Raw genomic sequence first — 57,671 nt, 5'->3', positions numbered from 1 at the left:
CTCGATCAGATGCTGGTCGCGTTATATCGCGCCAATCCCGATGCCTTTGTCGGCAAGAACATGAATCGTTTGCGCGCCGGTCAGATTTTGTCTATCCCGGCAGCGACCGAAGCAGAAACCATCAATGCCGGCGAAGCGCGTGGCGTGGTAGTCGCGCAGACCGCCGATTTCAACGCCTACCGTAACAAGCTGGCTTCGCAGGTGGGCGGAGCGCAAGCGCGTCGTACCGAAGAAGGTCGGCAAAGTTCCAGTGGCAGCATCACGGCGCGTGTACAGGAAGAGGGCAGTGCAGCGACTGCGCAGGATCGTCTGCGCCTGTCGAAATCGGGTAACAACGATGCCAGCGCCGGTGCGACTGCCGGAGCAAGCACGCGCAGCGGTGTCAGCGAAGAAGACTTGATCGCGCGCGACAAGGCCATCGCCGAAGCCAACGCACGCGTCCGCGAGCTTGAAAAGAACGTCAGCGAATTGCAGAAACTGCTGGAGATCAAGAATCAGGATCTGGCAGCACGTCAGCAACAGGCTGAAGCCGGTGGCACTGCCGCCGCACCCGCTACCTCTGCATCGAATGCTTCTGCTCCGGTGGAAGCTGAAAAAACCGCAGAAGCTGCGGTAACGCCGCCGACAGTCGAGAAACCTGCGGAAGAAAAAACCGCTGCCGATGCGGCCAAGCCTGCAGCGAAACCACCCGTCGTCGCGCCGGTTCAACCAGCGGCCACAGCACCGGAAACCAGTTTCTTCGACGATCTGAGCAACAATCCTCTGTTCCTGCCGGGAGCCGGCATTTTGCTGGCCTTGCTGGCGGCATTGGGGATTTACAGCTCGCGTCGTCGCAAGCAGCCGGTGAAAACCTTTGAAGACAGCATCCTCAGCGATTCGAGCTTGAAGTCGAATTCGCTGTTCGGCGCAACCGGCGGTCAAAGTGTGGACACGAATAACAGCGTGTTCAACTCGAATTTCGTGCCATCTGCCAGCCAGCTCGATACCAACGAAGTCGATCCGATTGCGGAAGCCGATGTCTATATTGCTTATGGCCGCGATGCACAGGCAGAAGAGATTCTGAAGGAAGCCTTGCGCAACCAACCAGACCGCCACGCCGTGCGCCTGAAATTGCTGGAAATCTATTCCATGCGCGGCGATGCACGCGCTTTCGAAGTCCTGGCGACCGAGCTGTACAGCATGACGCGCGGTGAAGGTCCTGAATGGGAGCAGGCCGCCACGCTGGGTGCGGCACTTGACCCCGATAACCCACTCTACGCTTCGGCAGCCACGACCACCGATGGCAACTCGAAATTCGCGAGCGTGCTGACGGCCGCCACGGTTCTGGCTGCAACTGAAAAAGATGAGGAGGAGCCGCTGGCGTTTACCGCAGCGGAATCGGATGAGGTGCCGACATTGCACAAGGACGAGGAAGAGTTGTCCTTCTCCGAGCCGAGTCTGCTGGGCGATGTCGCGCAGATCGATGAGCCGGCGGCACCAGTCAAGGTCGCTTCGCCATTGATCGATGAGCCGCAGGCAAGCATGGCCGATCTCGAATTCGATCTCGATGGCTTCGATGATCAGCCAAAAGCATCTGACGACGATGCCGATGCCTTGTCGCCAACGCAACTGGCATCGGCCGATTTGCCACCTGAAGTGGCTGCCATCAATTTCGACTTCCTTGACAAGGGAGAGCCAAGCGCACCTGTCTCGACGCAGGAAGACCAGCCGCTCGCAGTGAGCACGCCAGTGATCGAACCGGAATTGTCCGAGGAACAACCACCCGTGCCGCCACCTGCTGCGGCGCCTGAGGTGTTGCTGCCGGAAGCCTTCGATCTGGAGTTCCCATCCGATTTGCCGCCTGCAGTTGAGTCGCCCGCACCGGCGGTCACGGCCAAGCCGGAGGATTTTGATCTGTCCGACATTTCGCTGGAACTTGATCCTTTGAGTTCCTCATCCGGCAATACCTTGCCACCGCTTGAGGGCCTGGATGACGAAGCCAGCTATTCCGGTAGTGCCGAAATGGCGACCAAGCTGGATCTGGCACTGGCTTATCAGGAAATCGGTGACAAGGAAGGCGCGCGCGAATTGCTGGAAGAAGTCGTCAAGGGCGGTAATGGCGAACAGTCCGCACGCGCGACGGCGCTGCTCGCCAAGCTGAACTGAACGGTTCACGACACAGTCAACGGGCGCAATGCTATGCTTGCGCCCGTTTTCCTTTTTAGCGGAATGTTTTTCCTGCAATGACCATCGAATCGAAACGTATCGTGCTGGGCGTGCAATATGACGGCGCGCTGTGGCGTGGCTGGCAGACCCAGCCCGGCGGCGGTACCGTGCAGGATACGCTGGAGGCAGCGCTCAAGGCATTCACCTTGCAGGAAATTGGCGTCATGTGTGCCGGCCGTACCGATGCCGGTGTGCATGGTCTGGAGCAGGTCGTGCATTTCGATACCACGCTGTCGCGCGACATGAATTCCTGGGTGCGCGGCGTCAATGCCTTTCTGCCGCCATCGATTGCGGTGCGCTGGGCGGTGCAAGTGCCTGCGCTTGACGGACTGGAATTCCATGCCCGCTTCAGTGCCACAGCGCGCAAGTATCAGTATGTGCTGTACAACCACCCTGTGCGTTCGCCAATGCTGGCGGCCCGTGCTGGCTGGGTGTTCCGTCCGCTCGATCTGGCGCGCATGCAGGAAGCGGCAAACCACCTGATCGGTCAGCACGACTTTTCGGCATTTCGTTCTTCGCAGTGCCAAGCCAATTCGCCGATCAAGACCATGCAGGAAATCCGTATCGAACAGAATGGCAACATGTTTCTGTTCACCCTACAGGCCAATGCCTTCCTGCACCATATGGTGCGCAATATCCTGGGTTCGCTGATCGTGGTTGGCGTTGGTAATCAGACACCAGAATGGCTGAAAACCGTGTTGGACGGGCGCGATCGTGCGCTGGCTGCACCGACCTTCATGCCCGACGGTTTGTATCTGGCAAAAATCGATTACGACCCCAAGTGGGGTTTGCCGCAGGAAGAATTCATTAACCCTTTGTGGCCATTTGATTATGTCTGAGGAAATGTCGTCCCTGCATCGCACACGTATCAAGATTTGCGGCTTGACGCGCGAACAGGATGTGCGCGATGCAATTGCCGCCGGCGCCGATGCCATCGGTCTGGTTTTTTATCCGCACAGCCCGCGCAACATTGCGCCGGAAGCGGCAGGGCAATTGCTGCGTTGCGTGCCACCCTTCGTCACGACGACCGGCCTGTTCGTCAATGCATCGCTGGAGACCGTGCAATCCGTTATTGCCAAGGTGCCGCTTGCCCTGCTGCAATTTCATGGTGACGAGACGGCCGAAATGTGTGCGCACATCGCCGCAGCGGTCAATCGTCCCTTTATTCGCGCCTTGCGCGTCAAACCGGAAGCCACGGCAGCCGATTTGATAGAATATGAAGCTCAATATCGCGCCGCCAGTTCCCTGTTTTCCGGTTTGTTGCTGGATACGTTTGTGGATGGCTACGGCGGCAGTGGAAAGGTTTTCGATTGGTCTCTCATTCCGGAAAGCATCGCGCATCGGGTCGTTTTGAGTGGTGGCTTGAACGCGCAAAACGCGGCTGAAGCCGTATCACGCATACGCCCGTTTGCTGTCGATGTCAGCAGTGGCGTCGAGGCGGCAAAAGGCATCAAGGATGCCGAAAAGATTCGCGCCTTCATCCGCGCCGTCCGCACAGCCGATGCTGTGTGACACGGCTTGCAGGACTAACTTCACAAGAGAATACGCATGAAAGAATTGAACGCAATCGGCGGTTTTGCCGAGCGGCAGGCTGTAACGGACACCACCTTGCAGCAGACCGCACCCTACAATTTTCCCGATGCCAAGGGGCATTTCGGCCAGTATGGCGGCAGCTTCGTTTCCGAGACGCTGAGTCACGCGCTGGCTGAACTCAACAAGGCTTATGCGCATTACAGCAAGGACCCGTCCTTCCTTGAGGAATTTCACTACGACCTCAAGCACTTTGTCGGTCGCCCGAGCCCGATCTACCACGCCAAGCGCTGGTCGGAAATGATGGGCGGCGCCCAGATTTACTTCAAGCGCGAAGACCTCAATCACACCGGTGCCCACAAGATCAATAACGTGATTGGCCAGGCTCTGCTGGCACGTCGCATGGGCAAGAAGCGCATCATCGCTGAAACCGGTGCAGGTCAGCATGGTGTGGCGACGGCGACGATTTGTGCGCGCTTCGGTCTGGAGTGCGTGGTCTACATGGGCAGCGAAGACGTCAAGCGTCAGGCGCAGAACGTTTATCGCATGAAGCTGCTCGGCGCGACCGTTGTGCCGGTTGAATCCGGCTCCAAGACACTCAAGGATGCGCTCAATGAAGCCATGCGTGACTGGGTGACGAACGTGGAAAACACCTTCTACATCATCGGTACCGTGGCTGGTCCGCACCCGTATCCGATGATGGTGCGCGACTTCCAGTCCGTGATCGGCGAAGAGTGCAAGGAACAGATGCCGGAAATGGCCGGCCGTCAGCCTGATTACGTGCTGGCCTGCATCGGTGGCGGCTCGAATGCGATGGGTATTTTCTATCCGTACATCGGCGTGCCCGGTGTGCAACTCATCGGCGTTGAAGCCGCAGGCGAGGGGCTCGAAACCGGCAAGCATTCGGCATCACTCACGGCGGGTTCGCCCGGCGTGCTGCATGGCAACCGCACCTATCTGCTGCAGGATGAAAACGGCCAGATCATCGAAACGCATTCGGTCTCGGCCGGCCTCGATTATCCGGGCGTTGGCCCGGAGCACGCATGGCTCAAGGATTCGGCACGTGCGCAGTATGTTTCGGTGACGGATGAGGAAGCCTTGCAGGCATTCCACGATTGCTGCCATATCGAAGGCATCATTCCGGCACTCGAATCCAGCCATGCATTGGCATATGCCGCCAAGCTGGTGGCGACGCTGCCGAGCGACAAGATCGTGCTTGCCAACCTTTCGGGCCGTGGCGACAAGGACATGCATACCGTCGCCCTGCGCAAAGGATTGAAGTTCGATTGACCATCAACGCGATGAGGCGCAGTGGCAGTCTTGCTCGCTGCTTCCTCATCACCGTTTTCCGATTCCATGCCGATGCCTTGCATCCGCACCTGTACCAAACTTGCTGAAACCATGTCCAGAATCCAGTCCACGCTGACCGCCTTGGCAGCACAAAAACGCAAAGGCCTCATTCCTTTCATTACCGCTGGCGATCCGGCGCCCGAACTGACGGTGCCTTTGTTGCATGCGTTGGTCGAAGGTGGTGCCGATATTCTGGAGCTGGGCGTACCGTTTTCCGACCCGATGGCCGAAGGCCCGGTGATTCAGCGCGCCTGCGAACGTGCACTCACGTTCAACGTCGGCATGCGTGATGTGCTCGATTATGTGCGCGAATTCCGCAAGACCAATACGACCACACCTGTGGTGCTGATGGGCTACGCCAACCCGATCGAACGCATGGGTCAGGCGGCTTTCGTTCAGGCAGCTAGGGATGCGGGTGTCGATGGCACGATCGTGGTCGATTATCCGCCTGAAGAATGTGAAGAATTTGCCGCCTTGCTGAAAGCGGCCGACATGGATCCGATTTTCCTGTTGGCGCCGACTTCAACCGAAGAGCGCATCAAGCAGGTGGCGGCCCATGGCAGCGGCTTCAGCTATTACGTTTCGCTGAAAGGCGTGACTGGTGCTGCCAATATCGATACGCAGGAAGTGGCGCAACGCATCGCGGCGATTCGCCAGCATGTGAAACTGCCGATCGGCGTCGGGTTCGGCATTCGCGATGCGGCAACGGCGAAAGCCGTTGCAGCCGTGTCGGACGCCATCGTGATTGGCAGTCGCATCATCCAGGAACTGGAAAATACACCGCGTGAGCAGGCGGTTGCAGCCGTGCGCACTTTCCTGTCCGGGATTCGCAAGGCGATTGACGAATAAGGTGGCAATGTCGTTGCGGCGCAGTAAAATAGCGCACTTTTACGCAGCAACCCCATTTTTGGCGAATGACCGGGCAAACGGTACAATTCGGCAACTTGAAATTTGAAAGAGGTCGCGATGAGCTGGCTTGAAAAACTCCTTCCCCCACGCATTCAACGTTCCGACAGCGCGCAGCGCAAGTCGGTACCGGAAGGTCTGTGGGTCAAATGCCCATCGTGCGAATCGGTTCTTTACCGTACCGATCTGGAATCCAACATCCATGTTTGCCCAAAGTGCTCGCATCACATGCGCATCCGTGCGCGCGATCGTCTCGATGCCTTGCTGGATGCAGGCGGTCGTTACGACATCGCGCAGGAAGTGCTGCCGGTCGATACGCTCAAGTTCAAGGACAGCAAGAAATATCCGGAACGGCTGAAGTCGGCACTGGAAGCCACCGGCGAAACCGATGCGTTGGTGGTCATGGGCGGTTCGATCATGAGCCTGCCGGTCGTGGTGGCCTGCTTTGAATTCGAGTTCATGGGCGGTTCCATGGGTTCCGTCGTGGGAGAGCGTTTTGCCCGCGCTGCGCAGACGGCGCTCGAACAGAAAGTGCCTTTCATCTGCTTTACCGCGACCGGTGGTGCGCGCATGCAGGAAGGCTTGCTGTCGCTGATGCAGATGGCGAAAACTACGGCCATGCTGACCAAGCTGTCGGAAAAGAAAGTGCCGTTCATTTCAGTATTGACCGATCCGACCATGGGTGGTGTTTCGGCATCGTTCGCTTTCCTTGGCGATGTCGTGATTGCGGAGCCAAAGGCACTGGTCGGTTTTGCCGGTCCGCGCGTGATCGAGAATACCGTGCGTGAAAAACTGCCGGAAGGCTTCCAGCGGGCCGAGTTCCTCGTGCAAAAAGGCGCGGTGGACATGATCGTCGATCGTCGCAAGATGCGTGAAGAAATCGCGCATCTGCTGGCGCTGTTGCAAAATCAGTCGGCTGACGTACTGGCCTGATTGCCGCTTGAGATGCCAAGCCCGAACCTGATCAGGTTCGGGCTTTTTATTTGATGGTGCGACACCATCTACGTGCTATCGCCACTGTTTGTTCTACATGAATACCTTGCCCGTCACTCTCGATGCATGGCTCGCTCGTCTGGAAGCCATGCACCCCAAAGCCATCGATATGGGACTGGAACGCGTGCAGCAGGTGCGCGAAGCCATGCAATTGCAGTTTGCCTGTCCTGTAATCATCGTTGGCGGCACCAATGGCAAGGGTTCCACCTGTGCCATGCTGGAATCGATTCTGTTACGTGCCGGTTACCATGTCGGTTTGTACACATCGCCACACTTGCTGGTCTTCAACGAGCGTATGCGCATCGATGGCAAGTCCGTCACCGATGCGCAGTTGATCGAAGCCTTTGGCAAGATCGAACAGGCGAGGGGTGATGTGTCGCTTTCGTATTTTGAATTCACGACGCTGGCTGGCATGCAGTTGTTTGCCGATGCAGGTCTCGATGCCGTGATTTTCGAGGTCGGTCTCGGTGGACGTCTCGATGCCGTCAATGTGCTGGATGCGGATGTTGCCATCGTCACCAGTGTCGATCTCGATCACATCGAGTACCTGGGCGATACGCGCGAAAAGATCGGTTTCGAGAAAGCCGGTATCTTCCGCGGTGGCAAGACGGCAATCTGTGGCGATCCTGTACCACCGGCATCGCTGGTTGACCATGCCGACGCGATTGGCGCCGACTTGTGGCTCTTCAATCGCGATTTCAACTATGCAGGTGACCCGCAGCAATGGAATTTCAGCGGGCGTGGCAATCGCCGCAACGGCCTCGCTTATCCGGCTTTGCGCGGTGCCAACCAGTTGTTGAATGCGTCGGCCGTGCTGGCGGCGCTGGAAGCGCTGCGCTTGCGCCTGCCGGTCAGTGCGCAGGATGTGCGCAGCGGGTTGGCGACGGTGGCGTTGGCGGGGCGATTCCAGGTGTTGCCTGGACGTCCGGTGGTCATTCTCGATGTGGCGCACAATCCACATGCCGCGGCGACGTTGGCGCAAAATCTCGACAACATGGGTTTCCACCCCTATACCTACGCCGTGTTCGGCGCCATGCAGGACAAGGATATTGCTGGCGTGATTGCGCATCTGAAAGGGCGTATCGATCACTGGTGCGTGACCGATCTGCCCTTGCCGCGCGCCGCCAGTGCCGAAGGACTCAAGCAGCAGATGATCGCGGTGGATGGCGATCTTGCCAATGCTGATGCTGAACGCACCATAGATACCTTCGCCAATCCGGCTGACGCTTTTGCGAATGCCCTGAGCCGCGCGGGGGAGAATGATAGAATTGTGGTTTTCGGATCCTTCCTGACGGTGGCTGGTGTCATGGAATTCCGCAATTCTGCGCTTCATTGATGAATTGTCCACTGAAGAACTGACCACTGAATCGTATGGGCTTGCTCTCGTTTTTTCGTAAAGACCGACAGGAATCGTCGGCCCGCGACAGCGATTTTTACTCCCGAGCGGACGAAGAACAGCCGGGGCGAACCCGCCGCAAAAGCAAACGCGACGAACCTGTCGATCCGGTTCTGCCCGAGAAAAAGCGCGCGCGTCGCCGTCTCGTCGGTGCAGTCGCACTGGTGCTGGCTGCCGTTATCGGCTTGCCAATGATTCTCGACTCCGAACCGAAGCCGCTTTCAGACGACGTCGCGATCCAGATTCCTTCCAAAGATACGCCTGCGCCAGCCACAAAAGCGGAAAGCAAGCCTGTCGCAACGGCTTCCACGCCATCTTCCAACGAAACGCCGCAGTCTTCGCTCAGTGCGGGCGAGGAAGTCGTCGAACAAACCCTAGTCCGCGCTGCGGAAAAATCGGTTGAGCCGCCCAAACAGCTTGCCAAGCCTGTCGTGCCAGAGCCGACACCTGCGCCGCCTGTGACTACCATCACGCCTCCGACGCCTGCAAAGCCTGCGGCTGTGGCCAAGGTCGAGCCGGCACCCGCCAAACAGCAACCGCCTTCCATCGACAAGCACGATACCTCTGCCGAAGCGGCACGTGCGCGCGCCATTCTGGAAGGACGTGCTGCCGACAAGCCGGCAGCAAAACCTGTCGCCAGTGCAAATGCCGGTAGTACTGGCAAGGTGTCGCTGCAGGTAGCCGCACTGACATCGCAGGACAAGGTCAACGAATTGCAGAAGAAATTGCAGGCCGCGGGCCTGAAGTCTTATACGCAGAAGGTATCGACCGCCGCGGGCGATCGCATCCGCGTCCGTGTCGGGCCGTTTGCCAGTGAAGCGGAAGCCGAAAAGGCCAAGGCCAAGCTCGCCGGAATCGGTTTGAGCGGTACCGTGACGCATTGATGAGGCAGTCTTGAAGCAGCACGCTGGCGGCGGCAATCAGGGTTGATCGATTGTGACGATATTCGATTATCTGGTGTTGTTCATTCTGGCATGCTCGGTGTTGATCAGTACCTTGCGCGGATTGGTGAAGGAAATCCTGTCCCTGCTGAGCTGGATCGTTGCCTTTGTTGTGGCGAATGCCTATGGTGAGACGGTGGCTCCCTGGTTGCCGCAGATGATCGAAGGCAATACCTTGCGTTTGATTGTGGCTTTTCTGTCGCTGTTCATTGGCGTGCGTATCCTGATGGGGCTGTTGTCGATGACGCTCGACGCCCTGATCAAGGCTGCCGGATTGACCCTCGCTGATCGCGGCTTGGGCGGCTTGTTCGGCTTGGCACGTGGTCTGGTGATCGTGATGGCGGGTGTGCTGTTGTGCGGAATGACGGAAATACCGCAACAGCCGTTCTGGAAGAATGCATTGTTCAGTCCGATGGCCGAGACGGCGGCGGATACGGTGATTCCGCTCTTGCCGGGCGAGTTCACACAGCATATAAAGTTTAGGTAGTCAGAAGTTTTGGCAGTTTCAATCTAGTTTTTGTTGAGGAGTCCACCATGTGTGGCATTGTTGGCGTCGTTTCTCAATCCCCTGTTAACCAGCTCATCTACGATGCGCTGCTGCTGTTGCAGCACCGTGGTCAGGATGCGGCCGGTATCGCAACCGATAGCGGTCATGCCTTTGCCATGCACAAGGCAAACGGTCTGGTGCGTGACGTTTTCCGCACGCGCAACATGCGCTCGCTGCCGGGTACCGCAGGTGTGGGTCAGGTGCGTTATCCGACCGCCGGTTCGTCGAGCGAGGAAGAAGCGCAACCGTTCTATGTCAACGCACCGTTTGGCATCATCATGGCGCACAACGGCAACCTGACGAACTGGGAACAGCTCAAGATCGAGATGTTCAAGAACGATCGTCGCCACATCAACACGACGTCCGATTCGGAAGTGCTGCTCAATGTGCTGGCGCATGAAATCCAGCAGGCAACGACCGGTTACTCGCTCGATCCGGCTGCGCTGTTCAAGGCAGTGTCGGTGCTGCACAAGCGCGTACGCGGTTCGTATGCGGTCACGGCGCAGATTGCTGGCCACGGCCTGCTGGCGTTCCGCGATCCGTTTGGCATTCGTCCGCTGTGCATCGGTTTCAATGAAACCGACAAGGGCACCGAATATCTGGTGGCCAGCGAATCGGTGGCGCTCGAAGGTCTGGGCTTCCGCTTCCTGCGCGACGTGCTGCCGGGCGAAGCCATCTTCATCGATACCGAAGGCAAGCTCTACAACCAGCAATGTGCAGAGAATCCAACCCTGAATCCTTGCGCTTTCGAATTCGTTTATTTCGCACGTCCCGATTCGGTCATCGATGGTGCTTCGGTCTATGCCACGCGCTTGAAGATGGGCGAATATCTGGCAGAAAAGATCGCACGTGAATTCCCGCTTGGCGATATCGATGTGGTCATGCCGATTCCGGATTCATCACGTCCTGCCGCGATGGAGTTGGCGCTCAAGCTGGGCATCGAATATCGCGAAGGTTTCATCAAAAATCGCTATATCGGTCGTACCTTCATCATGCCGGGCCAAGGCACGCGCAAGAAATCGGTACGTCAAAAACTCAATGCCATCGGTTCCGAATTCAAGGGCAAGAATGTCTTGCTGGTCGATGACTCGATCGTGCGTGGTACCACCAGCCGTGAAATCGTGCAGATGGCGCGTGAATCCGGGGCCAAGAAAGTGATCTTTGCTTCGGCCGCACCACCAGTCAAATATCCGAACGTCTACGGTATCGACATGCCGACGCGTGCCGAACTGATCGCCTACGGTCGCAGCGAAGAGGAAGTCTGCCGCGAAATTACGGCCGATGCGCTGATCTATCAGGATATCGAGGCATTGCGCCGTTCGATTTCGGATGTAAATCCTGCGCTCAAGAGCCTGGAAGCATCGTGCTTCGATGGTGTGTATGTGACGGGCGACATTTCGCGTGATTATCTGGATCGTCTCGAATTCGCACGCAATAATCCGAAGCCTGCAACGGAAGACACCATCCGTTCGCAGTTGAACCTGAATCTGGCACAAGTCGAATAAATCCGGCTTGCTTCTCCTGCAGCCTGATTGCGCACGATGGATGTGCAATCAGGCTTTTTGTTTTTGGACATCAGCATGAACGACAAGAAAAAATACGGTTTCACGACAACGACTCTGCATAGCGATCGTCAGAAAGGTATAGAGCACGGCTCGCTGCACAAGCCTATCCATACATCGGTGACCTTTGGATATGACGATGCGCGCGATCTGGCAACGGTGTTTCAGGGGCGTCAGCCCGGTTATCGCTATGGTCGTCAGGGCAATCCGACCGTGTCGGCGCTCGAAGACAAGATCACCCGCATGGAAGAGGGCGCTTCGACCATTTGCTTTGCGACCGGCATGGCCGCGATCGGTGCACTAGCGCAGGCACTGTTGCGTGCCGGCGATCAGGTGGTTTCTTCGGCTTTCCTGTTCGGTAACACCAATAGCCTGTGGCAAACCGTCGCCCTGCAAGGTGTCGATGTGGCAATGGTGGATGCCACGGATGTTGCCAAGGTGGAAGCTGCGATTACGCCGAAGACGCGCATCGTGTTTGTTGAAACCATCGCCAACCCGCGTACGCAGGTGGCCGATCTGGCCCGCATCGGCAAACTCTGTGCGGAGCGCGGCATTCTGTATGTGGTCGATAACACGATGACTTCGCCCTATCTGTTCAAGCCAAAATCGGTAGGAGCGGGGCTGGTCGTCAATTCATTGACGAAATCGATCGGTGGTCATGGCAATGCCCTTGGCGGCGCGTTGACGGATACGGGCACGTATGACTGGGCAGCCTTTCCGAACATTCTGGATACCTACAAGAAAAATGCTTCGGCAAACTGGGGCATGGCGCAGATTCGTGCCAAGGCGCTGCGTGACTTCGGTGCATCGCTCGGTCCGGAAGCGGCGCATCATCTGGCTGTCGGTGCCGAAACCATGGCCCTGCGCATGGAGCGCGAATGCGCGAATGCGGTCGCGATTACGCAAATGCTTGAGGCGGATGCGCGCGTGGCTGCCGTCTATTATCCAGGCTTGGCTTCGCATCCGCAGCATGCACTTTGCAAGCAATTATTCCGCGCGTACGGCAGTTTGTTCAGCTTTGAACTCAAGGATGGCATCGACTGCTTCGACTATCTCAATCGCCTGCAACTAGGTGTATCGGCCAGCAATCTGGGCGATACCCGCACGCTGGTGATTCCGGTTGCGCATACGATTTTTTATGAAATGGGGCCGGAGCGTCGTGCCAGCATGGGCATTGCGGAATCGCTGATCCGCGTTTCCGTGGGTATCGAAGATACGGAAGATCTGGTCGAAGATTTCCGTCAGGCGCTGGACGCCTGAAGCAGCTTACGGAAAGAGTGCTTGCGCGGCCAGGGCGTCGCGCAGTTTGGTGCTTTTTTGCGGCACCCAGTTTGCAAGGCGTGTCAGCAGGGCGGCAGGGTCGTTTTCGTGCATCATGAGGGTGGCCTGGTCTGCCTTGACGAAGCCGGCATCCACGAGATGCTGCAGAAAGCCGATTAGTCCGGCATAAAAACCGTCGACGTTCAGCACGCCAATCGGCTTGCGATGAAAGTCGAGTTGCGACCATGTCAGCATTTCGAACAATTCTTCCAAGGTGCCAATGCCGCCCGGCATGGCAATGAAACCATCGGATAGCTCGGCCATCATGGCTTTGCGTTCATGCATGTCCTTGACCACATGAATGCGCGTCAGGCCTTTGTGGCCGACTTCCTTATCCATCAGTGCTTGCGGAATCACGCCTGTGACGTCGCCGCCGAGGCGCAGCATTTCGTTGGCGATAACGCCCATTAAACCGACATTGCCCCCGCCATAGACCAGTGACAGATCGCGGGCGACCATGGCGCCGGCCAGCGCGCGGGCAGCTTCGGCATAAACGGGTTGATTGCCGAAGGAAGAACCGCAATAAACGCAAATCGATTTCATGGTGTGGGCGTAGCAGAAGAAGTGGTGGCAGTCGCAGGCATATCTTTGGGCAGTTGCACGATGCGCGTGCCTGCAATTCGGTCGTGCAGGAATTGTCGACTGGGATGTAGCCGTGCTGAGAGTGCCCATGCCATCATGTTGGCAGCGACCAGTGCAACAGCCATCCAGGCTTTGGCATTCAGGGCCCACGCGATCATCATGCCTGGCAAAAACCATAACCATGCCAGCAGGTAGCGCACGACAGCGTGCTTAAGTGTCACGGCCAGACCGTCTTTTGTGACAAGGCGCATGCGCCATGTTTTCATGGGCAAAGTCTGACCGCTGTGCATCCAGAACCAGACGAAATACACGCCTACGACGAAAAACAGCCAGTATTGCAGCGCATGGCGCAAATACAAGGCATTACGTTGCTGGAAAGTGATGGCGAACAGGAGGCCGGCAATGGCAAGAACGCCGAACAGCAAAACCGCCTCGTACAGCATGACGGTCAAGCGTCGTTTGATGGTAGGTGCGGGGAGGTCGCTGGTTTTTGAATGCATGCGTCGCGCAACTCAGGCTCAAGGCGTGGATGGCGACGATTGTACAGGCAAGGATTCGGAATGTGGTGCTTCTTCCCGGCCATTGTGGGCGGTGGCCGACGCGGCGCCGTTCAGCAAACCTGATTGCGTTGACGCATTGGAAGGTATAGGTGTTTTCTGTGTTGCACGGCGCGGAGGATTCACCAATGGCTTTTTGGGAACGGCGGTTGCAGCCAATTCCTTTTTCTTTTCTTCGGAAAGCTGTTGATACTCTTCCCACTGACGGGCTTTTTCCACTTTCAGTTTCTGTACACGCTTGTAATTCTCGCGTGCCAGTCTGCGTTGTTCCGGTGAAAGCTCAACCCAATCGCGCATGCGTTCCTGCATGCGTGCCTGATCGCTTGGTGTCATGGTACTGAACCGATTCGCCAGTTCGATCCATTTTTCGCGCCGGAAGTCATCCAGCCGGCTCCAGTCTTTTTCAAGAGGAGCAAGCGCCGTGCGTTGCGTGCTGGAAAGGTTTTTCCAGTCGTTCTTGGTGGTGGTCTTCGGTGCCTGTACGGCCGGTTTTCCCGGTGTGGCAGGCGCAGTCGAAGCCATTGCATGATTGAACGACGCCATGCCGCTCAATGCCAGAATGGCGACGCCTTTTCGTACATGCCTTGAGAATCGGTCTGACAACATGATGCGGACAGCCGCCATCTTAATCTTGTCCTTTTGCTACAAAAGCATCAAAACCGTGATCGAGATACGCAGATAAAGGCAGATCGTCTGTCAGGACTTCCGCATCAATGGCGGCCAATTCCATGATTTGTTGGTGCTGCTCGTATTGATAGATGCCGACCAGACCAAAAACCAGCGCAGCCAGCGGAATGACAACGCTCATGCGTCCCAACCAGGCAAAGCGATTGTCGCTTTGCGGCAAGCGAACGGTATGCGACACCCCCGCCAATTGCGGCGCGAATGCCGGGGCGGCGACTTCAGCTTTTTTGCGAGAAAGAGCGATCTTGCGTGCAGAAGAAAGTCGTTCGAGGGTTTTTTCTGGCAGGTGTTGACTGCTTTCATCCAAAGCATGCCGCAGCCGGTAGGCGGTATTCAGCTCTTTTGTCGTATTCATAAGTAAATTCCTTTGGCTCTCAAAGCGCTAGCCAGTGTATGGGTGGCGCGCGAGCAATGCGTTTTGACGCTACCCTCCGAGCAACCCATGATGGCCGCGGTTTCAGACACGTTCAGATCCTGCCAGTAACGCATGAGAAACGCTTCGCGTTGACGCGATGGCAGATTTTGTACTTCCGCTTCGATGATTGCCAGAATCTGGCTGCGCTCCAGCTTGTTTTGTCCGGTTTCGGCCCCGTAACTGCCTTCCTCGGCTTCGATCACTTCGAGCGCGTCAAAATTTTCCTGGTCGTCTTGTTTACCAAAACTGGAGAACAGGCTGACCCAGGAAGTGCGGACTTTTTCACGCCGGAAGTAATCGCGGATGGTGTTTTGCAGAATGCGCTGGAATAGCATCGGTAATTCTGCGGCGGGCTTATCGCCGTACTTTTCGGCGAGCTTGATCATTGCATCTTGAACAATATCGAGCGCAGATTCTTCCTTGCGCACGGCGTACACTGCCTGTTTGAATGCGCGACGTTCTATATCTTCAAGAAAATCGGAAAGTTCTTTGTCAGTTGCCATGAGATGCAGCGAGGTGGGAAAGCGCTGCCGAAAATAGTGCAAAAAAGAGAACAGGGCTGGGGAGCCGTGCTTTTTGAATTTGCACGCATCCTAGCAAAGAAGCCTGTTTTCTGCAGGCTTTTTGCGTAAAAGCCGCGGTTTCACGCGGTTTCCCGGTGATTTGTCTTGACCAGGCTGGTGCAACACAGTAACGTATCGTTCCCTTTGCCATCGCGAAGGGTTCTTTGTTTTTCGATTTGTTGCTCATCATGCAATGGTGTCGAAAAATGCGCTTCACTTGAAAGCTGTTTGCTCTAACCCGCGCCACAAGCGCGAGATTCCGCAATCACCTGTCCCAGTATCTTCGGCCGAACGAGTCGCGTTAAGCGCGGATTTGAAGCTTCTCTACAGAGATGTGACGAATTGGCGTGATCGCACAAAAAAGGGACGCCGGAAACCTGTTTCAGGGTGTGGTTTCAACAGGAGAGAGCATCCGATCAATTTCCAATGGACCTTGAAAGGACGTTAAAGCATGACCTCGGAAACAACAAGCAACAACGCCATCGGTGAAGAAATCACCGGCGCAGAAATCGTCGTACGCTGCCTCGCCGAAGAAGGTGTCGAACATGTGTTCGGTTATCCAGGCGGCGCCGTGCTTTACATCTACGACGCGATTTTCAGCCACAGCAAATTCCAGCACATTCTGGTTCGCCACGAACAAGCCGCGGTTCACGCAGCTGATGCGTACTCGCGCAGCTCGAACAAAGTTGGCGTCTGCATCGTGACTTCTGGCCCTGGTGTCACCAATGCCATCACTGGTTTGGCGACCGCCTACATGGATTCGATCCCGATGATCGTGATCTCGGGCCAGGTGCCATCGCACGCCATCGGTCTCGATGCGTTCCAAGAGTGCGATACCGTGGGCATTACACGCCCATGCGTGAAACACAATTTCCTCGTCAAGGATGTCAAGGATCTTGCCGAGACGATGAAGAAGGCTTTCTACATCGCTACCACTGGCCGTCCAGGCCCGGTGCTGATCGACATCCCCAAAGACATCACGATGCACAAGACGACCTTCGCGTATCCAAAGGAAGTCGAAATGCGTTCGTACAAACCGGTCGACAAAGGTCACGCCGGTCAGATTCGCAAAGCCGTGCAGTTGCTGCTGCAAGCCGAGCGCCCAATGATTTACACGGGTGGTGGTGTGATTCTCGCCAACGCCGCGGAAGAAGTGAATCGTCTGGTCGACAAGCTCGGTTATCCATGCACCAACACCCTGATGGGCCTCGGTGGCTACAAGGCAACCAGCGACAAGTTCGTCGGGATGCCGGGCATGCACGGTACCTACGAAGCCAACATGGCGATGCAACATTCGGACGTGATGATTGCCATCGGCGCGCGTTTCGATGACCGCGTTATCGGCAATCCGAAGCACTTTGCGCTTAATCCACGCAAGATCATTCACATCGATATCGATCCATCGTCGATTTCGAAGCGCGTCAAGGTTGATATTCCTATTGTTGGCAACGTCAAGGATGTACTGCAGGAATTGTTGGCGCAACTCGATGCCGCTGAAAGCAAGCCGAACGCCGCTGCCTTGTCCGACTGGTGGAAGCAGATCAACGAATGGCGCAAGCGCGAATGCCTGAAGTACACGCCTTCGACCGAAGTCATCAAGCCGCAATCCGTCATCGAGAAGGTATGGGAAGTCACCAAGGGTGATGCCTTCATCACCTCGGACGTCGGTCAGCATCAGATGTGGGCTGCGCAGTATTACCCGTTCGACAAGCCACGTCGCTGGATCAATTCCGGTGGCCTGGGCACGATGGGTGTCGGCCTGCCATACGCAATGGGCGTGCAGAAAGCCAATCCTGATGCGACGGTTGCCTGCATCACCGGTGAAGCGTCGATCCAGATGTGTATTCAGGAACTCGCCACCTGCAAGCAGTACCACCTGACACCAAAGATCATCCTGTTGAACAACCGTTTCCTCGGCATGGTTCGCCAATGGCAGCAGCTCGAATACGGTTCACGCTATTCCGAGTCGTACATGGATTCGTTGCCCGATTTCGACAAGCTGGTCGAATCCTTCGGCCACGTTGGCATGACGATCGACAAACCGGGTGATCTTGATGCCGCCATGCGCGAAGCATTCGGCATGAAGGATCGTCTGGTATTCATGAACATCATCACCGATCAGACCGAGAACGTCTGGCCGATGGTCAAGACTGGCAAAGGCCTGACCGAAATGCTGCTCGGCTCGGAGGAACTGTAATGCGTCATATCATTTCTGTATTGATCGAGAACGAAGCCGGTGCATTGTCGCGTGTTGTCGGTCTGTTTTCGGCCCGTGCCTATAACATCGAAACGCTGACCGTAGCACCGACCGAAGATGCCACGCTGTCACGCATGACGATTGTCACCAGTGGTTCGGACGACGTGATCGAACAGATCACCAAACATCTGAACCGTTTGATCGAAGTCGTTAAGGTCGTCGATCTGACCGAAGGTGCTTTCATCGAACGCGAGCTGATGCTCATCAAGATCCGCGCCGTGGGCAAGGAGCGTGAAGAGATGAAACGTACTGCGGATATCTTCCGTGGCCGCATCATCGATGTCACCGACAAGACATACACCATCGAGCTGACCGGCAACAAGGCAAAGCTCGATGCGTTCATCGATTCCATTGATCGCACGGCGATTCTGGAAACCGTTCGTACCGGCGGTTCCGGTATCGGTCGTGGCGAGCGCATTCTCAAGCTGTAAGCCATTTACGATTCAAACCAACAACATCAACATCATTTAGGAACATCATGAAAGTTTTCTACGATAAAGACTGTGACCTCTCGCTGATCAAAGGTAAAAACGTTGCCATCATCGGTTACGGTTCGCAAGGCCATGCCCACGCACAAAACCTGAACGATTCCGGCGTCAACGTGACCGTTGGTCTGCGCAAGGGCGGTGCATCGTGGGACAAGGTTGCCAAGGCCGGTCTGAAAGTTGCAGAAGTCAACGACGCAGTGAAAGCTGCTGACGTCATCATGATCCTGCTGCCAGATGAAAACATCGCGCAGGTCTATAGCGAAAACATCGCACCACACGCAAAGCAAGGCGCTGTGCTGGCATTTGCACACGGCTTCAACGTGCACTACGGTCAAGTTGTTCCACGTGCCGATCTGGACGTCATCATGGTTGCGCCTAAGGCACCTGGTCACACCGTGCGCGGCACCTACGCACAAGGCGGCGGCGTCCCTCACCTGATCGCTGTCTATCAAGACAAATCGGGGGTGGCACGTGACATCGCTCTGTCGTATGCCATGGCAAACGGCGGTGGCCGCGCCGGCATCATCGAAACCAACTTCCGTGAAGAAACCGAAACCGATCTGTTCGGCGAACAAGCCGTTCTGTGCGGTGGCGCAGTTGAACTGATCAAAGCTGGTTTCGAAACGCTGACCGAAGCTGGTTACGCACCTGAAATGGCTTACTTCGAATGCTTGCACGAGCTGAAACTGATTGTCGATCTGATCTATGAAGGCGGTATCGCCAACATGAACTACTCGATCTCGAACAATGCAGAGTACGGTGAATACGTCACCGGCCCACGTGTCGTGACAGAAGACACCAAAAACGCCATGCGTCAGTGCCTGAAAGACATTCAGACCGGCGAATACGCGAAGAGCTTCATCCTGGAAAACAAGGCTGGCGCACCTACGCTGATTTCCCGTCGTCGTCTGAACGCAGAACACGAGATCGAACAGGTCGGTGCAAAACTGCGTGCGATGATGCCTTGGATTGCTAAAAACAAATTGGTCGATCAATCGAAGAACTAATCTTCGCAAAAATAGCGGGCATCATCCTGTATTCGCTTTCAAGCGAATACAGCGCTCGGACGAAAAGCCACGCACTTGCGTGGCTTTTTTATCGTCCTTACGTGCCTTGGATCGCCAAGAACAAACTGGTTGATCAATCGAAGAACTAATCTTCGTAGATATAGCGGGCATCATCCTGATTCGCTTGCAAGCGAATCAGGCACTCAAGCTAAAAGCCGCACATATGTGCGGCTTTTTTACGCTTTCGCGTGCCTTGGATTGCTAAGAACAAATTGGTCGATCAATCGAAGAACGCATGTTTCTAGAAATAGCGGACATCATTCTGCAAGTGAATGCAGCGCACTGATGAAAAGCCATAAACTCGCGTGGCTTGTAATCATCCTAACGTCCACCCTTATACACTTGGGATTATCAAGACTGAATTGCACTGCTAATTCTTACCTTTATCGGTCGTAGGTACTGTCTTCTACTTACAATTGCTTGCACAAGAAGATGCTGTGCTTTCTGATTGGAAAGAACTATTCGGCGCGGCATTCGTCTGAATGAACGTTAAGCAAGGCGTTAGCACTGTTGAAGTGCAGCAGCATATTCATTTTTTGAGGAGAGCGACATGTCACGATTCAAATCCCTTTTCATCGGTCTTGTATGCGCAACGGCTGGTGTCGCAGCGATAGCGCAAACGCAGGCGCCTGTGCAGACTAGTGGCGCGTTGGTGATTGTGCCGGCGTACGGCGAGGTCAAGCATGCCAACGATCAGGCAACAGTTACACTCATGATCGAGGAGCAGGATAAGGACAAGGCAGTAGCGGCTTCGCGCGTGAATCAAAAAATGAAGCAGGGCATGGATATCGTGCGTAAGCAGGATCCTGGCGCGGTACTGAGCACGCGCGGTTATTACACCTATGCTGTGTATGCCGACGAACAACCGCAACCACGTCAGGCATCGAACAAAACGCGTCAGCCCGTGGGTTGGCGAGTTGGGCAGTACCTGGATGTGAAAACAAGCAATCTAGCCGGTTTGCCCAAGACCGTTGCAGCGGCACAAGGTGTGCTGGCACTCAACGGTTTGCAGTTCGGTTTGACTGACGAGACGACACGCAAGTTGGATGCACAGCGTATTGATGCCACGTATCGAAATCTGAACGAGCGCATCGGTGCGATTGCACGTGCGATGGGCCGCAATCCTGCGGATGCGGTTCTTGATACGGTGGACTTCGAAGGTTCGGGCAATTATGCACAGGAAGCTGCTGCACCGAAGATGATGCGTTCGGCAATGGTGGCAGATGCGGCACCGCAGGTGGAAGAACCAAGTTTCGAGCCGGGTGAAACGACCTTGAGCATGCGTGTCGTTGGCAAGGTGCGTTTCCGTTGATGACTTGGATTTTGGATTGAGCATATCCGCGGTAAACGCGGATGCTTGAGATTACCCCGGCAGAGATATCTCTGCCGGGGTAATTTTTTGGACCAACACTTTCGCCCTCTGTTTTTACCGACCTTGCAAGTCGGCTGCTCTGCTACACTACGCATCCAGATTTTGACCGTTTGACCCTTCATTCAACGCGCTATTTTTTGCCGGAATCCGCATGTCCAGCTTCAATCGCCGCAAAGCGAAAAAACCTTCCTCGTTTTCCAAATCTCGTCCCTTGGGAAAACTGGCGCGCACTAATCAGCTTGCCATTCGTGATCAGCATCCTGAATCCACGCTCCCGCCACCGCGGCTGCGGCGACGCGGTATTTATCTTTTGCCGAATGCATTTACGACTGCGGGCCTGTTTTGCGGCTTTTACGCGATCGTAATGGCAATGGGACAGCAGTTCGAGAATGCTGCTATTGCGATTTTTGCGGCGATGGTGCTCGATGCCATTGATGGACGTGTTGCGCGCTTGACGAATACGCAAAGCGAGTTTGGCGCGCAGTACGATAGCTTGGCGGATATGGTGTCTTTTGGCGCCGCGCCAGCGCTCGTCGTTTACGAATGGGCGCTGCATGATCTAGGTAAACTTGGCTGGCTGGCTGCGTTTGTCTATTGCGCAGGTGGCGCCTTGCGACTGGCGCGTTTCAACACCAATATCCAGGTGGTTGATAAAAGGTATTTCCAAGGCTTGCCGAGCCCCGCCGCCGCCGCGTTGGTGGCAGGTTTTATCTGGCTGATGCAGGATCTCGGCTATGGTGGTGCCGATTTGAGCGTGCCAGCCTGGTGCATCACGCTCTATGCCGGTCTGACGATGGTGACGAATGTGCCGTTCTATAGCTTCAAGGATATCAACTATCGCAAATCAGTCCCTTTTATCGCCGTTTTTCTCATCGTGTTGGCGTTTGTGGCGATCTCCAGTGATCCACCGAAAGTCTTGTTCGGCTTGTTCGTACTCTATGGCTTGTCGGGCTATGGTGTATACGGCTGGCGTTTGGCCAAGGGCCGTCCCGTCAGTATTGTGCAAACCAAGCCTGATGTGCCGGACGACCACTGAATCGACGACCATCAGCTGTCATCCAAAATTCAAATAAAAAGGCTCTGCAATGCAGAGCCTTTTTATTCTGGCCACGGGGTAGTAACTCAGATGGCAGCAATGACCGGCGTATGTGGGAGAATGGTGTTGTACGATAATTGCGTTGGTGCGGCGGGTCTTCCCAGCAGATAGCCTTGCAGCGTGTCGCATCCCAGCGTTTTGAGAATGCTGCGTTGCGTTTCGGTTTCCACACCTTCGGCGACAATTCGCAGGTTCAGCGAATGGCCCATGGCCACGATGGCAGAAACAATCGCCGCATCGTCGGAGTTCTTGGCTAGGTTGTGAATGAAGCCGCGGTCAATTTTCAATTCGCACGCAGGTAGTCGTTTCAGGTAAAGCAGGCTCGAATAGCCAGTGCCAAAATCGTCGATCGAGATGTCGATGCCGAGTACCGCCAGCTCTGTCAGGATCGTCATGCTACTTTCGACATCCTGCATCGCCGTCGATTCCGTGACTTCCAGCATCAGGCAGTGCGCAGGCAGGGCATATTTTTTGAGCGTTGCTGCAACCTGATCAACCAAAAGACCATTTGCAAATTGTACGGCCGAAAGATTAACGGCAACTTTCCATTCTGTATAACCGCTATCCAGCCAGATGCGCATTTGGCGGCAGGCTTCGTCCAGCACCCATTCGCCGATGCTAACGATGAGTCCTGTTTTTTCGGCTGTCGGGATAAATTCACCAGGACCGATCAATCCGCGTACCGGATGCTGCCAGCGCAATAGGGCTTCCATGCCCACGATGCGTCCATCCTGGGCATCATGCTTGGGCTGGTAATGTAGTACGAATTGACGTTCGTCCAACGCATGGCGCAGATCCTGAATCATCTGCAACTGGTTATGCGCGTTGGTGTTCATCGATGTTTCGAAAAAATGGTAACCATTTCTACCTACACCTTTGGTGTGGTACATGGCGGCATCGGCATTTACCAGCAGATCATGGGCTGTGCGGCCGTCTTCGGGATACACGGTGATACCGATGCTGGCGGAGACACCCAGATCATGCTGGTTGATATGAAACGGCGCATTGATTGCATCGCAGAGCTTGCCGGCGACGGTTGCTGCATCTTCGGGATCGGTGATTTCGATCAGGATCACAAATTCATCGCCGCCAAGGCGGGCGGCCGTATCCTGACCGCGAATATTGTGGCGAATGCGGTTGGCGACTTCGATCAGCAGCAGATCGCCTATATGATGTCCGAGTGAATCGTTGATCGCCTTGAAGCCATCCAGATCGAGGAACATCAGGGCAAAACGCGCATGCTCACGAGCTGCCTTGTGCAGCATCTGTTCGAGTCGGTCTTCGAGCAAGGTGCGGTTTGGCAGTTTGGTCAGGTTGTCTTGCAGTGCTTGAAGCGTCAATTCCTGATTGGCGACCGCAAGTGAGCGCGCCAGGATACTGGTTTGCGATTCCAGACGTGCATCGAGCACGGAGGTCAGTAGCGCGATGGCAAAGATCGATAATGTTACAACGATGACGACCAATGCCAGCCAGCCCGGCGTTACGCCGGCATACTGGGCACCGCAGATACTGCCAAGCGGAAAATTGGCCGCGAACATGCCGGTATAGTGCATGCCGATGATGGCCGCACCCATGACGACTGCTGCTGCCATGCGAGCCCATACGGTATGCGGTTTGTTCTTGCGCAGAATGAAGGCAATCCATAAGGCTGCACCCGATGCGCCAATTGCGATCAGGAGCGAGACGATGAACCATGCATGATCGTACTGTATGCCTGGCGTCATGCGCATGGCTGCCATGCCTGTGTAGTGCATGGCAGCAATCGCCAGACCCATGATGAGGGCACCGAGCAAAAGCTGGCCGAATGAAAGCTCGGACTGTGTGACGCGCCATAGCGCAAATCCGGACGCTACGATGGCGATGAGCAGCGAGAGAATGGTCAGGCCGATGTCGTAGCCGAGCTCGATCGGCAGGCTAAAGGAAAGCATGCCGATAAAATGCATCGACCAGATGCCGATCCCCATTGCCACCGAACCGCCGGTAAGCCAGAGCATGGCGCTGCGGCCGCTGCTGGAGTGAATGCGGGCCGCCATGTCCAGGGCCGTGTATGACGCTAGAACAGCTACCAGAATCGAAATCGCTACGAGGAGCGAATCATATTGCGCAGTCAGCATGGTCAACGGTTCAATGAAAATGCTGGCGTATCGAACAGGGAAATCGAAAAGCAATTGACCGCAATTGCTTCAGCCGGCTCACGAAAGGGGAAATACCGAATTTATGGGAGGAGTTGATGGATTGTACCGTGAGGGCAAGGGTTTTGCCTTTCGGCAAATGTTAACCTTCTTTAAAAGTCTTCATCCTGTTTGAATAAAGCCACGTTCCAGCGGTTGCAAGGGCAATGTGGGCTGTCGAACAGAATCTGCAAGTCGATTTGGAAATACTAAGGTTATTGTTGGCGTATTGCTAATGCGTTGACATTTCCATCTCTGCGTCGCTCCCATATGGTTGGCGGCATTGAACAATTGGCATCTGTTTTTGTGCGGATGCTGACATTGCGAAAGGACAGGAAATGAAGAACGAAGACGTGGTTTCGACATTGAACGATCTCATTGAAACATGCAAGGATGGCGAGCTGGGTTTCAAGACCTGCGCTGAAGATATCAGTGACGGTCAATACAAACAACCTTTCCTGACCTTGTCTGCTGGCTGTGCCGCTGCGGCGCAAGAGCTTCGGGGTCTGGTTATCGCGCATGGCGGCGATCCTGAAACGTCCGGTAGCTTGAGTGGCACGCTGCACCGTCGTTGGGTGGATATCAAGGGTGCCATCATGGGCAAGGACGATGAAGCAATCCTGAATGAGTGCGAACGAGGCGAGGATGTTGCGGTCCAAAGTTATCGCAAGGCATTGGAGAAGCCTTTACCGCCTGAAGTCAGGGCAGTGGTGGAGCGACAATTCCAAGGCGTGCAGCAGAATCATGACGTGGTCAAGAAACTGCGTGACCGCGCCCGTGTTGCATCACTTTGACGTATATTCTTACAATCATTCCGCTTTCGGGCGGAATGTCCGGTCACTAACGCAAGGAGCTAGATAATGAATTCTAAAGTTGACGACGTTGCCGACGATGTAAAAAATCTGAAAAAGGATGCCAAGGAACTGGCGCGCGAAGTCCAAGCCGATGCCCACGAAAAAGCAGGGGAATTGAGCCAGAAATGCGCGGAGCTGTTCAATTCGGCCATGGCCGCCGCGCGTGAAATGCCGGCTGTTGCCGCTGCGCGTACCAAAGAAGTGGCTGCGACGACCGATGACTATGTGCATCAAAACCCGTGGCGTGCCGTTGCAATCTCTGCCGGGATTGGCTTGTTGGCGGGTTTCTTGTTCTCCCGCAAGTAAGCAGGTTTGTAATGAGATAAGCGGCGGTCAGATATGACCGCCGACAAAAAAGCCGGTGTTTCTGTTATGCAGAAACACCGGCTTTTTTTATTCAGTTATTTCTGGGTCTTATTGTTCGGGCTGCGGATAGAACGATACAGGCGCTGCGATAACCTTGCCTTGTGCGTAGCCGATACCAATTTTTTGCAGTTGCGTCAGCGTGTCCTGATCTTCGACTTTTTGTGCAATCGTTTGCAGACCCATCACGCTGGCGATGCGTTCGATAGCTTCTACCTTGGCATGATCGACGGGGTCGCTCACCAGCCCTTTGATGTAGTTGCCGTCGATCTTGAGAAAATCGACGTGCAGGTGTTTGAGATAGGCAAAAGAGGACATGCCGCTGCCAAAATCATCCAGCGCGAATAGTGCGCCACGCTGCTTCAGTGCGTCGATGAAGGCCAGTGCACGCGTCAGGTTGGTGATGGCGGTGGTTTCCGCGAGTGCAAAGCAGATCGAGGAATACGGCAGGTGGAATTCCGCAAATTGCTCGTGGATAAAGTCGAGGAAATGTTCATCATCAAGCGAGTTGCCGGAAACGCGCACCATCAGGATATGTGTGCCGACGCCACCAGCCGCTTGCAGAGTCGCAGCATGCTGTGACAGGGCAGTGCGTATGATCCAGCGATCAATGGTCGGCATGAAGTGATAGCGTTCTGCTGCGGGCATGAAGGCGGAAGGTGGGATCATGCCGCCATTCCCGTCGGTCATGTAGAGACAAAGCTCATCGAACAATTGATTGTCTGCGGCGGCTTTAAGGTTGACGATGCGATGTGCCGTCAGGCGGAAGCGGTCGTTTTCGAACGCCTGCTGAATGCGCTCATTCCATTTGACCTCGCCTTCGCGCGTTGCCTGCTGATGATCTTCTGGTCGATACACATGCACCTGATTGCGGCCGGCATCCTTCGCCATGTAGCAGGCGGTATCGGCTGCTGTTAGCAGGTCGGGCAGGGAAAGTACGTTCGTGCTGAAATTCACGAGCCCGATGCTGACACCAATCGGGAAGATCTTGTCTTGCCAGACGAAATGGAAACTGCAGATGGTCTGCCGCAATTTCTCGGCAATGCGTGCAGCGGAGTCCGGCGAACAGTTTTCGAGGAAAGCACCAAACTCGTCGCCGCCGAGACGCGCGAGGGTATCGCTATCGCGCACCAGCGGTTGGAGCAGGGCGGTGATCTGGCGCAGCAATTCGTCGCCGGCGCTATGACCGCAGGTATCGTTGACGATCTTGAACTGGTCGAGATCCATGAAAAGCAGCGCATGCTGCCGTGATTGGCGCGCCAAGCCATCAATCGCAAGTTCCAGACGGCGTTCGAATTCGCGACGATTGAACAGGCCAGTGAGCGGGTCGTGGGCGGCCTGATGCGACAATTGGATGGCCAGTTTGCGCGAATCGGTCACGTCATGGAACACCAGGACGACGCCAGTCAGTTTGCCGTCGCGATCGCGAATCGGTGCGGCCGAATCTTCGACGGCGTACTCCATCCCGTTGCGGCTGATCAGCACGGTGTCTTTGCTCAGTTCGACATTTTCATGCAGTTCCAATACCGCTTCGACGGGATTGGCTACCGGCTCACGCGTGAAACCGTTGAAGATACGGAACACCATCGAAGACGGCAAACCTTCGGCTTCGGCCTTGGTCCAGCCGGTCAATTCTTCGGCAACCGGATTCATGTATTCAATATGCCCGCGCTTGTCTGTGGTGATGACAGCATCGGCAATCGATTCCAGCGTTACCTGGGCGCGTTCCTTTTCCATGAACAAAATGGCAGCAGATTGCGCGCGTTCTGACTCGTTCTGTTGCAGCGAAATGACCATCGTATCGAAGGCGCGCGCCAATTGGCTAATCTCTTCCCTGCCATGCTCGATGCCGGTACGTGCATTCAGATTGCCGGCCGCGATCTGGTTGGCCGTGCGCACCAGTGCCTTGACGCGACGCAGAATGATGACATCGCCGACAAACCAGGCCGCTGCCAATGCCAGCAATGCAATGATGGCCAGTGTGCTCAGTTCCATCATTTGCAGGCGATTGGCTGGTGCAACGATTTCATCGAGCGGGATGCCGATGCTGACCTTGAAGCCGGATACATCTGTAGTCCCGACCGGTGCAAAGGCGTAGAGGCGCGTGATGCCGTCGGGGTCCTTTAATTCGGATGTGCCGAAGCCCACCTTGATCATGACGTCGAATAGGGAAGGAGCGGTACGCGTGCCTATCCATTTTTCCGGTTCGGGACGGCGTGCAATTATAGTGCCGCGACTATCGGCCGTGATCAGGACTGCGCCACTGGGTAGGATGATGTCGCTGACGAATCGATCCAGGTAGCTGAGGTCGAGCGCCGCGAACAGTACGGCAGTCACTTGCCCTTTTGTATTGATTACCGGATATGTCAGATTGATGGCATGTTTGCCGCTGTTGTTACCAAATACATAGTCCCCGGCGACGAACTTGGCTTGCTCCACCGTCTTGCGGAAATAGTCGCGATTGCCCAAGTTCAGCTTGCCAGCCAGCGGTTGGGCACTGCACGTTACATCGCCATTGAGCTGGATCAGACCGAAGTTGACATAGCCTTCATTACGTTGCTGCACTTCGGCGAGAAAGCGCGCGCAGGTACGTGGATTGCCGCGCAATTCTGGCACCGTGGACAACACGCTCATGAGCTGGCGCGCCCCGTCGATCAGGCGCGCCTCGCTTGTCGCGGCCAATTGCGTCATCTGCTGCAGATTCTCTTCCGCCATGGCAATCGCCTGCTGTCTTTCTTTCCAGGCTCCGTACACGGTGAGGATCACGGGAGGGACAATGGCGAGCAGAACCAGTACCAGCAAGCGAACGCGCAAACTGTCGAAATGCAGACGCGAAGTAAAAGAGGTTTTCAAAACAATGTTCAGCCTGTGAATGCGCCGCGCTCACGGGCGCTACGCTGGAGATACGGTAATTGAATGCTTGGCAAGAGCCAAGTCCGATGGCGCTTTAAGCAATTAAAAAAATTCTTCAGATGTTGTTTTCGTGTCTTGCTGTAATGCACGTAGAGTTTGCAATGCAACGTTTCGCCAGAATGGCTCAGTCAGATGGTGTTCATCACGCTGCTTTACCCATTCTGACTCTGTTTGCAAACAAAGAGTTTCCATAAGAAAACCCAAATGTATTACGTGTTTTCCTCATAGGGGTAGCACGTTAAACGGCACGCCGCATGCTGCGGGCTTTCACGGCGGACGCTTTTTCTTCTGCCTGTGCAATCTTGATGACGATGAGCGAACAATTGTCCGCATTGCGGTTTTTCCCGCGTTCTCTGGCCTTATGGACAAGCATTTCGCATGCCTGTCGCGGTGCGTGTGTCGCAATGGCTGCGCCGAGTTCCGCGTCACTGAAATATTGCCACAGGCCATCGGTGCAAAGAAGAAAGGCATCGCCCACAGCGAGATTGGGCTGATGCGCCACCTCCAATTGCACATTTTTTTGTCGACCGCCGAGAAAATGGACCAGAAGATGTGCCTTCGCAGGATCGATTTGTTTAGCCGCTTCGGGATCGCGAGCAGCAAGAGATTCCTGATACGTATGATCACGCGTCTTGAAAAGGCAGTTTGGCCCGGAAAAACGATAGAGGCGAGAATCGCCAGCGTGGCCGCAGATGGCTTCGCCTTTGGGCGTGATCATCAATAGTACGACTGTGCTGTGCGGTTTTTCATCGTTCGTGAGGGCGGAAAGACGAATCACGATGTCGGCTTCGCGCGCGATCTCGTGCAGGATGGCAGCGGGCTCGTCTGTTAATGGCGAAAAGCGTTCGAAGACTTGTTGCGCGGTGTGCACGACCTGCTCCGCAGCCAGGGTACCGCCCGAGCTGCCGCCCATGCCGTCAGCCATGACCGCCAGCATGTACCCCGGAGCCTTGGGCGCAGTCAGCAAGGCCATGCGATCCTGTTGTTCGGCACGATCGCCGATGTGCTGACCGGTGCCGGCCTCGATCTTGTATTGGCTCATTATCGCGGGTGCAGTAAACTATGGCTCACTCAATCGGGCGATTATGCATGGGCAATATGCACAGGCGTCTGGTAAATTGTAAGAATGTTTTACATGAGCAGCAGATTTTTTGCCAGCCGAATTTAACAATTTCGGTGAAATTGCAGCAGTAATGCAGTTCAGGCCATTTTTCCGCGTTACAGGCAGTCATCCTTTTTCCCTTCGAATGCACCCAAACTATGAGTTCATCCCAGGATATTCAGCGGCGCATTGTCGAACTGGAAGTTGAGCATCGCGATCTGGATCTTGTGATCGATATGCTCACCCAGAGCGGGCGTCATGATGAATTGCAATTACGTCGTTTGAAAAAGCGCAAGTTGCAACTGAAAGACAACATCATGTTGCTGAAGATGCAACTGATCCCCGATATTCCTGCCTGAGTTTCCTTTTGCTGTCCAATCAGACGATGGCACGTCGCCATTTCGTTTTCTGATTTCATCGCACGACCTTTAGCAACGAGCTGTTTTGATTCCTGCACCGATAGATCCTCCCGCCGCGCCCGTCTCGCATGATGACGACATCGATCGTCTGTTCGGGACGCAGAGTCCGCTCGGGCATGCCGTAGGCAGCTTTCGTCCACGACTCGCGCAAACCGAAATGGCGAAGGCCATCGCGCGCGCCATTGCCAATCAGCAAACGCTGATTGCTGAGGCAGGTACGGGAACTGGCAAGACGTTTGCCTATCTGGTGCCGGCACTGCTGTGGGGCGGCAAGGTCATCGTATCGACCGGGACCAAGAATTTGCAGGACCAGCTTTATCTTCGTGATATTCCCTCGGTCCGCAAGGCCTTGAGTGCGCCGGTGTCAGTCGCTCTGCTCAAGGGACGTGCCAACTATGTTTGTCATTTTCATCTGGAGCGCACGCTGCAGAACGGCCGCATGACTTCGCGAGAAGATGTCGGTTATCTGCGCGAGATTTCACGCTTCATGAAAACCACGGGCTCTGGCGACAAGGCCGAACTGTCGCGTGTGCCCGAAACGGCATCGGTGTGGAACCTCGTGACGTCGACACGTGATACCTGCATGGGTGCGGAGTGCCAGTACTACCAGGATTGCTTCGTCATGAAAGCGCGCAAGGAGGCGCAGCAGGCTGACGTGGTCGTCGTCAATCATCATTTGTTCTTTGCCGATGTGGCGCTCAAGGACACCGGCATGGCGGAACTTCTGCCGGCGGCGAATACGGTGATCTTCGATGAAGCCCATCAATTGCCGGAAACTGCCACGTTATTCTTTGGCGAAACCATTTCGACTTCACAGATTCTCGAACTCTGCCGCGACGTCCTGGCGGAAGGATTGGCCCATGCGCGCGACGGTGCTGACTGGCCTGCTACGGTCACTGTGGTGGAAAAGGCTGCGCGTGATCTGCGTCTGACGTTTCCACAGGATGTGGTGCGGCTGGCCGTCAATCAGATTGCCGCCTCCAGTCCGTTCTTCCCGGCACTCGACACGCTGATGGACAAGATGGACGACATGATCGCGGTGCTGGGAAAACAGGCCGAACGTGCCGAAACGATCGAGCAATGTCGCACACGTGCCATCGAGCTGATGGCACGGTTGGAAAACTGGAACAAGCCGCAAGAAGGCGACGTCATTATTGGCCAGGAAAGTGTGTTGTGGGTGGAGGCATTTTCGTCGTCGTTGCAACTGCACCGCACACCGTTGTCGATTGCGCCCATTTTCAACAAGCAGCGGGAAGGTGTGCCGCGGTCTTGGATTTTCACGTCGGCGACGCTGGCGGTCAAAAACGATTTCAACCACTACAGTGCGCAGATGGGATTGTGGGACGAACCGGCGCAAACATGGCCGAGTCCGTTTGATTACCCGAATCAGGGTATTTTGTACGTTCCAGAAAATTTGCCGCAGCCGAATTCGCTCGACTATACGGATGCCGTGATCGATGCCGCCTTGCCGGTCATTCAAGCGGCTGGCGGACGTACCTTCCTGCTTTGCACGACTATTCGTGCCGTCAATCGTGCTGCCGAGCGTCTGCGCGAAGAATTCGAGAAACGCAATCTGCCGTTTCCATTGATGGTGCAAGGTGAAGCCGGGCGTACCGAGCTGCTCGACCGTTTCCGCGCAGCCGGCAATGCCGTGTTGATCGGCAGCCAGAGTTTCTGGGAGGGCGTGGACGTGCGCGGCGATGCGCTGTCACTGGTCATTATCGACAAGTTGCCGTTCTCGCCACCCGACGATCCGGTGCTGGCGGCACGTATCGAAGCGCTGGAAAAGAAAGGCCTCAACGGCTTCATGCATCACCAGCTTCCGGCTGCCATCATCAACCTCAAGCAAGGGGCAGGGCGTCTGATTCGCGATGAAAAGGACAAGGGCGTGCTGATGATTTGCGACCCGCGGCTCATCACCAAGCCCTATGGCCGACGCATCTGGCAAAGTCTGCCGCCTTTCAAGCGAACGCGTGAACTGACGGTAGTCTGCGATTTCTTCGCCACGCTGGCGCGCGAGCAATTGATGGCGTCGGAAAAGTTGCCCTGATGCGCATGTGCGCTTGCCTTGCAGCAGCATGCTTCAGGTAAAATCTGCGCATGAAAATTCTCATCAGCAATGACGACGGTTACCTTGCCCCCGGCCTTGTGGCATTGGCCGATGCGTTGGCACCGATAGCCGATATCACGGTCGTTGCTCCGGATAGTAATCGCTCCGGCAGTTCCAATTCCCTGACGCTGGATCGGCCGCTTTCGGTATTTCAAGCGTCCAACGGTTTCTACTTCATCAATGGCACGCCTTCGGATTGTGTGCACATTGCCTTGACCGGCATCCTGAGCGAGCCGCCAGATCTGATCGTCTCAGGTATCAACCAGGGCCAGAACATGGGCGACGATACGCTCTATTCCGGGACGGTTGCGGCCGCTACCGAAGGGCATCTTTTCGGATTGCCGGCAATCGCCTTTTCCCAGGTAGAAAAAGGCTGGGCGGAAGTGGCATCGGCAGCACGCGTGGCGCGCGATATCGTCGAGCGTCGATTCGAGCTCTTTCCGGAGCATTTCCTGCTCAACGTCAATATTCCAAATCTGCCATATGCGGAGCTGAAGCGACCGGTGGCGACACGTCTGGGCAAACGCCATCCATCGGAGGCCGTCATTCGTGCTCAAGACCCGCAAGGGCGTGAAATATACTGGATTGGTCCGTGCGGTGGTGAAAAAGATGCGGGTGAGGGCACGGATTTTTATGCGACTGCGCAAGGACATGTGTCGATTACGCCGCTGCAGATCGATCTGACTCACACGAAGCAATTGGCCGAGCTGAAGAGGATGCTGCCGTGACCGACAAGCCCAAGCGATTTCCGCTGTCGCTTTCATCGATCGCGCAAAAGCCTTCTCGTGCCGGACAACGTGCAGAACCGGTACGATCTGCCGGCACACGGGTTGCCACGCCGCAGACGGCTACGCTGAATGCATCACGGCATGTCCCGGCCAAAATCCCTGTAACGGATGCAGCACGGTCGGCGCCTCCTGTACGGCAAGCGAACGCTGCCGCCGTATCGGAACAACGTCCGAGCCCGATGGTGTCCGAGGCGGTGCGCAAGGCGATGGTGACGCGTGTCGCAAAGCAGGGCGTGAAAGACCAGAAAGTATTGGCTGCATTGGAGGCCGTGCCGCGTCATCTGTTCATGGAGCCGGCATTGCGCAGCCAGGCCTATATCGATGCGTCATTGCCGATCGGTTACCACCAGACGATTTCGCAACCCTACATTGTTGCCCGCATGATCGAAATCTTGCGGAACAATAACAATGGTGGCGCACTCAATCGGGTGCTGGAAATCGGTACGGGTTGCGGTTATCAGGCAGCGGTGCTGTCGCTGGTAGCGAAAGAGGTCTACTCCATCGAGCGTATCAAGGGTTTGCATGAATTGGCCAAAACCAATTTGCGGCCCATGCGAGTGGCAAACATCCGGCTCCATTATGGAGATGGTATGCTTGGTCTGCCGCAGGTTGCGCCGTTCGACGGCATCATTCTGGCTGCTGCCGGAATGGAGGTGCCGCAGGCCCTGCTCGATCAGATGGCCATTGGCGGTCGTTTGATCGCTCCCGTTGGCGATCGCCGACAAGTATTGCAATTGATAGAGCGTGTCAGCAAGTTCGACTGGAACAGCACGACGCTCGAAGACTGCCATTTTGTGCCGCTGCGACCGGGAACGCTTTCCTGATCCGGCAGTCCGTGCACTGGCATGTATCCACAGGAAGATTGAAGTAATGAGAATGAACAAATTAAGACTGACTTGCGTGGCCCTGACGTTGACCTCCCTCGCGGCATGTACGACTGCGCCGCGTTCGCCAGCGCCCGTCAGCGATCGCACGACTGGCAGCAGCACATCAGCCAGTGCGCCGAAGAAGGCCGATGAAAGTGGTTATTACACAGTCAAGCGTGGCGACACTCTCTACCGCATTGCCCTGGATTTCGGTCAGAGCTACAGCGAACTGGTGACATGGAACAATCTCTCCAATCCGAATGACATCAAGGTCGGACAAGTGTTGCGTGTCACCTCGCCCGATGCGGGTGGCCGTACTTCCGGTGGCGCGCAGGTCGGTGCGGTAGCGACCAGTTCGGGCGTGGAAACGCGTTCGCTGTCGACGCCGCCAAGCACGCCGGCCAACAAGACGACGCCGAATGGCGAGAAACGTCCTTATTCGGAAACCGCCGCGAATGATGCGCAGAAATCCGATACGGCAGGCGACGAAGACGCTGTGTCCTGGATGTGGCCGGCGGAAGGTCGTGTGATCAGCAGTTTCGATGACAACAAGAAGGGTGTCGATATTGCTGGCAAATCCGGTCAGCCGGTGCTGGCAGCCGGTGCCGGCAAAGTCATGTACGCCGGCAGCGGTATTCGTGGTTATGGCAATCTGGTCATCGTCAAGCATACGAACACCTTGTTGTCTGCCTATGCGCACAACAAGTCGATCGCCGTAAAGGAAGGCCAGAGCGTGACCAAGGGACAAAAGATTGCCGAAATGGGCGATTCGGACGCCGATTCGGTTAAACTGCATTTCGAGATCCGGCAGCAAGGCAAGCCGGTCGATCCATCCAAATTTCTGCCCGCACGCTGATGACACGTAATCGCGCCGGACGTCCTGACGAAGAAGACAGCCCTGACGCTCTTGAGCGTGATCTGTCGTTTCAGCCTGACGAAGAGCGCGAAGACGAGGGTGAGGAAGAGGAGCTGGCAGATGCCGATTTGCAGTCGTCGGCGGTTGAAGTCGTCGGCATCGACGAAATCAAGAAAGTCCTCTCCACTGAGCTATCCACCGATACGACCCAGCATTACCTGAACCAGATCGGTTCGCGTCCATTGCTGACGGTCGAGCAAGAGGTGCATTACGCCACGCTCGCCAAGCAAGGGGATTTCGCCGGCCGGCAAAAGATGATCGAACACAATCTGCGTCTGGTCGTGTCGATTGCCAAGCACTACATCAATCGTGGCGTGGTCCTTCTTGATCTGATCGAGGAGGGCAATCTGGGGCTGATGCGTGCCATCGATAAATTTGAGCCCGAGCGCGGTTTCCGATTTTCCACTTATGCCACCTGGTGGATACGCCAGAGTATCGAACGCGCGATCATGAATCAGGCGCGTACGGTACGTTTGCCGGTGCATGTGGTGCGCGAACTTAACCAGACTTTGCGTGCCAAGTTCCATCTTGAAGCGCAACATCACGACGGCAAGGAAGCCACGGCTGAGGACATTGCGCATCTGGTCGATCGCAGTGTGGAGGATGTGCAGGATATTCTGGCGCTGTCGGAGCATGCGACATCGCTCGATGCGCCGCTGGATGGCGATCCGCAGTCCAGTCTGATCGATCTGCTGCAGGACGATCATTCGTCCGACCCCGATGCGGTTGCCGAGCACCATGAAATCGCCGTACTCGTACGTGACTGGTTGGCGCAACTGTCGGACAAACAGCGGATTGTGGTCACACGTCGATTCGGTCTCGATAATGACGATCCGGCCACGCTCGAAGAACTGGCCGTGGAAATGGGCGTCACACGCGAGCGCATTCGGCAGATCCAGCAGGAATCGCTGGCCAAACTCAAGCGATCTTTGTCGCGCACCGGGGTCGGCAAGGATTCCTTGCTCTAGACCTTCTTCGATTTTTCCCTTCGCAGTTTTTCTGCAGCCCACCCGCACGGGTTTGTTATCATCCTGTCTCTCTGAATTTTTCACCCCTTTCATTACGCCTTGTCGGGCGCGAAAGCAGCATCGCTATGCAGCAAAACGTTCTTGTAATCGAATCCCTGGATGCTGAAGCACGTGGCATCGGCCACATGCAAAATGAAGACGGCACGCCCGGCAAGGTCGTGTTCGTTGAAGGTGCCTTGCCGCGGGAGCGGGTGAGTTATTCCTCGTTCCGCAAGAAGCCGAATTGGGAAGCGGCACGCATGACCGCCTTGCATCGCGAGTCCTCACAGCGCGTGATGCCGCGTTGCGAGCATTTCGGTGTGTGTGGTGGTTGCTCGATGCAACATTTGGAGGCGAATGCGCAAGTGGCCATGAAGCAGCGCATTCTCGAAGACAATCTCAAGCACATCGGCAAGGTATCGGCTGAACGCATGATGCGGCCGATTCATGGGCCGACCTGGGGTTACCGTTACCGTGCGCGCATCTCTGTACGCAACGTGCCCAAGAAGGGCGGGGTGCTGGTTGGTTTCCATGAGCGCAAATCGATCTACGTGGCAGACATGCGGTCTTGCCAGATTCTGCCCGCGCATGTGTCGGCGATGCTGCTTCCATTGCGTAGCCTGATTGCTTCGTTGTCGCTTTTTGATCGCATTCCGCAGATCGAATTGGCCGTCGGTGAAAATGAACAGGGGCAAACCACTGCTCTCGTTTTGCGCAACATGGCGCCATTAACCGCTGAAGATGAGCAGAAGCTTGTCGCATTTGCCGCAGACTATGGCGTGCAATGGTGGCTGCAGCCGGCCGGGCCCGACTCGGTACATCCGTTACGCAGCGACGATGGCGAACTGTATTATCGTCTGCCGGAATTCGGCGTGCGCATGCCTTTCAAGCCAACTGATTTCACGCAGGTTAATCACCAGATCAATCGTGTACTGGTGGCGCGTGCCTTGCGTTTGCTCGATGCTCAAGCTAATGAACGCATTGCCGATTTGTTCTGCGGATTGGGCAACTTTACCTTGCCGATCGCCACGCAAGTGCGCGAAGTTGTCGGTATTGAAGGCAGCACCACGCTGACTGAACGCGCGCTGGAAAATGCGCGTGCCAATGGTGTAGCCGACAAGACCACTTTTTACTGCCGCAACCTCTTTGAGGCCAAGGCGGAAGATTTCGTGGCGCTTGGCCGCTTTGATCGTATGCTGATCGATCCGCCACGCGATGGTGCACAGGCTGTGTGCGAGGCATTGGTGGAGCTTGGGCAAATGCATCCGGACTTGCTGCCCAAACGCCTAGTATATGTTTCCTGTAGTCCTTCTACGCTTGCGCGCGATGCGGCAATTCTGGTCAATCAGGGCCGTTATGTGTTGAAGAATGCGGGTGTGGTCAACATGTTTCCGCATACCTCGCACGTCGAATCCATGGGTGTATTCGAATTGCGCGATGCCTGATGGCGTAGTTCGTGGAAATGCCAAGAAAAAAGCCGACCAACAGGTCGGCTTTTTTGCGATTGGAGAGCGTTAGTCGCGCTCGCCACCAAAGATGCCGAGCAACGACAGCAGATTGGCGAAGATGTTGTAGACACTCAGGTACAGGCTCAGCGTAGCAGTGATGTAATTGGTTTCACCGCCATTGACGATGCGTTGCACGTCATACAGGATGAAGGCCGAGAAAATGCCGATTGCCAAAACCGAGATTGTCAGTTGCAGCGCCGGCAGTTGCAGCCAGATATTGGCAACGGCAGCCAGCAGGATCACCAGCACGCCCATGAACAGCCATTTGCCCATGCCCGAGAAATCACGCTTGGTCACGGTGGCAACCGAGGCCATGACGAACAGAATGGTTGCCGTACCGCCAAAAGCCATCATGATCAGCGAGGTGCCGTTGGCAAAACCGAGAATGTGCCCGATCAGGCGCGACAGCATCAGTCCCATGAAGAAGGTGAAGCCCAGCAACAGCGCTACACCCAGGCCTGAATTCTTGGTTTTTTCAATGGCATAAAAGAAGCCGAATGCAATCCCCAGGAAAACCATCAGTCCGATAAACGGGCTGCCTGAAAAGAAGGTGAAGTTGAACTGCACGCCCATCCAGGCGCCCAGCACGGTCGGAATCATGGAAATGGCCAGCAGCCAGTAGGTATTGCGCAGCACGCGGTTGCGCGTTACTGCTACCGACGTTGCCGAGCCGAAAGTGTGGTCGAGGTTGTTCATGGCTTCTCCAGGTTGGAACTCAAATGTTTTGCTGTCTCGCAGCTTTTACATGGGCTTTAGTATAACGCTTCTTAACGAAATCCTCACAAAGCATCTATTCGTAGTATATGGGCTTTCGTGATAGAATCAAAGGTTAGTTGAAATATCAATTTCTTCTTTTAACCCTTTCTTTTTATTGGAGTTTTTCAGATGGCGATCGAACGCACCCTGTCGATTATCAAACCAGATGCCGTGGCTAAGAACGTAATCGGCCAGATTTACACCCGTTTCGAGAATGCCGGCCTGAAAATCGTCGCAGCTCGCATGGCTCAATTGTCGCGTGCAGAAGCTGAAGGTTTCTACGCTGTGCACGCTGCCCGTCCTTTCTTCAAGGATCTGGTGGACTTCATGATTTCCGGTCCTGTCATGATCCAGGTTCTGGAAGGCGAAGGCGCTATCATCAAGAATCGCGACCTGATGGGCGCAACCGATCCGAAGAAGGCTGACAAAGGCACGATCCGCGCCGATTTCGCCGATTCGATCGATGCTAATGCTGTTCACGGTTCCGATGCAGAAGAAACCGCGAAGAATGAAATCGCATATTTCTTCCCTGCATTGAACGTTTACTCGCGTTGATTGTTTGCCGGCCTGTGTGCCGGCATTGCAAATGGCGAGCACAACGCTTGTGTTCGCCTTTGATGTTTCAAGGAAGATGGTTCGATGACGACGCTCACCAATCTGCTGGATTTTGATCCCGCACAGCTTGCCGCCTATTGTGGCGAGCTGGGTGAGAAGCCGTTTCGCGCCAAGCAATTGCAGCGCTGGATTCATCAGTTCGGCGCGAGCGATTTCGATGCGATGACAGATCTGGCCAAGTCGCTGCGCGAAAAGCTCAAGACGCGCGCTGTCATTCAGGCGCCAGCCATTATTTCTGATCACACGTCCGCCGATGGCACACGCAAGTGGCTGGTCGATGTCGGGCAGGGCAATGCAGTCGAGACTGTTTATATTCCCGAAGAAAATCGCGGCACGCTGTGCATTTCCACGCAGGCGGGCTGCGCTGTCAATTGCCGTTTCTGTTCTACCGGCAAGCAGGGTTTCAACCGCAATCTGACGGTGGCCGAAATCATTGGTCAACTGTGGATGGCCGAATTTGAATTGCGTCGCACCAAGGGTATCGAGCCGGGGCCGAAAGGCGAGCGGCAGATTACCAACGTCGTCATGATGGGCATGGGCGAGCCCTTGCTCAATTACGAACCGACTGTCACTGCGTTGCGATTGATGCTCGACGATAACGCCTACGGCCTGTCGCGTCGTCGCGTTACCTTGTCGACCAGTGGCGTGGTACCGATGATTGATAAGCTGTCGCAGGATTGTGCCGTGGCGCTGGCGGTATCGCTGCATGCCTCGAACGATCCCTTGCGTGACGGTCTGGTGCCGTTGAACAAGAAATATCCGTTGGTGGAATTGATGGCGGCGTGCAAGCGCTACCTCGAATTTGCACCACGTGATTTCATTACCTTTGAATATTGCATGCTGGATGGTGTCAACGATACTGATCAGCACGCGCGTGAGCTGATTGCACTGGTTCGTGAGGCTGATGTGCCGTGCAAATTCAATCTGATTCCTTTCAATCCGTTCCCCGAATCCGGTTTATTGCGCTCGCAAAATCCGCGCATCAAGGCGTTTGCCCAAGTCCTGATGGATGCTGGCATCGTCACTACGGTGCGCAAGACGCGCGGTGATGATATCGATGCCGCGTGCGGACAACTGGCCGGGGAGGTCAAAGACCGCACGCGCGTGCAGGAGCGGATGAAGAAAATGGCCGACTATCAGGAAAAATTCGGCAAGAATTTCGGACGTCTCGTGGAGATTTCATCCTGATGAAACATGGTCGCGCTTCGCTTTTTCTTTCGGTCGGTATGGTATGTGTAGCGCTGCTTGCCGGTTGTGCCGGCGGTGGTGCTTCTGTGGCAGGTAGTGATTATCCCGGGCGGCCCGATGCGACCGATGCGCAACGTCGTGCGCATATTCGTTTGCAATTGGCTGCCGAGTATTATCAGCAGCGTCAATATCAGATCGCACTGGATGAAGTCAGGCAGGCGCTGCAGGCAGCGCCCAATTTTGTTGATGCCTACAGCATGGCTGCCTTGATCTATATGGATATGGGCGATACGCGTCTGGCCGAAGAACATTTCGCGCGTGCCTTGCGCCTGGCGCCGGAAGACCCCGACCTCAGCAATAACTATGGCTGGTTCTTGTGTCAGAACGGACGAGCCGAGCAGGCGATTCCCTATTTTGATGCAGCCTTGCGCAATCGCGCTTTTCAGTCTCCTGCACGGGCGATGACGAATGCGGGAGTGTGCAGCATGAAGTTGAACAACCTGGCTGCAGCAGAAAAATACCTGAACGATTCTTTCCGGCTCGATCCTTCTAGTGTGACGACCGCGATCAATCTGGCGAAGCTCTACTATGCGCGCGGCGATTATCGCAACGCACGTTTTTATGCCGGCCGTGCGGCAACATCGGATCAGGTAACGGCGGAAGCCTTGTGGACAGCGATCAAGATCGAGCGTCGCCTGGGCGATCGCGCTGCCGAAGTCAGTCTGGTCACGCAGCTTGGCCGACGTTTTCCGAACTCTGCCGAATTTGCCGCTTATCAGCGCGGAGCTTTCAATGAATGATCAAGTAGTAAATCACGAAGTGAACGACCAACCTGCAGAGCAGGCGACAACAGCAGTTGCTTCCGAGCAGCAGCGTACTTCCGCCGGGACGCAACTGACCATGTTGCGCCAGGCGCGCGGCTGGACTATCGAGCAGGTAGCGAGCCAGCTCAATCTGGCACCACGCCAGGTGGAAGCGCTGGAAACCGATCATTACGAAGCCTTGCCAGGGCTGGTCATCGTGCGCGGTTTTATTCGCGCCTATGCCAAATTGTTGCGTGTCGATCCTGCGCCGATGCTGGCGGCGGTCGAGCCCCAGGCTGCAAGCGCGAATATCTTGCCGGAGCGTGCGCCGTTGTCGGCATCCTTTTCTGAAACAAGTGTGCCGTTTGGCAAACGTAGAGGTCCTTCGCTGCCGATCGTCATTGGGGGTATTGCCGTGCTATGCGGAGTGCTGTTTTTCGCTGCGCAACGATCTGGCTGGATTCCCTCTTTCGATAGAAGCGTTTCAACCGCGCAGGACGGCAGCGTGACCAAGGAGCTGCCAGTCGAAGTGACAACGCCCGTCGAGCCGACAACTCCACAGCAGACCTTCTCTGAAGATGCGCCTCCTTCGGCTGCCGCTTCGCCATCTGAGCCTGCAGTTGTGACGCCGCCTACAGCAGCTTCCGCACCCGCTGCAACAACGAGTGACGTGGCACCTGCGGCCAGCGTGGCTGCACCTAGGCCAGCACCTGCCGCAACCGTCACGAATCCGACTAATACGCAAGCGCCGGCAGTAAATGCAGCCAGCAATCCTGTGGTCGCAGCAGAAGGGCAGAAGCTCTTGGGCTTGCAAGCGAAAGAGGATAGCTGGGTAGAGGTCAAGCGTCCTGATAACAGCATCGTCGTCTCGCGCATTTTCAAGGCGGGATCAAGCGAGTCGTTTGCCATTTCCGGCCCGGTTTCCATCGTGGTGGGCAACGCCAGCGCCGTGACGGTGAGCGTGGCCGGGCAGCCGCTGGAGATCAAGCCCAGCAGCAATAATGTCGCCCGCCTGAATATAAATTAAGTCCATGTCCAGTTCCCCGATTCCTGCCGGCCCTTTGTCGCGCCGCGCCAGCCGTACGGCAATCATTCGTTGCGCGGATCGCGAAGTGCGTATCGGTGGCGATGCGCCGGTTGTCGTGCAGTCCATGACGAATACCGATACGGCAGATGTCATCGCAACAGCCATCCAGATCAAGGAGCTCGCACGTGCAGGTTCCGAGATGGTGCGCATCACCGTCAATTCGGCAGAGGCGGCAGCCGCCGTCCCACATATTTGCGAACAGCTGGCGCGTATGGATGTATCGGTGCCGCTGGTCGGTGATTTTCATTACAACGGCCACAAGCTGCTGACCGAGTATCCCGAATGCGCGAGCATGCTGGCCAAGTACCGTATCAATCCGGGCAATGTCGGCAAGGGTGCCAAGCGCGATACGCAGTTTGCGCAGATGATCGAGGTCGCCTGCCGTCATGACAAACCGGTACGTATCGGTGTGAACTGGGGCAGTCTGGATCAGGAACTGCTGGCCCGCATCATGGACGAAAACGCGGCACGCGCGAATCCGTGGAGTGCGCAAGCCGTCATGTATGAAGCGCTGGTGACATCGGCAATCGAGAATGCGCAGCGTGCCGAAGAAGTCGGCCTTGCCGGCGATCGCATCATCCTGTCGTGCAAGGTGTCGGGTGTGCAGGATTTGATCGCCGTCTATCGCGAACTGGCACGTCGTTGCGATTATCCTTTGCATCTTGGTCTGACTGAGGCGGGCATGGGCAGCAAAGGCATCGTGGCTTCGACGGCTGCCTTGTCGGTTCTGCTGCAGGAAGGCATAGGCGATACCATTCGCATTTCGCTGACGCCGGAGCCAGGCGGCGATCGTACGCGCGAAGTGATCGTTGGGCAGGAAATCTTGCAGACCATGGGTTTGCGCAAATTCACGCCGATGGTCATCGCCTGTCCGGGCTGTGGTCGTACCACGTCAACGGTGTTTCAGGAACTGGCCGATCGCATCCAGACCTATCTGCGCGATCAGATGCCTGTGTGGAAGAAGCAGTATCCGGGCGTGGAGGCGATGAATGTGGCCGTAATGGGCTGCATCGTCAATGGGCCCGGTGAGTCCAAACACGCCAATATCGGTATCAGTTTGCCGGGTACGGGTGAGTCGCCTGCCGCACCGGTATTCGTCGATGGCGAAAAAACCATTACGCTACGCGGCGAGAATATCGCAGAAGAATTCCAGGCGATTGTGCTGGAATATGTAAAGAGCCATTACGGCAAGGAAAACAGCATTGCCTGAGTGATGCGGCAGTGCTGAATCATCCTGTTCGGGAAAACAGAAAATTCATGTCAGAGAACAAGAAAATCGAAAAAATCGTTGGCGTCAAAGGGATGAACGATATCCTGCCGGCTGATGCACCTTTGTGGGAATTGTTTGAAAACACCGTGCACACGGTGCTCAAGAGTTACGGCTTTCAACAGATTCGCACGCCGATTGTCGAGCCGACGGCGCTGTTTGCGCGCGGTCTGGGCGAAGTAACGGATATCGTCGAGAAGGAAATGTATTCCTTTACCGATTCCATGAATGGCGATCAGTTGACCTTGCGCCCTGAGTGCACGGCTGGCGTGGTACGCGCCGCACTCGAACACAATCTGACCTACGACGGTCCTAAACGTCTCTGGTATGCAGGTCCGATGTTTCGTCATGAGCGTCCGCAGCGTGGCCGCTATCGCCAGTTCCATCAGATCGGTGCCGAAGCGATCGGTTTTTCCGGTCCGGATATCGATGCCGAGCTGATCATGATGTGCCAGCGTCTGTGGGATGATCTCGGCTTGCAAGGTGTGCGACTGGAATTGAATTCGATCGGCAATGCCGAAGAACGCAACCGTCATCGCGCCGATCTGATCGCTTATTTTGAGAAACATATCGATGTGCTGGATGCCGAAGCGAAAAAGCGCCTGCACAGCAATCCACTCCGCATTCTGGATACCAAGAATCCGACCATGCAGGATCTGGTCAATGCAGCGCCGAAGCTGCTCGACTATCTGGGTGACGATTCGCGTGCGCATTTCGAAGGCGTACAGAAAATCCTCCGGCATAATGCGATTCCGTTCACGATCAATCCGCGTCTCGTGCGCGGCATGGATTATTACAACCGCACCGTGTTCGAGTGGGTGACCGATCAACTCGGTTCGCAAGGCACGGTATGCGGCGGCGGTCGTTACGATCCGCTGGTCGAAATGTTCGGCGGCAAACCGACGCCGGCATGCGGCTTTGCGATGGGCGTCGAGCGTTTGCTGGAGTTGATGAAAGCTAACGGCGAACAGCTTGCGTCCAACCAGTGCGATGTTTATCTCGTGCATCAGGGTGAAGAGGCGCAATTGCAATCGTCGGTTGTGGCCGAACGCTTGCGTGACGCCGGCCTCGATGTCGTGCTGCATTGCGCTTCGTCAGCCGGTATCGGTAGTTTCAAATCGCAGATGAAGCGTGCGGACGCAAGCGGAGCCGCTTATGCCGTCATCATCGCGGAAGACGAGATCGCCAAGGGTAAGGCAATCGTCAAGGAATTGCGTAACGCCGATGCCAATGGCAATCAGGCCGAAGTACCGTTCGATACCATCGCCGATTATCTGGTGGATCAGATCGTCGGCCACGATCATTCGCACGACGAACACGTTCATTATCATCATTAAAACTGGATCAACATGGCATACGATCACGCAGAACAGGAACAACTCGCCGGGCTGAAATCCTGGTGGGAGCGCTACGGTAATCTGGCGACATGGTTATTGATCATCGCGCTGGCCGCTTTCGCAGCATGGAAGGGCTGGACGTACTACCAGACCAGACAGGCTGCACAGGCAGCACAGCTCTATGAAGAGCTGCAAGGTGCGATCACCGCCAAGGACAAGGAAAAAATCGCGCGTGTAAGCAGCGACATGCAGTCACGTTTTTCCGGGACTGCCTATGCCCAGATGACGGGCTTGGCTGCGGCCAAATCGGCATTCGATGCGGGTGATTTCCAGACAGCCAAGACGCAACTGCAATGGGTGGCCGACAAGGGGCGTAATGAGGAATACAAGGCCATCGCGCGTATTCGCCTGTCCGGTATTCTGCTCGACGAAAAAGCCTATGACGAAGCATTGAAAGTGTTGTCTGGCAAATTCCCTGCTGAATTTGCCGGTTTGGTCGAGGATCGCAAGGGCGATATTTTCGTGGCACAGAACAAGCTTGACGAGGCGCGTGTTGCCTATCAGGCTGCGATGGAAAAAACCGATGCCCGCAGCGCCGGTCGTCAACTTATTCAGATCAAGCTGGATGCGATCGGTGGCGCGCCTGCCGCCAAGGCAGCCTGATAGCTAACAAGAGGAAGCAAGATGCGCGTTACATCCCTGATGTGTTGTGCCGGTATCGTGGTTGCGTTGACCGGCTGTTCGTCCCTGAATCCGTTTGCCAAGAAGCCGAATCCCAAGACCCAGCCGGCACCGCTGGTGGAGTTACAAAACGATGCGCGCATGCGCACTGTATGGTCGGCTTCGGTTGGCAAGGCAGATAAATACGTTTTTACACCGGCACTGGTGGGCAGTAATGTGTACGCCGCTGCTGAAAACGGCAATATCACCAAGCTCGAAGCATCGACCGGTCGCTCGATCTGGCGTATCGATGCCGGTACCCGATTGACGGCTGGCGTTGGCAGCGATGGCCAGAATGTGGTTGTCGTGGGGAACAAGGGTGTGATTCTGGCATTCGATGCCGAAGGTAAGCAGCGCTGGAAGGCGCAAGCCACGAGTGAAGTCTTGTCGGCACCGGCAGTCGCTTTGGGTACGGTTCTGATTCGCAGCATGGACAACCGCGTGACGGCCTACGATGTCGATACCGGTGAACGAAAGTGGAGCATTCAACGCACGGCACCCGCGTTGACGCTGCGTACGGCACCGGGCATTGCGATTGTCGATGGCACAGCCTACGTGGGTTTCGCTGGCGGTCGCTTGCTGGCATTGACGGTTGCAACTGGTGCACCGCGTTGGGAAATGGCTGTGGGTGACCCCCGTGGCGTAACCGAGCTGGAGCGCATTGCCGATATTTCTGGCACGCCAGTCGTTTCGGGGCGCGAAGTGTGTGCCGTGGCTTATCAGGGCCGTGTTGCCTGTTTCGATGCGGCGAGCGGTGCGCCACGCTGGGCTGCGGGCTTGTCGAGCGATGGTGGCGTTGCAGTGGATGAACGCAATGTCTATGTCGCAGACGAGAAAGGCGGTTTGAATGCCTTCTCGCGCATGAGCGGTGCGAGTGCATGGCGTAATACGCAACTCACCAATCGTCGCCTATCGACACCGATCGCGTTCAATAATGTAGTTGCGACGGGCGATTTTGATGGCTACATACATTTCCTCTCCAAGGAAGATGGCAAGCTGCTGGCACGTATCAAGACCGATGGTGGCGCGATTGTGGCACGTCCGCAATTCGCGGATGGCGTCGGTATTTTCCAAACTCAATTAGGATCAGTGGTCGCTGTAGCGACCGAGTAAAGTCATTTCATGAAGCCGGTTATCGCATTAGTAGGTCGACCAAATGTCGGCAAGTCCACGCTCTTCAACCGCCTGACGCGGTCGCGTGATGCCCTGGTGGCCGATCTGCCGGGTTTGACCCGTGACCGGCACTACGGTGAAGGTCGTGTAGGCGAACGTCCGTTTTTGGTGATCGATACCGGCGGTTTCGAGCCTGTTGCCAAGGAAGGCATCATGCATGAAATGGCCAAGCAGACCAAGCAGGCGGTGGCTGAGGCGGATGTCGTCATTTTCATCGTCGATGGACGTCAGGGTCTGACGCCGCACGACAAGACGATTACCGACTTCCTGCGCAAGTCTGGTCGTCACGTCATGCTGGTGGTCAACAAGGCCGAGGGCATGAAGTACACGTCGGTGACTGCGGATTTCTACGAGCTGGGCATGGGCGATCCTTACGTGATTTCGGCTGCACATGGCGATGGCGTGGCTGATCTGGTGGAAGAGTCGCTAGACATCGCATTTGCCCAGCGTCCGCCAGAGGAAGAAGAGCCCGAGACGGGAGGCAAGCACATCAAGCTGGCAATCGTCGGACGTCCGAATGTCGGCAAATCGACGCTGATCAATACGCTGCTCGGCGAAGAGCGTGTGATTGCTTTCGATATGCCGGGTACGACACGCGATTCGATCGAGATTCCCTTCGAGCGTGAAGGACGTCATTACACGCTGATCGATACGGCGGGCATTCGTCGTCGCGGCAAGGTATTCGAGGCCATTGAGAAGTTTTCTGTCGTCAAGACCTTGCAATCGATTTCCGAAGCCAATGTGGTTCTGCTGTTGCTGGATGCACAACAAGATATTTCTGAGCAGGACGCCCATATCGCCGGCTTCATTCTGGAGTCGGGCAGGGCACTGGTGGTTGGTGTCAATAAATGGGATGGCCTAACCAGCGATCAGCGCGATGCCATTAAGATGGATATCGAGCGCAAGCTGAACTTCCTGTCCTTCGCCAAGTTCCATTTCGTTTCAGCGCTGCAGGCGAGCGGCATCGGTCCGATGATGAAATCGGTCAATGCTGCGTATGGAGCAGCCATGGCCAATTTGTCAACGCCAAAGCTGACGCGTGCACTGATCGAAGCCGTCGAACACCAGCAGCCGCGCCGCAAGGGTTCGATCCGCCCCAAAATGCGCTATGCGCATCAGGGCGGCATGAATCCGCCGGTCGTGGTCATTCACGGCAATGCGCTGGAAAGCATCGATGCCAACTACAAGCGCTTCCTTGAAAAACATTTCCGCGAAACTTTTTCTCTGGTGGGTACTCCACTACGTATTGAATTGCGGTCCGGTAAGAATCCATTCAGCCGGTCAGAGAAATAAGACTGTTTGGCGGAATACCGGAAAATCGATTACATTTCCGAGTAGAGACTTTTGAAAAGAAGCAACAGTCTCGTCCTCCACATCACAACAACACAATGGAGCTGTCATGACCAATAAAGGGCAATTGTTACAAGACCCATTTCTGAACGCGCTACGTAAAGAGCACGTTCCTGTTTCGATCTATCTGGTCAACGGCATCAAATTGCAGGGACATATCGAATCGTTCGATCAATATGTCGTCCTGTTGCGCAATACGGTTACCCAGATGGTTTACAAGCACGCCATTTCTACCGTCGTACCTGCCCGTGCAGTCAATCTGAATGTTGAATCCGACGTTGAGTAAACCGCGTTTCGCCAAGCCTTCGGTATCGCACTGATGCGTGCGGTACTCGTAGGCGTAGACTTCGGTAAGGGCGACTTTGCCGCAAGTCTCGAAGAACTCTCCCTCCTTTCCCGCTCTGCTGGTGCCGAACCGATCGTAACGATCACGGGGCGACGCCAGAGTCCGGATGCTGCATTGTTTGTCGGCTCCGGCAAGGCCGAAGAAATTGCCGATGCGATTTTCGATCATGAGATCGAGCTGGTCATTTTCAATCATGCCTTGTCTCCAGCGCAGCAGCGCAATCTTGAGCGCCATCTGAAAGTGCGCGTCATTGATCGCACCAGCCTGATTCTCGATATCTTTGCGCAGCGCGCCAAGAGTCATGAAGGCAAGGTTCAGGTCGAGCTGGCACAGCTTCAGCATCTGGCGACGCGTCTGATTCGCGGCTGGACCCACCTTGAGCGTCAAAAGGGCGGTATAGGTTTGCGCGGCCCCGGTGAAACGCAGCTCGAAACCGATCGTCGATTGCTCGGCGAACGCGTGAAAGCCTTGCGTGCGCGACTCGATAAATTGCACAAGCAGCATGCGACACAGCGTCGTGCGCGCGGGCGCAATCATGTATTTTCCGTTTCGCTGGTCGGCTATACCAATGCCGGCAAATCCACGCTGTTCAATGTGTTGACCAAGGCGCAGGCTTACGCGGCTGACCAGTTGTTTGCTACGCTGGATACGACTTCGCGCCGCATCTATCTGGGTGAGGCCGGCAATATCGTGCTGTCTGATACGGTTGGTTTCATCCGCGAATTGCCGCACCAACTGGTTGCTGCTTTCCGTGCCACGCTGGAAGAGACGATTCATGCCGATCTGTTGCTGCATGTGGTCGATGGCGCGAGCCCGGTTCGCATGGAGCAGATCGAACAGGTCAATATGGTTTTGCGCGAGATCGGCGCTGACCATATTCCACAGATTCTCGTCTGGAACAAGATCGACGCGGCAGGGTTGGAACCTGCTTTGGAGCGTGATGAATATGATAAAATCCGTCGTGTTTTTATCAGTGCCCAGACTGGAAGCGGATTGGATCTATTGCGAGAGGCAATAGCCGAATGTGCGAAGGAGCGCGCCGCTAGCCTTGCAGATGCATCGCAGGTTGTCACCCACGATGCCAATGTTTGACGAATTACTTGGCAATCCAACCTTAACTTTTCAGCCCGGACCGCAATGCTCGTTTCCCTACTCAAAAGAATCGGTTTGAAGTTTTCGCTCAATGATCCCGGCTGGGGTCGTGGTTCACAAGACAATAACAACAGAAATCAGGACGGTAAAAAGCCATCTAACGATGGTCCTCCGGATCTTGATCAACTCTGGCGTGATTTCAATCAGCGCCTTGGCGGCTTGTTCGGTAATCGCAAGGACCGCAACAACGGCGGCGGTAATCGCAACAATAACGATGGCAATGGCGGTGGTGGCCCAAGCTTCAAGCCGAACATGCGAGGTGCCGGTATCGGCGCGGGTGTGATTGCCGGTATCGTCGGCTTTTTGTGGCTGGTCAGTGGTTTCTTCATCGTGCAGGAAGGTCAGACCGGCGTCGTCATGACGTTCGGTAAATACAGCCACATGACGCCTTCCGGTTTCAACTGGCGTTGGCCGACACCGATCCAGAGCCACGAGATCGTGAATGTTTCGCAGGTTCGGACAGTGGAAATCGGTTATCGCGGCAACGTGCGCAACAAGCAGCAGCAGGAATCGCTGATGCTGACCGAAGATGAAAACATCATCGATATCCAGTTCGCCGTGCAGTACACGCTGAAAAACGCATCGGATTGGGTCTTCAACAACCGCGAACAGGACGAGATGGTCAAGCAGGTTGCCGAAACCGCCATTCGCGAGGTGGTCGGTCGCAGCAAGATGGATTTCGTTCTGTACGAAGGTCGCGAGAAAGTCGCTTTCGATACGAGCCAGTTGATGCAGCAGATCGTGGATCGCTATCGTTCCGGCGTGCAGATCACGAATGTGACCATGCAGGCAGTGCAGCCGCCTGAGCAGGTACAGGCTTCGTTCGATGATGCCGTCAAAGCAGGCCAGGATCGCGAACGGCAGAAAAATGAAGGTCAGGCTTATGCGAATGACGTGATTCCGCGTGCGCGTGGTGCCGCAGCACGTCTGATGCAAGAATCTGAAGCATATCGTGACAGTGTGGTTGCCAATGCTGAAGGTGAAGCCAGCCGCTTCAAACAGGTATCCACCGAGTATGCAAAGGCGCCAGCGGTTACACGTGACCGCATGTATCTGGAAACCATGCAAAAGATTTTTGCCAGCACGACCAAAGTCATGGTTGATACAAAGAGCGGTAACAATCTGATCTATCTGCCGCTGGATAAACTGATTTCGCAAACCGCCCAGCCGGCAGCAGCAGGCGCGGCGGGCAATGCCGGCGCTGCGCAGCAATCGGGTGCCGCAGCAACATCGAACGTACGCAACGACCAACATTCTTCCGTGGAGAACCAGGTGCAGCAAGAGTCTCGCGTTCGCGACGAGCGCAGTTCCCGTGATCGGGAGGTACGATAATGAATCGCGCTATTTCCTATCTGATCGCGCTCGGCATCATTCTTGCCGTTTTGTCGTCGACCTTGTTCGTGGTCGATCAGCGTCGCTTTGCCATCGTGTTTGCACTGGGTGAAGTCAAGCAGGTCATCAGCGAACCTGGGCTGCATTTCAAGTTGCCGCCGCCTTTCCAGAATGTCGTCTTTCTGGATAAGCGCATCCTGACGCTGGATACACCGGATGCCGATCGTTTCATCACGGCGGAAAAGAAAAACATTCTGGTTGATGCATTCGTCAAATGGCGCATCGTCGATCCGCGTCTGTATTTCGTCAGCTTCGGCGGCGATGAACGCAGCGCGCAAAATCGCATGGCGCAGATCGTCAAGGCTTCGCTGAACGAAGAGATTACCAAGCGCACCGTGCGTGAAGTGATTTCGGGCGAGCGTAGCAAGGTCATGGATGGCATCCAGCGCAAGGTGACCGAAGAGGCCAAGCAGATTGGCGTTGAAATCGTGGATGTGCGTCTGAAGCGTGTCGATTATGTTGACCAGATCAACAATTCGGTTTTCGAGCGCATGAAGTCGGAACGTGCGCGTGTCGCGAATGAACTGCGTTCGACCGGTGCGGCGGAATCCGAAAAGATTCGTGCGGATGCAGATCGTCAGCGTACGGTGATTTTGGCAGAGGCCTATCGCGATGCTGAGCGTATTCGCGGTGAGGGCGATGCCAAGGCAACCCAGATTTATGCGCAGGCGTTCGGACAAAATCCGGACTTCTATAAGTTTTATCGTAGCCTCGAGGCTTATCGCGCCAGCTTCAAGACACGTAACGATATGCTTGTGATCGATCCGAATTCGGAGTTCTTCAAATACTTTAAAAACCCGGCGGCTGGCGGTCGCTGAGACCACGGCCCAATCGCCCGCACTGCAAACTGAAGCGATTGCCTGATTCGGGCAATTGCTTCATTGCTTTTCTGGCCTTGCATTGCTGATTCCTTTACTTTCCTGATTCATTGCGGTCCTGTCATGCCCAACTGGCTTTTGCCCGAAAATATTGCCGATGTCTTGCCGTCCGAGGCGCGCAAGATCGAAGAATTGCGTCGCGCCATTCTCGATAACTTCCATCTGTATGGCTACGAGCTGGTCATGCCACCCATGCTGGAGTATCTGGAGTCATTGCTGGCAGGAGCCGGTCACGACATGGATCTGCGTACCTTCAAGCTGGTCGATCAGCTTTCGGGGCGTACGATGGGTGTGCGTGCCGATATGACGACGCAGGTTGCGCGTATCGATGCGCATCTGCTCAATCGCGATTCCGTTACGCGCCTTTGTTATTCGGGCAGCGTGCTGCATACGCGTCCGAACGGTTTTCATGCAACGCGCGAACCGCTGCAGATCGGTGCCGAGATTTACGGTCATGCAGGTTTGGAGGCGGATGCCGAGATTCAGGAATTGGCCTTGTCCACCTTGTCGCTAGCCGGTTTTGCCGAAGTGCGCATGGATCTTTGCCATGTTGGCGTGCTGCGTGCGCTGTTGGAAAGCGACGATCAGGCGCGACGCGACGAAGATGCCCTGTATACTGCTCTGCGTGCCAAGGATGTGCCGGCATTGGAGGGGATGGCCGCAGCCTATGCGCCGGCAACCCGTGCAGCGTTGCTGGCGTTGCCGACGTTATATGGCGGTGTCGATGTATTGTCGCGCGCGCGCGCTTCGCTGCCGGCCTTGCCAGGCATCGTGCGCGCGTTGGACGAATTGGAAGCACTGATCGCCTTGGCTGGTCAAGCCAATGTCACGGTCGATCTGGCCGATCTGGGCGGCTATCAATACGAAAGCGGCACCATGTTCGCGCTGTATGTGCCGGGATTGCCGAATGCGGTGGCACGTGGTGGTCGTTATGATCATGTCGGTGAAACTTTCGGACGTGCACGGCCGGCAACCGGTTTTTCGCTGGACCTGCGCGAACTGGCGCGTTTGCTGCCTGGTGCGGCTCGCAAATGTGCGATTCATGCGCCGTGGGGACGCGACGCCGCATTGAAGAAAAAGATTGATGGCTTGCGCAAGGCAGGCGAGATCGTGATTCAAAGCCTGCCGGGTAGCGAAAACGATCAGGACGAGTTCGAGTGCGATCGCGTGCTCGTACTTGAAGATGGCAACTGGATTATCAAAAATTTGGGTTAAGTGATGTCTACACAAAGCAATGCAAAAAACGTCGTCGTCGTTGGTACGCAGTGGGGCGATGAAGGTAAGGGCAAGATCGTCGATTGGCTGACCGATCACTCGCAAGGCGTGGTGCGTTTCCAGGGCGGTCACAACGCCGGTCACACGCTCGTCATCGGCGGACACAAGACGGCATTGCAACTGATTCCGTCGGGCATCATGCGCGAAGGCGTTGCCTGCTACATCGGCAATGGTGTGGTGCTGTCCGTGCCTGATTTGCTGCGCGAAATAGACAAGCTGCAAGCCATCGGTGTCGAAGTCCCATCGCGCCTGAAAATTTCCGAAGCATGCCCGATCATTCTGCCTTATCACGTGGCACTCGATGTTGCGCGTGAAGTCAAGCGTGGCGATGCCAAGATCGGCACCACCGGTAAGGGCATTGGTCCGGCCTACGAAGACAAGGTAGCGCGCCGCGCGATTCGCGTTGCCGACCTGCTCAATGAAAAGCGCTTTGCCGAAAAGCTGCTTGAAAATCTCGATTACCACAACTTCGTGCTGACCAATTACCTCAAGGTGCAGCCGATCGATTATCAAAAGACACTCGACGATGCGCTGGCCGATGTGCCGCGTCTGCGCCCGATGGTTGCGGATGTATCGAGCGCCTTGTATGCGACGCATGCAGCCGGTGGCAATCTCTTGTTCGAAGGTGCGCAAGGCAGCCTGCTGGACGTCGATCACGGCACGTATCCATACGTTACTTCGAGCAACTGCGTGGCTGGTAATGCATCGACCGGTGCTGGCGTTGGCCCCGATATGCTGCATTACGTCATGGGCATCACCAAGGCTTACACCACACGCGTCGGCTCTGGCCCGTTCCCTTCGGAACTGCCAACCGATGATGGCATCGGCAAGCATTTGGCCACCGTTGGTCACGAGTTCGGTACTGTGACCGGTCGTCCGCGTCGCTGCGGCTGGTTCGATGCAGCCTTGCTCAAGCGTTCGGTACAGATCAATGGCGTTACCGGCATGTGCCTGACCAAGCTTGACGTGATGGATGGTCTGGAAACGATTCGCCTGTGTACGGGTTACATGTTGAATGGCAAGAAGATCGACATCTTCCCGGTCGGCGCTGAAGACGCAGCCGGTTGCGAAGCGATCTACGAAGAAATGCCAGGCTGGAAGGAAACGACCGTTGGCGCAAAGTCGCTGGATGTATTGCCGGCCAATGCGCGTGCCTACATCAATCGCATTGAAGAGCTCGTCGGCGTGCCGATCGACATGATTTCGACCGGCCCGGATCGCGAAGAGACGATCGTTTTGCGTCATCCATTCAAGTAATCCTCGTTTCACGTCCTTGCAGAATGCATCCCATGCCGGAATCGACCGATAGCGATCTTTGGGTTACATGGGATGCCTACCACCTTGCGATCGAACGACTCGCGTTGCTGGTGCATGAATCCGGTTGGAAATTCGATCAAGTGCTGTGTCTGGCGCGTGGTGGTTTGCGGCCGGGCGATGTGTTTTCGCGCATCTTCGATGTGCCACTGGCGATTCTCTCTACCAGTTCCTATCGCGAAGCAAATGGCATGCAGCAGGGGGCGCTGGATATTGCCTCACATATCACGACTACCGAGGGCGCCTTGCAGGGCAGGGTGTTGCTGATCGATGATCTTGTAGATTCAGGCGTGACGCTTGCACGCGTGCAGGAACATCTGTCCCAGTATTTTCCTGCGGTCACGGAAGTGAAAACAGCCGTCATCTGGTACAAAGCCTGCTCGGTTTTTCGGCCTGATTTCTATCTCGAGTATCTCTCGACCAATCCATGGATTCATCAGCCTTTTGAGGAATACGATGGCATTCGTGCACATCAATTGGCTGCATGGATGAAAAAAGGCGAGGGGCTGACAGATTTGTCGTGACGTTGTCATGCGCAGCTTGCATGATGAGCAGGATGGCAAGCTTGATGATGTATTGGCGGTATGGGGGCTTTCCACATCACATCAATGCCGGCAACAAAATGGAAAAACGGTCCAGAAATGAAAAAACCCGTTGACGAATCAACGGGTTTTTAATGTTTGGTGCCCACGGAGGGACTCGAACCCCCACACCTCGCGGCACATGGACCTGAACCATGCGCGTCTACCAATTCCGCCACGTGGGCCTTACTGCTCTGAAATATGCTGCGTTTCAGAAAGATGAGAAGTATAACGGATATTCCGGCAGTGTCAACAGGGTTTTTGCAGGAATTTGTGCATTGCATGTTTGCATGCAAATATCAGCACGCTCCGTTACACTGACTTCGTTCCAACAACAATTAAATAGAAACAGCTTTTGAGCCAATACACCTACACGATTCCCAGCCGCGAAGAAATTCTCGGTCTATTGCGCATTGCGGCGACGCCGCATGATGCGCCGTCCCTCGCCACCGCACTAAACGTCAAGCCAGAAGAAATGGATGGCTTGATGCGGCGACTCAACGCCATGGAGCGCGACGGGCAAATCAAGCCCGACCGTCATGGCAATTATCAGCTTGCGAACTCTTCCAATTTCATCGAAGGCCGGGTCAGCAGCCACCGTGATGGCTATGGTTTTTTGATTCCCGACGACGCCAGTTCGGATATCTTTTTGCCCGAAAAGGAAATGCAGAAAGTATTGAACGGCGATCGCGTACAGGTACGCATCATCGGTACCGACCGTCGCGGACGTCCGGAAGGCACGATTGTGGAAGTGGTGGCGCGTGCCAATACCCACATCATCGGACGCCTGCTCAATGAAAACGGCGTCTGGATAGTTGCCCCGGAAGACAATCGGATCGGGCAGGACATCATCCTTTCCGGTTCGCCTGGCAAGGCCAAGGCCGGGCAGGTCGTCAGCGTCGAGCTGACCGAGCAGCCTTCGCGCTTCAGCCAGCCGGTCGGCAAGATTGCTGAAGTGTTGGGCGATATCGATGATCCCGGCATGGAGATTGAAATTGCGGTGCGCAAATATGGTGTGCCGCATGAATTTTCCGAAGCGGCGCGTAAAGCCGCCGCGAAGTTGCCTGGTGAAGTACGTGCAGTCGATCTGCATGATCGCGTCGATCTGCGTGACGTGCCATTGGTAACCATCGATGGTGAAGATGCGCGTGACTTCGACGACGCTGTTTACTGCGAGCCATGCAAGATTGGTCGTAGCGATGGCTTCCGTCTGATCGTGGCGATTGCCGATGTCAGTCATTACGTCAAGCCGGGCGAACCGCTTGATAGCGATGCGATTGAACGCAGTACGTCGGTGTATTTCCCGCGTCGCGTGATTCCGATGTTGCCCGAGAAATTGTCGAATGGCTTGTGCTCGCTGAATCCGGGTGTTGATCGTCTGACGCTGGTGTGCGATGCCGTCATTACGACGAAAGGTGAGATCAAGGCCTATCAGTTCTATCCTGCCGTGATTCATTCGGCAGCGCGCCTGACCTATACGGAAGTCGCAGCCATTCTTAGCAATACTAAGGGCGTGGAAGCGACGCGCAAGCCAGCACTCGTGCCACATTTACTCAATCTGTATGCCGTTTATCAGGCCTTGCTGCAGGCGCGCCAGGTACGCGGTGCAATCGATTTCGAGACGACAGAAACCTATATCGTCTGCAATGAAGTCGGCAAGATTCAGCAGATTCTGCCGCGCACGCGCAATGATGCGCACAAGCTCATCGAAGAATGCATGCTGGCGGCCAACGTCTGTGCTGCCGATCTGCTTGAGCGTCACAAGCATCCGGGCCTGTATCGCGTGCATGCCTTGCCAACCGAGGAAAAACTTAATCAGGTACGGACCTTCCTGAAACAGGTTGGGCTGAATCTGGGCGGTGGCAACAAGCCGGCTGCAGCTGACTATGCCGAGCTGATGGGCAAGATCAAGAACCGTCCGGATGCCACGCTGTTGCAAACCATGTTGCTGCGTTCCATGCAGCAGGCAGTCTACAGTCCGGACAATATCGGCCACTTCGGCTTGTCGTATGAAGCGTACGCGCATTTCACGAGTCCGATTCGTCGCTATCCCGATTTGCTGACGCATCGCGCCATCAAGGCCGTGTTGCAAGGCAAGCGTTATACGCCTAAGGGCATTGATACCAGTTCGCTTAACACCATGCTGTCGCCGGCTGCGCGCAAGAAGCAGGCGCAGGATCGTGCCGAAGGCAAGAAGAAAGCGGAAGGCGATCTCGCCATCTGGGAAGCGCTGGGCATTCACTGCTCCGCCAACGAGCGACGTGCCGATGAGGCATCGCGCGATGTAGAGGCATGGCTCAAGTGCTACTTCATTCGCGACAAGCTGGGTGAAGAATTCACCGGCGTGATTTCGGGTGTGGCCAATTTCGGTATCTTCGTCCAGCTCGATGCCTTGTATATCGAAGGCATGGTACATGTCACGGAACTCGGCGCTGATCACTTCAAGTTTGACGACGCTCGCCACGAGTTGCGCGGCGAGCGTACGGGTATTCGCTATCAGTTGACCGATCGCGTGACGGTGCAGGTCAGCCGGGTCGATCTCGATGCACGCAAGATCGATTTGCGTCTTGTAGATGAGCCGGGTATTCGTACCTTGTTGAAGAACGAGGCGCGCAAGGCCGATGCCAAGCATGATCCGGCAGCGAAAAAAGCGGCAAAGAAAGCAGGCAAGCCGGCCGTCAAGAAAACGGCAACGTCAGTCGAATCGGCGGCACAGGGCAAGCTCAAAGGCAAACGTGCTACGGCACCGCGCAAACAGGGAGCGCCATCGACACGGTCGCGCTCCAGCAAGAAGAAGCGTTAATTCATGAAAAGCAAGATGATTTTCGGCTTCCATGCCGTGACGGCGCGTTTGCGCCATGAAGCCTCGTCGGTTGAGGAAATCTATATCGATGCCGGTCGGCACGATCAGCGAATGCGCGAACTGGTCAAGGCTGCGGAAGCGGCACGTGTGCGCATCATCCCGGTGGACGATACGCGACTCAACAATATCGTCGGCACACGTCGGCATCAGGGTGTCGTGGCCAAGGCCAGCCCGCTCTCGCTAGCACGCAATCTGGACGAGTTGCTCGATGCGGTCGAAGGGCCGCCTTTGTTGCTCGTTCTCGACGGCATTACCGATCCACACAATCTCGGCGCCTGCCTGCGTGTGGCGGATGGCGCCGGTGCACATGCCGTCATCGCCCCCAAGGATCGGGCGGTCGGTTTGAATGCGACGGCAGCCAAGGTTGCCAGCGGTGCAGCAGATACCGTGCCGTACATCACGGTGACGAATCTTGCGCGTACCTTGCGCGAGTTGAAAGAGCGCGAGATTTTGCTGATCGGCACCAGTGACGATGCCGAAAAAGGTTTGTACGAAGCGGATTTTTCCGGTCCTGCAGCATTGGTGATGGGATCCGAAGGTGAGGGCATGCGCCGCCTGACCCGCGAAACCTGCGATGTGTTGGTGAATATTCCCATGTTCGGCGCGGTGGAAAGCCTCAACGTCTCAGTGGCGTCCGGCGTCTGCCTGTACGAAGCGCGTCGCCAGCGTATTGCCGTCTAAGGCCATCGGATTGCCGTCTTTCCTGCCTGCATGTGTCGGGCAGAG

General features: G+C 55.7%; 53 protein-coding genes and 1 tRNA gene (1 of these 54 running past the window's edge). 43 read left to right on the top strand and 11 right to left on the bottom strand.

The window, feature by feature from the left end; all coding sequences use genetic code 11:
* From QZ725_RS04865 to QZ725_RS04815, 11 genes are all read left to right on the top strand, one after another.
* Positions 1 to 2,145 carry the 3' portion of a FimV/HubP family polar landmark protein gene (locus tag QZ725_RS04865; protein ID WP_293776878.1) on the top strand. Its footprint begins 741 nt before the window's first position, so the window shows 2,145 of its 2,886 coding nt (coding positions 742-2,886); its start codon lies beyond the left edge, outside the window; the stop codon is at positions 2,143 to 2,145.
* Between the two features lie 77 nt (positions 2,146 to 2,222).
* Positions 2,223 to 3,044 (top strand): tRNA pseudouridine(38-40) synthase TruA, encoded by an 822-nt coding sequence (gene truA, locus QZ725_RS04860; protein WP_293776876.1) that lies wholly within the window; start codon positions 2,223 to 2,225, stop codon positions 3,042 to 3,044.
* A 4-nt stretch (positions 3,045 to 3,048) separates the two neighbouring features.
* The gene (locus QZ725_RS04855; protein WP_293776874.1) at positions 3,049 to 3,717 is read left to right on the top strand and encodes a phosphoribosylanthranilate isomerase; all 669 of its coding nucleotides are present in this window, start codon (positions 3,049 to 3,051) and stop codon (positions 3,715 to 3,717) included.
* Between the two features lie 36 nt (positions 3,718 to 3,753).
* Positions 3,754 to 5,025 (top strand): tryptophan synthase subunit beta, encoded by a 1,272-nt coding sequence (trpB, locus tag QZ725_RS04850; RefSeq protein ID WP_293776872.1) that lies wholly within the window; start codon positions 3,754 to 3,756, stop codon positions 5,023 to 5,025.
* 111 nt (positions 5,026 to 5,136) lie between these two features.
* On the top strand, positions 5,137 to 5,934 hold the full coding sequence (trpA, locus tag QZ725_RS04845) for a tryptophan synthase subunit alpha (RefSeq protein ID WP_293776870.1): 798 nt from the start codon (positions 5,137 to 5,139) through the stop codon (positions 5,932 to 5,934).
* Positions 5,935 to 6,051: 117 nt separating this feature from the next.
* Positions 6,052 to 6,924: an acetyl-CoA carboxylase, carboxyltransferase subunit beta gene (gene accD / locus QZ725_RS04840; RefSeq protein WP_293776868.1), complete on the top strand. Its 873-nt coding sequence runs from the start codon at positions 6,052 to 6,054 to the stop codon at positions 6,922 to 6,924.
* Positions 6,925 to 7,021: 97 nt separating this feature from the next.
* Entirely contained in the window at positions 7,022 to 8,320 is a 1,299-nt protein-coding gene (folC, locus tag QZ725_RS04835; protein ID WP_293776866.1) for a bifunctional tetrahydrofolate synthase/dihydrofolate synthase, read from the top strand.
* A 35-nt stretch (positions 8,321 to 8,355) separates the two neighbouring features.
* Entirely contained in the window at positions 8,356 to 9,264 is a 909-nt protein-coding gene (locus QZ725_RS04830) for an SPOR domain-containing protein (RefSeq protein WP_293776864.1), read from the top strand.
* Between the two features lie 52 nt (positions 9,265 to 9,316).
* Positions 9,317 to 9,808 carry a CvpA family protein gene (locus QZ725_RS04825; RefSeq protein ID WP_293776862.1) on the top strand — a complete coding sequence of 164 codons (492 nt, stop codon included), beginning with the start codon at positions 9,317 to 9,319 and terminating at the stop codon, positions 9,806 to 9,808.
* 47 nt (positions 9,809 to 9,855) lie between these two features.
* Positions 9,856 to 11,373, top strand: coding sequence for an amidophosphoribosyltransferase (purF, locus tag QZ725_RS04820; protein WP_293776860.1), 1,518 nt, complete (start codon positions 9,856 to 9,858; stop codon positions 11,371 to 11,373).
* A gap of 75 nt (positions 11,374 to 11,448) precedes the next feature.
* Positions 11,449 to 12,690, top strand: a complete 1,242-nt coding sequence (locus QZ725_RS04815) for a cystathionine gamma-synthase family protein (protein WP_293776858.1) — start codon at positions 11,449 to 11,451, stop codon at positions 12,688 to 12,690.
* A gap of 6 nt (positions 12,691 to 12,696) precedes the next feature.
* Here the strand turns inward: QZ725_RS04815 and QZ725_RS04810 are convergent, their stop codons facing one another.
* The 6 genes from QZ725_RS04810 to QZ725_RS04785 form a co-directional block, all read right to left on the bottom strand.
* A complete protein-coding gene (locus tag QZ725_RS04810; RefSeq protein ID WP_293776856.1) occupies positions 12,697 to 13,293 on the bottom strand; it encodes a TIGR00730 family Rossman fold protein in 597 nt (198 codons plus the stop codon).
* A complete protein-coding gene (locus QZ725_RS04805; protein WP_293776854.1) occupies positions 13,290 to 13,832 on the bottom strand; it encodes an RDD family protein in 543 nt (180 codons plus the stop codon). Before QZ725_RS04805 ends, QZ725_RS04810 begins: the two co-directional genes overlap by 4 nt.
* 18 nt (positions 13,833 to 13,850) lie before the next feature.
* Positions 13,851 to 14,432: a DUF3106 domain-containing protein gene (locus QZ725_RS04800; RefSeq protein ID WP_293776852.1), complete on the bottom strand. Its 582-nt coding sequence runs from the start codon at positions 14,430 to 14,432 to the stop codon at positions 13,851 to 13,853.
* Positions 14,433 to 14,514: 82 nt separating this feature from the next.
* Positions 14,515 to 14,928, bottom strand: a complete 414-nt coding sequence (locus QZ725_RS04795; protein ID WP_293776849.1) for a DUF3619 family protein — start codon at positions 14,926 to 14,928, stop codon at positions 14,515 to 14,517.
* Entirely contained in the window at positions 14,925 to 15,491 is a 567-nt protein-coding gene (locus QZ725_RS04790) for an RNA polymerase sigma factor (RefSeq protein ID WP_293776847.1), read from the bottom strand. The genes QZ725_RS04795 and QZ725_RS04790 overlap by 4 nt, the downstream gene beginning before the upstream one ends.
* Complete coding sequence (locus QZ725_RS04785; protein WP_293776844.1) at positions 15,481 to 15,741, bottom strand: hypothetical protein; 261 nt, start codon at positions 15,739 to 15,741, stop codon at positions 15,481 to 15,483. Before QZ725_RS04785 ends, QZ725_RS04790 begins: the two co-directional genes overlap by 11 nt.
* A 261-nt stretch (positions 15,742 to 16,002) precedes the next feature.
* On the opposite strand from QZ725_RS04785, the gene QZ725_RS04780 reads away from it, so the two are divergent.
* The 5 genes from QZ725_RS04780 (at position 16,003) to pssA (ending at position 21,771) form a co-directional block, all read left to right on the top strand.
* Positions 16,003 to 17,748 (top strand): acetolactate synthase 3 catalytic subunit, encoded by a 1,746-nt coding sequence (locus tag QZ725_RS04780; RefSeq protein ID WP_293776842.1) that lies wholly within the window; start codon positions 16,003 to 16,005, stop codon positions 17,746 to 17,748.
* Positions 17,748 to 18,239 (top strand): acetolactate synthase small subunit, encoded by a 492-nt coding sequence (gene ilvN / locus QZ725_RS04775; protein WP_293776839.1) that lies wholly within the window; start codon positions 17,748 to 17,750, stop codon positions 18,237 to 18,239. Before QZ725_RS04780 ends, ilvN begins: the two co-directional genes overlap by 1 nt.
* A 47-nt stretch (positions 18,240 to 18,286) precedes the next feature.
* Positions 18,287 to 19,303, top strand: coding sequence for a ketol-acid reductoisomerase (gene ilvC, locus QZ725_RS04770; RefSeq protein ID WP_188379455.1), 1,017 nt, complete (start codon positions 18,287 to 18,289; stop codon positions 19,301 to 19,303).
* A gap of 610 nt (positions 19,304 to 19,913) precedes the next feature.
* Entirely contained in the window at positions 19,914 to 20,675 is a 762-nt protein-coding gene (locus tag QZ725_RS04765) for an SIMPL domain-containing protein (protein ID WP_293776835.1), read from the top strand.
* A gap of 211 nt (positions 20,676 to 20,886) precedes the next feature.
* Positions 20,887 to 21,771 (top strand): CDP-diacylglycerol--serine O-phosphatidyltransferase, encoded by an 885-nt coding sequence (gene pssA / locus QZ725_RS04760; protein WP_293776832.1) that lies wholly within the window; start codon positions 20,887 to 20,889, stop codon positions 21,769 to 21,771.
* Between the two features lie 86 nt (positions 21,772 to 21,857).
* Here the strand turns inward: pssA and QZ725_RS04755 are convergent, their stop codons facing one another.
* Entirely contained in the window at positions 21,858 to 23,945 is a 2,088-nt protein-coding gene (locus tag QZ725_RS04755) for a bifunctional diguanylate cyclase/phosphodiesterase (protein ID WP_293776830.1), read from the bottom strand.
* 395 nt (positions 23,946 to 24,340) lie between these two features.
* Here QZ725_RS04755 and QZ725_RS04750 point away from each other — a divergent pair, with 395 nt between their 5' ends.
* Positions 24,341 to 24,796: a PA2169 family four-helix-bundle protein gene (locus tag QZ725_RS04750; RefSeq protein WP_293776828.1), complete on the top strand. Its 456-nt coding sequence runs from the start codon at positions 24,341 to 24,343 to the stop codon at positions 24,794 to 24,796.
* Positions 24,797 to 24,862: 66 nt separating this feature from the next.
* Positions 24,863 to 25,162: a DUF883 domain-containing protein gene (locus QZ725_RS04745; protein WP_293776826.1), complete on the top strand. Its 300-nt coding sequence runs from the start codon at positions 24,863 to 24,865 to the stop codon at positions 25,160 to 25,162.
* A gap of 108 nt (positions 25,163 to 25,270) precedes the next feature.
* Here QZ725_RS04745 and QZ725_RS04740 read toward each other — a convergent pair whose 3' ends face one another.
* Positions 25,271 to 28,072, bottom strand: a complete 2,802-nt coding sequence (locus QZ725_RS04740; protein WP_293776823.1) for an EAL domain-containing protein — start codon at positions 28,070 to 28,072, stop codon at positions 25,271 to 25,273.
* Between the two features lie 298 nt (positions 28,073 to 28,370).
* Positions 28,371 to 29,174, bottom strand: a complete 804-nt coding sequence (locus QZ725_RS04735) for a PP2C family serine/threonine-protein phosphatase (protein ID WP_293776821.1) — start codon at positions 29,172 to 29,174, stop codon at positions 28,371 to 28,373.
* 218 nt (positions 29,175 to 29,392) lie between these two features.
* On the opposite strand from QZ725_RS04735, the gene QZ725_RS04730 reads away from it, so the two are divergent.
* The 7 genes from QZ725_RS04730 (at position 29,393) to rlmD (ending at position 36,785) form a co-directional block, all read left to right on the top strand.
* Positions 29,393 to 29,593: a DUF465 domain-containing protein gene (locus tag QZ725_RS04730; protein ID WP_293776818.1), complete on the top strand. Its 201-nt coding sequence runs from the start codon at positions 29,393 to 29,395 to the stop codon at positions 29,591 to 29,593.
* Positions 29,594 to 29,810: 217 nt separating this feature from the next.
* On the top strand, positions 29,811 to 31,703 hold the full coding sequence (locus QZ725_RS04725) for an ATP-dependent DNA helicase (RefSeq protein WP_366773717.1): 1,893 nt from the start codon (positions 29,811 to 29,813) through the stop codon (positions 31,701 to 31,703).
* Between the two features lie 50 nt (positions 31,704 to 31,753).
* Entirely contained in the window at positions 31,754 to 32,491 is a 738-nt protein-coding gene (gene surE / locus QZ725_RS04720; RefSeq protein ID WP_293776814.1) for a 5'/3'-nucleotidase SurE, read from the top strand.
* Entirely contained in the window at positions 32,488 to 33,375 is an 888-nt protein-coding gene (locus QZ725_RS04715) for a protein-L-isoaspartate(D-aspartate) O-methyltransferase (protein WP_293776812.1), read from the top strand. The genes surE and QZ725_RS04715 overlap by 4 nt, the downstream gene beginning before the upstream one ends.
* A gap of 52 nt (positions 33,376 to 33,427) precedes the next feature.
* On the top strand, positions 33,428 to 34,273 hold the full coding sequence (locus tag QZ725_RS04710) for a peptidoglycan DD-metalloendopeptidase family protein (protein WP_293776810.1): 846 nt from the start codon (positions 33,428 to 33,430) through the stop codon (positions 34,271 to 34,273).
* Positions 34,273 to 35,301: an RNA polymerase sigma factor RpoS gene (gene rpoS, locus QZ725_RS04705; protein ID WP_293776808.1), complete on the top strand. Its 1,029-nt coding sequence runs from the start codon at positions 34,273 to 34,275 to the stop codon at positions 35,299 to 35,301. Before QZ725_RS04710 ends, rpoS begins: the two co-directional genes overlap by 1 nt.
* A 125-nt stretch (positions 35,302 to 35,426) precedes the next feature.
* Entirely contained in the window at positions 35,427 to 36,785 is a 1,359-nt protein-coding gene (rlmD, locus tag QZ725_RS04700; protein WP_293776806.1) for a 23S rRNA (uracil(1939)-C(5))-methyltransferase RlmD, read from the top strand.
* A 69-nt stretch (positions 36,786 to 36,854) separates the two neighbouring features.
* Here rlmD and QZ725_RS04695 read toward each other — a convergent pair whose 3' ends face one another.
* Positions 36,855 to 37,544: a Bax inhibitor-1/YccA family protein gene (locus QZ725_RS04695; protein WP_293776804.1), complete on the bottom strand. Its 690-nt coding sequence runs from the start codon at positions 37,542 to 37,544 to the stop codon at positions 36,855 to 36,857.
* 189 nt (positions 37,545 to 37,733) lie between these two features.
* On the opposite strand from QZ725_RS04695, the gene ndk reads away from it, so the two are divergent.
* From ndk to QZ725_RS04615, 16 genes are all read left to right on the top strand, one after another.
* Positions 37,734 to 38,159: a nucleoside-diphosphate kinase gene (gene ndk / locus QZ725_RS04690; RefSeq protein ID WP_293776802.1), complete on the top strand. Its 426-nt coding sequence runs from the start codon at positions 37,734 to 37,736 to the stop codon at positions 38,157 to 38,159.
* 84 nt (positions 38,160 to 38,243) lie between these two features.
* Positions 38,244 to 39,407 carry a 23S rRNA (adenine(2503)-C(2))-methyltransferase RlmN gene (gene rlmN, locus QZ725_RS04685; protein ID WP_293776800.1) on the top strand — a complete coding sequence of 388 codons (1,164 nt, stop codon included), beginning with the start codon at positions 38,244 to 38,246 and terminating at the stop codon, positions 39,405 to 39,407.
* Positions 39,407 to 40,207 carry a type IV pilus biogenesis/stability protein PilW gene (pilW, locus tag QZ725_RS04680; RefSeq protein ID WP_293776797.1) on the top strand — a complete coding sequence of 267 codons (801 nt, stop codon included), beginning with the start codon at positions 39,407 to 39,409 and terminating at the stop codon, positions 40,205 to 40,207. Before rlmN ends, pilW begins: the two co-directional genes overlap by 1 nt.
* Positions 40,200 to 41,237, top strand: coding sequence for a RodZ domain-containing protein (locus QZ725_RS04675; RefSeq protein ID WP_293776794.1), 1,038 nt, complete (start codon positions 40,200 to 40,202; stop codon positions 41,235 to 41,237). Before pilW ends, QZ725_RS04675 begins: the two co-directional genes overlap by 8 nt.
* 4 nt (positions 41,238 to 41,241) lie before the next feature.
* Entirely contained in the window at positions 41,242 to 42,507 is a 1,266-nt protein-coding gene (gene ispG / locus QZ725_RS04670) for a flavodoxin-dependent (E)-4-hydroxy-3-methylbut-2-enyl-diphosphate synthase (RefSeq protein WP_293776791.1), read from the top strand.
* Positions 42,508 to 42,554: 47 nt separating this feature from the next.
* A complete protein-coding gene (hisS, locus tag QZ725_RS04665; protein ID WP_293776789.1) occupies positions 42,555 to 43,901 on the top strand; it encodes a histidine--tRNA ligase in 1,347 nt (448 codons plus the stop codon).
* Between the two features lie 12 nt (positions 43,902 to 43,913).
* The gene (locus QZ725_RS04660) at positions 43,914 to 44,564 is read left to right on the top strand and encodes a tetratricopeptide repeat protein (RefSeq protein ID WP_293776787.1); all 651 of its coding nucleotides are present in this window, start codon (positions 43,914 to 43,916) and stop codon (positions 44,562 to 44,564) included.
* Between the two features lie 21 nt (positions 44,565 to 44,585).
* Positions 44,586 to 45,734 (top strand): outer membrane protein assembly factor BamB, encoded by a 1,149-nt coding sequence (gene bamB / locus QZ725_RS04655; protein ID WP_293776784.1) that lies wholly within the window; start codon positions 44,586 to 44,588, stop codon positions 45,732 to 45,734.
* Positions 45,735 to 45,743: 9 nt separating this feature from the next.
* Positions 45,744 to 47,087: a ribosome biogenesis GTPase Der gene (der, locus tag QZ725_RS04650; protein ID WP_293776781.1), complete on the top strand. Its 1,344-nt coding sequence runs from the start codon at positions 45,744 to 45,746 to the stop codon at positions 47,085 to 47,087.
* 106 nt (positions 47,088 to 47,193) lie between these two features.
* Positions 47,194 to 47,430, top strand: a complete 237-nt coding sequence (gene hfq / locus QZ725_RS04645) for an RNA chaperone Hfq (RefSeq protein WP_188379479.1) — start codon at positions 47,194 to 47,196, stop codon at positions 47,428 to 47,430.
* Between the two features lie 33 nt (positions 47,431 to 47,463).
* Entirely contained in the window at positions 47,464 to 48,582 is a 1,119-nt protein-coding gene (hflX, locus tag QZ725_RS04640; RefSeq protein ID WP_293776770.1) for a GTPase HflX, read from the top strand.
* A gap of 45 nt (positions 48,583 to 48,627) precedes the next feature.
* Positions 48,628 to 49,974, top strand: coding sequence for an FtsH protease activity modulator HflK (hflK, locus tag QZ725_RS04635; protein ID WP_293776768.1), 1,347 nt, complete (start codon positions 48,628 to 48,630; stop codon positions 49,972 to 49,974).
* On the top strand, positions 49,974 to 50,852 hold the full coding sequence (hflC, locus tag QZ725_RS04630; RefSeq protein ID WP_293776765.1) for a protease modulator HflC: 879 nt from the start codon (positions 49,974 to 49,976) through the stop codon (positions 50,850 to 50,852). The genes hflK and hflC overlap by 1 nt, the downstream gene beginning before the upstream one ends.
* Before the next feature lie 123 nt (positions 50,853 to 50,975).
* A complete protein-coding gene (locus tag QZ725_RS04625; RefSeq protein WP_293776762.1) occupies positions 50,976 to 52,127 on the top strand; it encodes an ATP phosphoribosyltransferase regulatory subunit in 1,152 nt (383 codons plus the stop codon).
* A 3-nt stretch (positions 52,128 to 52,130) separates the two neighbouring features.
* Entirely contained in the window at positions 52,131 to 53,444 is a 1,314-nt protein-coding gene (locus tag QZ725_RS04620) for an adenylosuccinate synthase (RefSeq protein WP_293776760.1), read from the top strand.
* Between the two features lie 32 nt (positions 53,445 to 53,476).
* The gene (locus tag QZ725_RS04615; RefSeq protein WP_293776757.1) at positions 53,477 to 54,025 is read left to right on the top strand and encodes a phosphoribosyltransferase family protein; all 549 of its coding nucleotides are present in this window, start codon (positions 53,477 to 53,479) and stop codon (positions 54,023 to 54,025) included.
* 157 nt (positions 54,026 to 54,182) lie between these two features.
* Here QZ725_RS04615 and QZ725_RS04610 read toward each other — a convergent pair.
* A tRNA-Leu gene (locus QZ725_RS04610) sits at positions 54,183 to 54,267 on the bottom strand.
* Positions 54,268 to 54,437: 170 nt separating this feature from the next.
* Between QZ725_RS04610 and rnr the strand changes: the two genes are divergently transcribed.
* Entirely contained in the window at positions 54,438 to 56,885 is a 2,448-nt protein-coding gene (gene rnr, locus QZ725_RS04605) for a ribonuclease R (protein ID WP_293776754.1), read from the top strand.
* A 3-nt stretch (positions 56,886 to 56,888) separates the two neighbouring features.
* Positions 56,889 to 57,626 (top strand): 23S rRNA (guanosine(2251)-2'-O)-methyltransferase RlmB, encoded by a 738-nt coding sequence (gene rlmB, locus QZ725_RS04600; protein WP_293776751.1) that lies wholly within the window; start codon positions 56,889 to 56,891, stop codon positions 57,624 to 57,626.
* Positions 57,627 to 57,671: the final 45 nt, after the last annotated feature.

The sequence above is a fragment of the uncultured Oxalicibacterium sp. genome, assembly GCF_913776015.1.
GTDB lineage: Bacteria > Pseudomonadota > Gammaproteobacteria > Burkholderiales > Burkholderiaceae_D > Oxalicibacterium.
The sequence above is the reverse complement of the archived record's forward strand: the minus strand, read 5'-3'. Positions and strand labels throughout refer to the sequence as shown.

What these genes read in the sequence shown, in the direction of transcription:
- truA (WP_293776876.1), top strand. Translation starts at nt 2,223, where the DNA reads ATGACCATCGAATCGAAACGTATCGTGCTGGGCGTGCAATATGACGGC.
- QZ725_RS04855 (WP_293776874.1), top strand. Translation starts at nt 3,049, where the DNA reads ATGTCGTCCCTGCATCGCACACGTATCAAGATTTGCGGCTTGACGCGC.
- trpB (WP_293776872.1), top strand. Translation starts at nt 3,754, where the DNA reads ATGAAAGAATTGAACGCAATCGGCGGTTTTGCCGAGCGGCAGGCTGTA.
- trpA (WP_293776870.1), top strand. Translation starts at nt 5,137, where the DNA reads ATGTCCAGAATCCAGTCCACGCTGACCGCCTTGGCAGCACAAAAACGC.
- accD (WP_293776868.1), top strand. Translation starts at nt 6,052, where the DNA reads ATGAGCTGGCTTGAAAAACTCCTTCCCCCACGCATTCAACGTTCCGAC.
- folC (WP_293776866.1), top strand. Translation starts at nt 7,022, where the DNA reads ATGAATACCTTGCCCGTCACTCTCGATGCATGGCTCGCTCGTCTGGAA.
- QZ725_RS04830 (WP_293776864.1), top strand. Translation starts at nt 8,356, where the DNA reads ATGGGCTTGCTCTCGTTTTTTCGTAAAGACCGACAGGAATCGTCGGCC.
- purF (WP_293776860.1), top strand. Translation starts at nt 9,856, where the DNA reads ATGTGTGGCATTGTTGGCGTCGTTTCTCAATCCCCTGTTAACCAGCTC.
- QZ725_RS04815 (WP_293776858.1), top strand. Translation starts at nt 11,449, where the DNA reads ATGAACGACAAGAAAAAATACGGTTTCACGACAACGACTCTGCATAGC.
- QZ725_RS04810 (WP_293776856.1), bottom strand. Translation starts at nt 13,293, where the DNA reads ATGAAATCGATTTGCGTTTATTGCGGTTCTTCCTTCGGCAATCAACCC.
- QZ725_RS04805 (WP_293776854.1), bottom strand. Translation starts at nt 13,832, where the DNA reads ATGCATTCAAAAACCAGCGACCTCCCCGCACCTACCATCAAACGACGC.
- QZ725_RS04800 (WP_293776852.1), bottom strand. Translation starts at nt 14,432, where the DNA reads ATGGCGTCGTTCAATCATGCAATGGCTTCGACTGCGCCTGCCACACCG.
- QZ725_RS04795 (WP_293776849.1), bottom strand. Translation starts at nt 14,928, where the DNA reads ATGAATACGACAAAAGAGCTGAATACCGCCTACCGGCTGCGGCATGCT.
- QZ725_RS04790 (WP_293776847.1), bottom strand. Translation starts at nt 15,491, where the DNA reads ATGGCAACTGACAAAGAACTTTCCGATTTTCTTGAAGATATAGAACGT.
- QZ725_RS04785 (WP_293776844.1), bottom strand. Translation starts at nt 15,741, where the DNA reads ATGATGAGCAACAAATCGAAAAACAAAGAACCCTTCGCGATGGCAAAG.
- QZ725_RS04780 (WP_293776842.1), top strand. Translation starts at nt 16,003, where the DNA reads ATGACCTCGGAAACAACAAGCAACAACGCCATCGGTGAAGAAATCACC.
- ilvN (WP_293776839.1), top strand. Translation starts at nt 17,748, where the DNA reads ATGCGTCATATCATTTCTGTATTGATCGAGAACGAAGCCGGTGCATTG.
- ilvC (WP_188379455.1), top strand. Translation starts at nt 18,287, where the DNA reads ATGAAAGTTTTCTACGATAAAGACTGTGACCTCTCGCTGATCAAAGGT.
- QZ725_RS04765 (WP_293776835.1), top strand. Translation starts at nt 19,914, where the DNA reads ATGTCACGATTCAAATCCCTTTTCATCGGTCTTGTATGCGCAACGGCT.
- pssA (WP_293776832.1), top strand. Translation starts at nt 20,887, where the DNA reads ATGTCCAGCTTCAATCGCCGCAAAGCGAAAAAACCTTCCTCGTTTTCC.
- QZ725_RS04755 (WP_293776830.1), bottom strand. Translation starts at nt 23,945, where the DNA reads ATGCTGACTGCGCAATATGATTCGCTCCTCGTAGCGATTTCGATTCTG.
- QZ725_RS04750 (WP_293776828.1), top strand. Translation starts at nt 24,341, where the DNA reads ATGAAGAACGAAGACGTGGTTTCGACATTGAACGATCTCATTGAAACA.
- QZ725_RS04745 (WP_293776826.1), top strand. Translation starts at nt 24,863, where the DNA reads ATGAATTCTAAAGTTGACGACGTTGCCGACGATGTAAAAAATCTGAAA.
- QZ725_RS04735 (WP_293776821.1), bottom strand. Translation starts at nt 29,174, where the DNA reads ATGAGCCAATACAAGATCGAGGCCGGCACCGGTCAGCACATCGGCGAT.
- QZ725_RS04730 (WP_293776818.1), top strand. Translation starts at nt 29,393, where the DNA reads ATGAGTTCATCCCAGGATATTCAGCGGCGCATTGTCGAACTGGAAGTT.
- QZ725_RS04725 (WP_366773717.1), top strand. Translation starts at nt 29,811, where the DNA reads ATGGCGAAGGCCATCGCGCGCGCCATTGCCAATCAGCAAACGCTGATT.
- surE (WP_293776814.1), top strand. Translation starts at nt 31,754, where the DNA reads ATGAAAATTCTCATCAGCAATGACGACGGTTACCTTGCCCCCGGCCTT.
- QZ725_RS04710 (WP_293776810.1), top strand. Translation starts at nt 33,428, where the DNA reads ATGAACAAATTAAGACTGACTTGCGTGGCCCTGACGTTGACCTCCCTC.
- rpoS (WP_293776808.1), top strand. Translation starts at nt 34,273, where the DNA reads ATGACACGTAATCGCGCCGGACGTCCTGACGAAGAAGACAGCCCTGAC.
- rlmD (WP_293776806.1), top strand. Translation starts at nt 35,427, where the DNA reads ATGCAGCAAAACGTTCTTGTAATCGAATCCCTGGATGCTGAAGCACGT.
- QZ725_RS04695 (WP_293776804.1), bottom strand. Translation starts at nt 37,544, where the DNA reads ATGAACAACCTCGACCACACTTTCGGCTCGGCAACGTCGGTAGCAGTA.
- ndk (WP_293776802.1), top strand. Translation starts at nt 37,734, where the DNA reads ATGGCGATCGAACGCACCCTGTCGATTATCAAACCAGATGCCGTGGCT.
- rlmN (WP_293776800.1), top strand. Translation starts at nt 38,244, where the DNA reads ATGACGACGCTCACCAATCTGCTGGATTTTGATCCCGCACAGCTTGCC.
- pilW (WP_293776797.1), top strand. Translation starts at nt 39,407, where the DNA reads ATGAAACATGGTCGCGCTTCGCTTTTTCTTTCGGTCGGTATGGTATGT.
- QZ725_RS04675 (WP_293776794.1), top strand. Translation starts at nt 40,200, where the DNA reads ATGAATGATCAAGTAGTAAATCACGAAGTGAACGACCAACCTGCAGAG.
- ispG (WP_293776791.1), top strand. Translation starts at nt 41,242, where the DNA reads ATGTCCAGTTCCCCGATTCCTGCCGGCCCTTTGTCGCGCCGCGCCAGC.
- hisS (WP_293776789.1), top strand. Translation starts at nt 42,555, where the DNA reads ATGTCAGAGAACAAGAAAATCGAAAAAATCGTTGGCGTCAAAGGGATG.
- QZ725_RS04660 (WP_293776787.1), top strand. Translation starts at nt 43,914, where the DNA reads ATGGCATACGATCACGCAGAACAGGAACAACTCGCCGGGCTGAAATCC.
- bamB (WP_293776784.1), top strand. Translation starts at nt 44,586, where the DNA reads ATGCGCGTTACATCCCTGATGTGTTGTGCCGGTATCGTGGTTGCGTTG.
- der (WP_293776781.1), top strand. Translation starts at nt 45,744, where the DNA reads ATGAAGCCGGTTATCGCATTAGTAGGTCGACCAAATGTCGGCAAGTCC.
- hfq (WP_188379479.1), top strand. Translation starts at nt 47,194, where the DNA reads ATGACCAATAAAGGGCAATTGTTACAAGACCCATTTCTGAACGCGCTA.
- hflX (WP_293776770.1), top strand. Translation starts at nt 47,464, where the DNA reads ATGCGTGCGGTACTCGTAGGCGTAGACTTCGGTAAGGGCGACTTTGCC.
- hflK (WP_293776768.1), top strand. Translation starts at nt 48,628, where the DNA reads ATGCTCGTTTCCCTACTCAAAAGAATCGGTTTGAAGTTTTCGCTCAAT.
- hflC (WP_293776765.1), top strand. Translation starts at nt 49,974, where the DNA reads ATGAATCGCGCTATTTCCTATCTGATCGCGCTCGGCATCATTCTTGCC.
- QZ725_RS04625 (WP_293776762.1), top strand. Translation starts at nt 50,976, where the DNA reads ATGCCCAACTGGCTTTTGCCCGAAAATATTGCCGATGTCTTGCCGTCC.
- QZ725_RS04620 (WP_293776760.1), top strand. Translation starts at nt 52,131, where the DNA reads ATGTCTACACAAAGCAATGCAAAAAACGTCGTCGTCGTTGGTACGCAG.
- QZ725_RS04615 (WP_293776757.1), top strand. Translation starts at nt 53,477, where the DNA reads ATGCCGGAATCGACCGATAGCGATCTTTGGGTTACATGGGATGCCTAC.
- rlmB (WP_293776751.1), top strand. Translation starts at nt 56,889, where the DNA reads ATGAAAAGCAAGATGATTTTCGGCTTCCATGCCGTGACGGCGCGTTTG.